The organism is Arthrobacter sp. STN4, assembly GCF_024539665.1.
In the GTDB taxonomy this organism is placed as follows: Bacteria; Actinomycetota; Actinomycetes; order Actinomycetales; family Micrococcaceae; genus Specibacter.
This window is the reverse complement of the sequence record NZ_JAKZGX010000030.1, coordinates 1-46,497: the sequence shown is the minus strand read 5'-3', so window position 1 is coordinate 46,497 and position 46,497 is coordinate 1. Positions and strand designations below refer to the sequence as shown.

The 46,497-nt window shown below is 68.3% G+C and carries 45 protein-coding genes; 34 read left to right on the top strand and 11 right to left on the bottom strand.

Translation table 11 applies throughout. The features are described from left to right. Positions 1–123: 123 nt before the first annotated feature. Positions 124–765, bottom strand: a complete 642-nt coding sequence (locus tag MMF96_RS16785; protein WP_256884209.1) for a class I SAM-dependent methyltransferase — start codon at positions 763–765, stop codon at positions 124–126. Positions 766–928: 163 nt separating this feature from the next. Between MMF96_RS16785 and hflX the strand changes: the two genes are divergently transcribed. Next, on the top strand, positions 929–2,572 hold the full coding sequence (gene hflX / locus MMF96_RS16780; RefSeq protein ID WP_256884208.1) for a GTPase HflX: 1,644 nt from the start codon (positions 929–931) through the stop codon (positions 2,570–2,572). Next, on the top strand, positions 2,565–4,607 hold the full coding sequence (locus MMF96_RS16775) for an ATP-dependent DNA helicase (protein WP_256884207.1): 2,043 nt from the start codon (positions 2,565–2,567) through the stop codon (positions 4,605–4,607). Before hflX ends, MMF96_RS16775 begins: the two co-directional genes overlap by 8 nt. A gap of 112 nt (positions 4,608–4,719) precedes the next feature. Here MMF96_RS16775 and lexA read toward each other — a convergent pair whose 3' ends face one another. Then, complete coding sequence (gene lexA, locus MMF96_RS16770; protein ID WP_218063152.1) at positions 4,720–5,463, bottom strand: transcriptional repressor LexA; 744 nt, start codon at positions 5,461–5,463, stop codon at positions 4,720–4,722. Between the two features lie 294 nt (positions 5,464–5,757). On the opposite strand from lexA, the gene MMF96_RS16765 reads away from it, so the two are divergent. From MMF96_RS16765 to MMF96_RS16730, 8 genes are all read left to right on the top strand, one after another. After that, positions 5,758–6,174, top strand: a complete 417-nt coding sequence (locus tag MMF96_RS16765) for a LysM peptidoglycan-binding domain-containing protein (protein WP_256884206.1) — start codon at positions 5,758–5,760, stop codon at positions 6,172–6,174. Between the two features lie 62 nt (positions 6,175–6,236). Next, complete coding sequence (locus tag MMF96_RS16760) at positions 6,237–7,334, top strand: histidinol-phosphate transaminase (RefSeq protein WP_176617317.1); 1,098 nt, start codon at positions 6,237–6,239, stop codon at positions 7,332–7,334. A 145-nt stretch (positions 7,335–7,479) separates the two neighbouring features. Next, on the top strand, positions 7,480–8,106 hold the full coding sequence (gene hisB / locus MMF96_RS16755) for an imidazoleglycerol-phosphate dehydratase HisB (RefSeq protein ID WP_176617318.1): 627 nt from the start codon (positions 7,480–7,482) through the stop codon (positions 8,104–8,106). After that, positions 8,103–8,762 carry an imidazole glycerol phosphate synthase subunit HisH gene (hisH, locus tag MMF96_RS16750; RefSeq protein ID WP_176617319.1) on the top strand — a complete coding sequence of 220 codons (660 nt, stop codon included), beginning with the start codon at positions 8,103–8,105 and terminating at the stop codon, positions 8,760–8,762. The genes hisB and hisH overlap by 4 nt, the downstream gene beginning before the upstream one ends. Beyond that, entirely contained in the window at positions 8,763–8,918 is a 156-nt protein-coding gene (locus tag MMF96_RS16745; RefSeq protein ID WP_176617320.1) for a hypothetical protein, read from the top strand. 43 nt (positions 8,919–8,961) lie between these two features. Beyond that, a complete protein-coding gene (gene priA, locus MMF96_RS16740) occupies positions 8,962–9,699 on the top strand; it encodes a bifunctional 1-(5-phosphoribosyl)-5-((5-phosphoribosylamino)methylideneamino)imidazole-4-carboxamide isomerase/phosphoribosylanthranilate isomerase PriA (RefSeq protein ID WP_176617321.1) in 738 nt (245 codons plus the stop codon). An 11-nt stretch (positions 9,700–9,710) separates the two neighbouring features. Continuing rightward, the gene (locus MMF96_RS16735) at positions 9,711–10,595 is read left to right on the top strand and encodes an SseB family protein (RefSeq protein WP_256884205.1); all 885 of its coding nucleotides are present in this window, start codon (positions 9,711–9,713) and stop codon (positions 10,593–10,595) included. 62 nt (positions 10,596–10,657) lie between these two features. Beyond that, complete coding sequence (locus MMF96_RS16730; protein ID WP_256884204.1) at positions 10,658–12,004, top strand: MFS transporter; 1,347 nt, start codon at positions 10,658–10,660, stop codon at positions 12,002–12,004. A 79-nt stretch (positions 12,005–12,083) separates the two neighbouring features. Here MMF96_RS16730 and MMF96_RS16725 read toward each other — a convergent pair whose 3' ends face one another. Then, positions 12,084–12,491: a DUF1844 domain-containing protein gene (locus tag MMF96_RS16725; protein ID WP_176617324.1), complete on the bottom strand. Its 408-nt coding sequence runs from the start codon at positions 12,489–12,491 to the stop codon at positions 12,084–12,086. Positions 12,492–12,814: 323 nt separating this feature from the next. Here MMF96_RS16725 and infC point away from each other — a divergent pair, with 323 nt between their 5' ends. The 5 genes from infC (at position 12,815) to MMF96_RS16700 (ending at position 16,638) form a co-directional block, all read left to right on the top strand. Beyond that, on the top strand, positions 12,815–13,861 hold the full coding sequence (gene infC / locus MMF96_RS16720) for a translation initiation factor IF-3 (RefSeq protein WP_256884203.1): 1,047 nt from the start codon (positions 12,815–12,817) through the stop codon (positions 13,859–13,861). A gap of 106 nt (positions 13,862–13,967) precedes the next feature. Further along, positions 13,968–14,162, top strand: coding sequence for a 50S ribosomal protein L35 (rpmI, locus tag MMF96_RS16715; protein WP_038467906.1), 195 nt, complete (start codon positions 13,968–13,970; stop codon positions 14,160–14,162). Between the two features lie 106 nt (positions 14,163–14,268). Further along, complete coding sequence (gene rplT, locus MMF96_RS16710) at positions 14,269–14,652, top strand: 50S ribosomal protein L20 (RefSeq protein WP_256884202.1); 384 nt, start codon at positions 14,269–14,271, stop codon at positions 14,650–14,652. A gap of 64 nt (positions 14,653–14,716) precedes the next feature. Next, positions 14,717–15,628: an RNA methyltransferase gene (locus MMF96_RS16705; RefSeq protein WP_176617326.1), complete on the top strand. Its 912-nt coding sequence runs from the start codon at positions 14,717–14,719 to the stop codon at positions 15,626–15,628. Positions 15,629–15,705: 77 nt separating this feature from the next. Continuing rightward, complete coding sequence (locus MMF96_RS16700; RefSeq protein WP_256884201.1) at positions 15,706–16,638, top strand: cation diffusion facilitator family transporter; 933 nt, start codon at positions 15,706–15,708, stop codon at positions 16,636–16,638. Here MMF96_RS16700 and MMF96_RS16695 read toward each other — a convergent pair. Then, positions 16,635–17,882: an MFS transporter gene (locus MMF96_RS16695; RefSeq protein WP_176617356.1), complete on the bottom strand. Its 1,248-nt coding sequence runs from the start codon at positions 17,880–17,882 to the stop codon at positions 16,635–16,637. The two genes, MMF96_RS16700 and MMF96_RS16695, sit on opposite strands and share 4 nt — an antisense overlap. A 129-nt stretch (positions 17,883–18,011) precedes the next feature. On the opposite strand from MMF96_RS16695, the gene MMF96_RS16690 reads away from it, so the two are divergent. After that, positions 18,012–18,455, top strand: a complete 444-nt coding sequence (locus MMF96_RS16690) for a (deoxy)nucleoside triphosphate pyrophosphohydrolase (protein ID WP_309145238.1) — start codon at positions 18,012–18,014, stop codon at positions 18,453–18,455. Positions 18,456–18,522: 67 nt separating this feature from the next. Further along, positions 18,523–18,726 (top strand): DUF5302 domain-containing protein, encoded by a 204-nt coding sequence (locus MMF96_RS16685; protein ID WP_256884200.1) that lies wholly within the window; start codon positions 18,523–18,525, stop codon positions 18,724–18,726. Positions 18,727–18,757: 31 nt separating this feature from the next. On the opposite strand, the gene MMF96_RS16680 is transcribed toward MMF96_RS16685, so the two are convergent. Then, positions 18,758–19,942, bottom strand: coding sequence for an Rv2578c family radical SAM protein (locus tag MMF96_RS16680; RefSeq protein ID WP_256884199.1), 1,185 nt, complete (start codon positions 19,940–19,942; stop codon positions 18,758–18,760). 161 nt (positions 19,943–20,103) lie between these two features. On the opposite strand from MMF96_RS16680, the gene MMF96_RS16675 reads away from it, so the two are divergent. Beyond that, complete coding sequence (locus MMF96_RS16675; protein WP_256884198.1) at positions 20,104–21,609, top strand: long-chain fatty acid--CoA ligase; 1,506 nt, start codon at positions 20,104–20,106, stop codon at positions 21,607–21,609. Between the two features lie 37 nt (positions 21,610–21,646). Here the strand turns inward: MMF96_RS16675 and MMF96_RS16670 are convergent, their stop codons facing one another. The 3 genes from MMF96_RS16670 to MMF96_RS16660 all read right to left on the bottom strand — a co-directional run bounded on the left by MMF96_RS16670 (position 21,647) and on the right by MMF96_RS16660 (position 23,922). Next, positions 21,647–22,294 (bottom strand): SIMPL domain-containing protein, encoded by a 648-nt coding sequence (locus MMF96_RS16670; protein WP_256884197.1) that lies wholly within the window; start codon positions 22,292–22,294, stop codon positions 21,647–21,649. A gap of 75 nt (positions 22,295–22,369) precedes the next feature. Then, positions 22,370–22,819 (bottom strand): DUF4157 domain-containing protein, encoded by a 450-nt coding sequence (locus tag MMF96_RS16665; protein ID WP_256884196.1) that lies wholly within the window; start codon positions 22,817–22,819, stop codon positions 22,370–22,372. Further along, positions 22,816–23,922: a hypothetical protein gene (locus tag MMF96_RS16660; RefSeq protein ID WP_256884195.1), complete on the bottom strand. Its 1,107-nt coding sequence runs from the start codon at positions 23,920–23,922 to the stop codon at positions 22,816–22,818. Before MMF96_RS16660 ends, MMF96_RS16665 begins: the two co-directional genes overlap by 4 nt. A 181-nt stretch (positions 23,923–24,103) precedes the next feature. On the opposite strand from MMF96_RS16660, the gene pheS reads away from it, so the two are divergent. Further along, positions 24,104–25,195, top strand: a complete 1,092-nt coding sequence (pheS, locus tag MMF96_RS16655; RefSeq protein WP_176617333.1) for a phenylalanine--tRNA ligase subunit alpha — start codon at positions 24,104–24,106, stop codon at positions 25,193–25,195. Between the two features lie 4 nt (positions 25,196–25,199). Beyond that, a complete protein-coding gene (pheT, locus tag MMF96_RS16650; RefSeq protein WP_176617334.1) occupies positions 25,200–27,743 on the top strand; it encodes a phenylalanine--tRNA ligase subunit beta in 2,544 nt (847 codons plus the stop codon). A 14-nt stretch (positions 27,744–27,757) separates the two neighbouring features. Here pheT and MMF96_RS16645 read toward each other — a convergent pair whose 3' ends face one another. After that, a complete protein-coding gene (locus MMF96_RS16645) occupies positions 27,758–28,732 on the bottom strand; it encodes a quinone oxidoreductase (protein WP_256884194.1) in 975 nt (324 codons plus the stop codon). A 170-nt stretch (positions 28,733–28,902) separates the two neighbouring features. Between MMF96_RS16645 and argC the strand changes: the two genes are divergently transcribed. The 9 genes from argC to MMF96_RS16600 all read left to right on the top strand — a co-directional run bounded on the left by argC (position 28,903) and on the right by MMF96_RS16600 (position 38,682). Further along, entirely contained in the window at positions 28,903–29,958 is a 1,056-nt protein-coding gene (gene argC, locus MMF96_RS16640) for an N-acetyl-gamma-glutamyl-phosphate reductase (RefSeq protein WP_176617336.1), read from the top strand. Next, positions 29,955–31,124: a bifunctional glutamate N-acetyltransferase/amino-acid acetyltransferase ArgJ gene (gene argJ, locus MMF96_RS16635; RefSeq protein WP_176617337.1), complete on the top strand. Its 1,170-nt coding sequence runs from the start codon at positions 29,955–29,957 to the stop codon at positions 31,122–31,124. Before argC ends, argJ begins: the two co-directional genes overlap by 4 nt. A 60-nt stretch (positions 31,125–31,184) precedes the next feature. Then, positions 31,185–32,084: an acetylglutamate kinase gene (gene argB, locus MMF96_RS16630; protein ID WP_176617359.1), complete on the top strand. Its 900-nt coding sequence runs from the start codon at positions 31,185–31,187 to the stop codon at positions 32,082–32,084. Beyond that, on the top strand, positions 32,081–33,427 hold the full coding sequence (locus MMF96_RS16625; RefSeq protein WP_256884193.1) for an acetylornithine transaminase: 1,347 nt from the start codon (positions 32,081–32,083) through the stop codon (positions 33,425–33,427). Before argB ends, MMF96_RS16625 begins: the two co-directional genes overlap by 4 nt. Beyond that, the gene (gene argF, locus MMF96_RS16620; RefSeq protein ID WP_256884192.1) at positions 33,427–34,413 is read left to right on the top strand and encodes an ornithine carbamoyltransferase; all 987 of its coding nucleotides are present in this window, start codon (positions 33,427–33,429) and stop codon (positions 34,411–34,413) included. Before MMF96_RS16625 ends, argF begins: the two co-directional genes overlap by 1 nt. 2 nt (positions 34,414–34,415) lie before the next feature. Beyond that, positions 34,416–34,949: an arginine repressor gene (locus tag MMF96_RS16615; protein ID WP_256884191.1), complete on the top strand. Its 534-nt coding sequence runs from the start codon at positions 34,416–34,418 to the stop codon at positions 34,947–34,949. A 120-nt stretch (positions 34,950–35,069) separates the two neighbouring features. Beyond that, positions 35,070–36,275, top strand: coding sequence for an argininosuccinate synthase (locus MMF96_RS16610; protein WP_256884190.1), 1,206 nt, complete (start codon positions 35,070–35,072; stop codon positions 36,273–36,275). Between the two features lie 6 nt (positions 36,276–36,281). Then, positions 36,282–37,703, top strand: coding sequence for an argininosuccinate lyase (gene argH, locus MMF96_RS16605; protein WP_176617342.1), 1,422 nt, complete (start codon positions 36,282–36,284; stop codon positions 37,701–37,703). Between the two features lie 247 nt (positions 37,704–37,950). Continuing rightward, complete coding sequence (locus MMF96_RS16600) at positions 37,951–38,682, top strand: maleylpyruvate isomerase family mycothiol-dependent enzyme (protein WP_176617343.1); 732 nt, start codon at positions 37,951–37,953, stop codon at positions 38,680–38,682. Positions 38,683–38,695: 13 nt separating this feature from the next. Here MMF96_RS16600 and MMF96_RS16595 read toward each other — a convergent pair whose 3' ends face one another. Further along, entirely contained in the window at positions 38,696–39,586 is an 891-nt protein-coding gene (locus MMF96_RS16595) for a DNA-3-methyladenine glycosylase (RefSeq protein ID WP_256884189.1), read from the bottom strand. A 70-nt stretch (positions 39,587–39,656) separates the two neighbouring features. Here MMF96_RS16595 and MMF96_RS16590 point away from each other — a divergent pair, with 70 nt between their 5' ends. Then, positions 39,657–40,295, top strand: a complete 639-nt coding sequence (locus tag MMF96_RS16590) for an SRPBCC domain-containing protein (protein ID WP_256884188.1) — start codon at positions 39,657–39,659, stop codon at positions 40,293–40,295. 74 nt (positions 40,296–40,369) lie between these two features. Then, positions 40,370–41,035 (top strand): DNA-3-methyladenine glycosylase, encoded by a 666-nt coding sequence (locus MMF96_RS16585; RefSeq protein WP_176617346.1) that lies wholly within the window; start codon positions 40,370–40,372, stop codon positions 41,033–41,035. Here the strand turns inward: MMF96_RS16585 and MMF96_RS16580 are convergent. Beyond that, complete coding sequence (locus MMF96_RS16580; protein ID WP_256884210.1) at positions 40,974–41,591, bottom strand: GNAT family N-acetyltransferase; 618 nt, start codon at positions 41,589–41,591, stop codon at positions 40,974–40,976. The genes MMF96_RS16585 and MMF96_RS16580 overlap by 62 nt on opposite strands. Positions 41,592–41,685: 94 nt before the next feature. Between MMF96_RS16580 and MMF96_RS16575 the strand changes: the two genes are divergently transcribed. The 3 genes from MMF96_RS16575 (at position 41,686) to tyrS (ending at position 46,035) form a co-directional block, all read left to right on the top strand. Next, the gene (locus MMF96_RS16575; protein WP_375141458.1) at positions 41,686–42,285 is read left to right on the top strand and encodes an adenine phosphoribosyltransferase; all 600 of its coding nucleotides are present in this window, start codon (positions 41,686–41,688) and stop codon (positions 42,283–42,285) included. Positions 42,286–42,430: 145 nt separating this feature from the next. Then, a complete protein-coding gene (locus MMF96_RS16570) occupies positions 42,431–44,671 on the top strand; it encodes an AAA family ATPase (protein WP_176617349.1) in 2,241 nt (746 codons plus the stop codon). Between the two features lie 53 nt (positions 44,672–44,724). Further along, on the top strand, positions 44,725–46,035 hold the full coding sequence (tyrS, locus tag MMF96_RS16565) for a tyrosine--tRNA ligase (RefSeq protein ID WP_176617350.1): 1,311 nt from the start codon (positions 44,725–44,727) through the stop codon (positions 46,033–46,035). Positions 46,036–46,497 lie beyond the last annotated feature (462 nt).

The window sequence follows — 46,497 nt, the reverse complement described above, 5'->3', positions numbered from 1 at the left end:
AAGGGTGTCCAGATCGGCGTCCACGAGGACCTCCGGGTTCGGCGTTTGGTTTGATACCGCCGATTGTGGGCGCCCTTGCCCTTCAAAGCATCACACCACGCCGCACACCTTGGAATTACACATCTAGACGGCGGCGGGGCGCAGGACCTTCAGGATCCGGAACGCCTTGTGCGTTGAATCGCGGGAAACCGTGAACCCGGCATCCGGGTACCGTTCGGCAAGCTCCCCGGCGAGCCAGCGCTGGAGCGAATCCGAGCCCAGGTTCTTTTGCACCACCAGGTAGGCCGTGCCGCCGGCGGCCAGGCGGGGCAGCCACATCAGCAGGATCGAATGCAGCTCCGACTTGCCCACCCGGATGGGGGGATTGGACCAGATGGTGTTGAAACGCACGGCCGGGTCCACGGCGTCGGGCGTGGACGCGCGCACATTGGCCAGGCCCAAGGCGGCGGCGTTGTCATTCGTCAAGTCGATGGAGCGCTGGTTGACGTCCACGGCATGGACGGTGGCACCGGGGGAGCGCAGCGCCAGGGTCAGGGCCACGGGCCCCCAGCCGCAGCCAATGTCGAGCAGGTGTCCCTCCGGGGACGGCGGCGGCGCCCCGTTGAGGAGCACGGTGGTGCCCTTGTCCACGCCGTCCGGGCTGAAAATGCCGCCGGCCGTCTGCAGGCGGCGTTCGGCACCGGCCAGGAACACCGTCAGCGGCCGCCGCTTCAGCGGCGTGGCCGGCTGTGGACTGAAGTAATGATCTGCTCCCTGAGTACCCATAGTCCTGCCAGATTAGTGGCAATTGCGGGCCAACGGTATTTGGGCACTCCCGGGCCGGTGCCCCGGGGCCTGGCCGCCGGGTTGTCCACAGGGCCGTCCCGGCGAAGGTGTGGCTGTCGGTGCCCGGGACTACGATTGAGGTATCGCCCCCGTTAAGGAGAACATGTCCAACCCATCTGCACCCCACGGTGCCGCCGACGACCACGGCCCCCGCGGCACATCCGCTGCAAGCCCTGCCGCCTCGGACCCCTCGGTCACGGAGATTGAAGCCGTGATTGACCGCATCCTGGCCAAGGACGCCGCCGTCGGGCGGGCCGCCCGCGAGGACGCCCGGCTCGACTCCGAAGATCCCGATTCAGCGGCCGGGACGTCCCACCCCATCATTGGACGGGCCCAGGCACTTTCCCGGCTGGACTTCCAGCACAGCAGCTTCGACGGGGACCAGTCCGAACTGGCCGCCCGCAACGCCTTGCGCCGCACCGCCGGGCTGTCCACGGAACTTGAAGATGTCACCGAGGTTGAGTACCGCCAGCTGCGCCTGGAGCGGGTGGTCCTGGCGGGGCTGTGGAGCGAAGGCACCATGGCCGACGCCGAAAACTCGCTGCGCGAATTGGCCGCCCTGGCTGAAACTGCCGGCTCCGAGGTGCTGGACGGGCTGGTGCAGCGCCGCGCCAAGCCGGACCCCGCCACCTACCTGGGACAGGGCAAGGCCCAGGAACTGAAGGACATCGTGCACGCCACCGGCGCGGACACCGTAATTGTCGACGGCGACCTTGCCCCTTCCCAGCGGCGCACGCTCGAGGAAGTCGTCAAGGTCAAGGTCATTGACCGCACGGCCCTGATCCTGGACATTTTCGCCCAGCACGCGCAGTCCCGGGAGGGCCGGGCACAGGTGGAACTGGCCCAGATGGAATACCTGCTCCCGCGCCTGCGCGGCTGGGGTGAATCCATGTCCAGGCAGGCAGGCGGCCGGGTCGGCGCCGCCGGCGGCGGCATCGGCTCGCGCGGACCCGGTGAGACCAAGATGGAACTGGACCGGCGGAAGATCCGCACCCGCATGGCCAAGCTGCGCCGGGAAATCGCCGCCATGAAGCCGGCCCGGGAAACCAAGCGGGCCAACCGAAAGCGCAACGCCGTGCCGTCCGTGGCAATTGCCGGGTACACGAATGCCGGCAAGTCGTCCCTGCTCAACCGCCTCACCGATGCCGGGGTGCTGGTGGAAAACGCCTTGTTCGCCACGCTGGACCCGACCGTCCGGAAGACCGAAACGGCCGACGGCCTAGGCTACACCCTGGTGGACACAGTCGGCTTTGTCCGTTCCCTGCCCACCCAGCTGGTGGAGGCGTTTCGCTCCACCCTCGAAGAGGTGGCCGACGCCGACCTGATCCTGCACATCGTGGATGCCTCCCATCCGGACCCGGAAGGCCAGATTGCCGCCGTGCGCACGGTGTTCACCGAAGTCGGGGCGCAGAAGATTCCTGAAATCATTGTCCTGAACAAGGCGGACATCGCCGACCCCTTCGTGGTGGAGCGGCTGCGGCATCGCGAACCGCGCACCGTGGTGGTTTCCGCCCGCACGGGGGCCGGGATCGAAGAGCTGCTGGCAGCGATCAGTGCGGCCATTCCCCGGCCCAGCGTCGAGTTGACACTGCTCATTCCCTACGACCGCGGCGACGTCCTGAACCGGCTCCACCGCAGCGACGCCGAGATCATCAGCATCGAGCACGGCGAGCACGGCACCATTGCCCATGTCCGGGTCCGCGAAGACCTGGCCAGTGAAGTCGAGCCGTTTGTCCAGCATGGGTGAGGCCGCAACCACCGCGGGGCCGCTCGCGGCCCAGGCGCTGGAACTGCTGGACAGCGCCGTGGCAGCCATGGGCGGCCAGCGCCGTGAGGGCCAGCATGAGATGGTCCGCCGGGTCGTGGCAGCGCTGGAAAGTGGCGAGCACCTGCTGGTCCAGGCCGGCACGGGGACCGGGAAGTCCCTGGCCTACCTGATCCCGCTGATTGTGCATTCGCTGACCAGCGACAAACCCTCGGTTGTGGCGACGGCAACGCTGGCCCTGCAGGCCCAGATTGTGGGCCGCGACGTGCCCCGGCTGCTCGCTGCGCTGGAGCCGCTGCTGCCACGGCCCATCGATGTGGCGCTCGTCAAGGGACGCAGCAATTACGTGTGCAAGCACAAGCTCGAAGGGGGGTTCCCGTCCGAGGATTCCGCCAAGGGCGCCCTCTTCAGCCTGGGGGAAGACTCCAGCGTGGTGCACCTGCCCGGTGCCAAGTCCGGCCCGTCATCGCCCCTGGGCCGGGAAGTGGTGCGGCTGCGGGAATGGGCCGGGACTACGGAAACCGGCGACCGCGACGAACTCCTGCCCGGCGTCACGGACAAGGCCTGGCGACAGGTCTCGGTCACGTCAATGGAATGCCTCGGGGCACAGAAATGCCCGCTGGCCGAAGTGTGCTTTTCCGAGCTGGCCCGTGCCAAGGGCGGCGAAGCGGACATCGTGGTCACCAACCACGCCATGCTCGCCATCAGCGCCTTCGAGGGCATTGCCGTGCTGCCCGACTACGACGTCGTGGTGGTGGACGAGGCCCATGAGCTCCAGGACCGTGTCACGGGCGCCGTGACCGGCCAGCTGTCCGTGCAAATGGTGCAGGCCGCCGCGTCCAGCACGCGCAAGCATACCGGTGTGTCGGTGGAGGCGCTCCATGGTGCGGCCACGGCCCTGGACATGGCATTTTCGGGCATGCCCAGCGGGCTGCTGCCCAATGGACTCAACGACGAACACGCCGCAGCCATTGAACAGTTGCGTGATGCGGCCCGCGTGGCGCTGTCCGACTCCAAGCCGGACGGCAACGCGGCAGCCGACGGCGGGCGGTCGATCGCCAGGTCCCGGCTCAACCTGATCTTTGACCTGTGCGAACGGCTGCTCACCGCCAGGGATTCCCGCGAAGTGGTGTGGACCTCCCGCACCGGGACCTTCGCTCCCGGCAAGGGCTACCAGAAGGCCGACGAGAGCGAACCCCCCGTCATCAACATTGCCCCCCTTAGCGTGGCCGGCAAGCTCCGCGAGGGCCTGTTCGCGGACCACACGGTCGTGCTGACCTCGGCCACGCTGGCCATCGGTTCATCGTTCCAAGCCACGGCCGGGGGGCTGGGGCTGCTGGGCGCCAATGCACCGTCCTGGACCGGCGCCGACGTCGGCTCGCCCTTTGACTACCCCAAGCAGGGCATGCTGTACGTGGCTTCGCACCTGGCCAAGCCGGGCTTTGGCAATTCCCCCGAACAGCTGTCCGAGTTGGAGGCCCTCATCAGCGCCGCGGGCGGCGGCACGCTGGCCTTGTTCTCCTCGCGGCGGGCTGCGGAGGACGCGGCGGAAAAGCTGCGGAAAAAGCTCAAGGTCAAGATCCTCTGCCAGGGCGACTCGTCCATGGCCGGACTGATCAAGGAATTTTCGGACGAGCCGGACAGCTGCCTGTTTGGCACCATGTCCCTCTGGCAGGGCGTGGACGTCCAAGGCGCCTCGTGCCGGCTCGTGGTCATCGACAGGATTCCGTTTCCACGACCGGACGATCCCCTTGTCACGGCACGGGCCAGGGCCGTGGCCCAAAGCGGCGGTGACGGGTTCATTGCCATCTCCGCCACGCACGCTGCCATCCGGCTGGCACAGGGCGTGGGGCGGCTGATCCGTTCCAGCAGCGACCGCGGCGTGGTTGCCGTCCTGGACTCCCGCCTGGCGAACGCCGGCTATGGCGGCTTCCTCCGTGCCGCGCTGCCGCCCTTCTGGTCCACCAAGGACCGAGCCGTAGCCCTCGCCGCGCTGCAGAGGCTTTCCGGCAAGTAGCCGCCGGCGCCAGCGGGCCCGGCATTTTTCCGTCGGCTCTCCGACGCCGCGGCCCCGGGCGGCCTTGGCGCCTCCTTACGCCTCCGACAAAAAATGTCGGCTCCGGGCTTGCCTACAGGCTGCGGAGGACGGAGACGACCTTGCCCATGACGGTGGCTTCGTCGCCGAGGATGGGCTCGTAGCGCGTGTTCTGCGGCAGCAGCCACGTGTGGCCGTCGCGCTGGCGGAACGTCTTGACTGTCGCCTCGTCGTCCAACAGCGCCGCAACGATGTCGCCGTTGTCGGCCATGTTCTGGCGCCGGACCACCACCCAGTCGCCGTCACAGATGGCCGCATCAATCATGGAATCGCCGGCTACCTTCAGCATGAACAATTCGCCGCTGCCCACGATCTGGCGGGGGAGCGGCATGATGTCATCGACCATCTGGTCCGCCAGGATGGGCCCGCCGGCCGCAATCCGTCCCACGAGGGGAACAAAGGCGGTGTCCGAGGCACTGCTCAGTTGGGCAAAGTTCAGCCCGTTCGAGCTGCGGACCTGGTCCGGGTCGTTGACGCCCTCAATGGACACGGTGCCGTTGTCAATGACCAGCGGGATGAGCACCTCCATGGCGCGGGGGCGCTTGGGGTCGCGGCGCAGGTATCCGTGCCGTTCGAGCTGAATCAGCTGGTGGGTCACGCTGGACAGGCTGGCCAGGCCCACGTTGTCGCCAATTTCCCGCATGGACGGCGGGTATCCCTTGTCGGCAATGGAGCGCTGGATGCATTCGAGAATCTTCTTCTGCCGCACCGTAAGCCCCTTCATTCCTGCCCTGCTGGGGGCCTGCGGGATTCGATGCGGAGGTTCCGGTAGCGCCATGGTCCTTCGATCCTTTCTGGGGATGCAGCCAATAATGTCAGTGCCTGCTGGTGGACTGCTCTTGTTGGCGAATCCTTTCCCTCAAGATTAAGCCCGATATCGACGAATTTCAAACATTTGTTCTATCGAGTCTTGGCAAGCGTCGTCAATAGATGCTAAAACTAAGAGAACAAGGATAGAACATACGTTCTATCGAACATATTGTGCATGGAAGTCGTCTCCAGTCAGGTGTTTGCGGTCCTCCCCGAGGGGTGGCCGCCAAGGTGGCGGGGTCCCTGCGAAAGGAATGAAGTCATGAGTGCATTGGTGATTTCCCGCCCGGGCCCGGCCGTGGCCGCCCCCACGCCGCGTCGGGCGGGAACGGAACGTCCGACGCCCGCCACGGGGCTGCGCCTGACCCGGCGCGGACGCATGCTGCTGCTTGGCCTGCCGGCACTCGCGGTGACGGCCGTGCTGGTCTTTTCCCTGCTGGCCGTCCTGCTCGGTTCCCTGGCCAGCCCGGCCAAGGCGTCGACCCGGGATGCCGGCGCCGGCCTGGGCGGCCCTGCGGCCGTCACCGTCCTGCAGGGCGACAGCCTGTGGTCGATCGCGGCCGCCAGCGCCGGCACGCGTGACGTACGTGACGTCGTGGCTGACATTGTGTCCCTGAACAATCTCGGCAGCAGTGTCCTTCAGGCCGGACAGCGCCTGTACGTCCCGCTCCCGGAGTAGGCCACAGGGTCCCCGGGCGTCACAAGTTCGTGTCAGGCCTCCTGCCGCCTTAAACTGGTGGGATGGACCAGTTTGAACGTCTCAGCCAGTTGCCCCTTCGTGACGATTTGCGCGGCCAGCATCCCTATGGCGCGCCGCAGCTGGACGTTCCGATCCTGCTCAATGTCAATGAAAACACCTTCGGGGTGCCGTTGGATGCCAAGGAAGCGATCCTCAAGGCCGTCTCTGACGAGTTGGACGGGCTGAACCGCTACCCGGACCGCGAATTTACCGAACTGCGCCGGGCGCTGGCCGCCTACCTGGGCCACGGCCTGGTCGAAGAAAACATCTGGGCCGCGAACGGTTCCAATGAGGTCCTGCAGCAGCTGCTCCAGGCCTTCGGCGGCCCGGGCCGCAGCGCCATGGGATTTCCCCCCACATATTCGATGTACCCGTTGCTGGCCAGCGGCACCGGCACCGCCTACGTGGCAGGCGTCCGCGGGGATGACTACAGCCTCACGGCCGAATCCGCCGCCGGACAGGTGCGGGCGCAGGCCCCCAACATTGTCTTCCTCTGCTCGCCCAACAACCCCACCGGCACGGCGATCGGGCTGGATGTGGTCGAAGCGGTCTATGCGGCGGGGGAGGCCTCCCAAGCCATCGTGATCGTAGACGAGGCCTATGCGGAGTTTGCCCACGCCGGCACCCCCAGTGCCCTGTCCCTGCTTGAGGGCCGGCCGCGCCTGGTGGTCTCACGCACCATGAGCAAGGCCTTCGCCCTGGCCGGGGCCCGGGTGGGCTACCTGGCATCCGCCCCGGAAGTTGCCGATGCCATCCGGCTGGTCCGCCTGCCCTACCACCTCTCGGCCATCACCCAGGCCACGGCCGTTGCCGCCCTGCGCAATTCAGACGCCCTGCTGGCCAACGTCGAGGCCATCAAGGTCCAGCGCGACCGCATCGTGGCTGAACTGCTGGCGATGGGGCTGGCGCCGGCGCCGTCGGACTCCAACTTTGTCTTCTTCGGCGGCCTGGCCGACCCCGCGGCCGTGTGGGCCGGATTGCTGGCCGCAGGCGTGCTGATCCGCGACGTCGGCATCCCCGGCCACCTGCGCGTCACCGCCGGCACGGAGGCCGAGACCACCGCGTTCCTGGACGGGCTGCGCGCCATCCTGGCGAAATAGCGAAGCGGCGCCCGGCGTCGTGCCGCCGCCGGGGCGGGACACCAGCGCCCTTGCGTCTAAACTGGTGGTACACCAACACGAACGTTGCACGTGCCATGCCATGCCCGTCATCGGGCGCCCCAGGAAGCAAAGGACCCCAAGAACAATGACCGAAAACGGCCCGCAGTCCGGCCAGGGACGCACGGCACGCCTTGAACGCGCCACGAGCGAATCCAGCGTGCTCGTCGAGATCAACCTGGACGGCACCGGGGTTTCGGACATTGACACTTCCGTGCCGTTCTACGACCACATGCTGACGGCGCTCTCCAAACACTCGCTGATCGACATGAAGGTCAAGGCCACCGGCGACACCCACATCGACGCACACCACACGGTGGAGGACGTCGCCATCTCCCTGGGCGAGGTGCTGCGCGAGGCGCTCGGCAACAAGGCCGGGATCCGCCGCTTCGGCGAGGCCACCATTCCGCTTGACGAGGCCCTGGCCAACGCCGTGGTGGACGTTTCCGGGCGGCCCTACCTGGTCCACAGCGGCGAACCCGCGGGGCAGGAATACCACCTGATCGGCGGGCACTTCACCGGCTCGCTGACCCGCCACGTGTTTGAGGCCATCACCCTGCACGCACAGATCTGCCTCCACATGACCCTCATCGCCGGCCGGGACCCGCACCACATCGTCGAAGCCCAGTTCAAGGCGTTTGCCAGGGCCCTGCGCTCGGCCGTTGAAAAGGACCCGCGCGTCACCGGGATCCCGTCCACCAAGGGACTTTTGTGAGCGCGCCGGCACCGCAACCCACCGTCACGGTCCTGGACTACGGCTCCGGCAACGTCCGCTCCGCCGTCCGGGCCCTGGAGCGCGCGGGCGCCCGGGTGACCCTGAGCGCGCGCCCCGACGACGTGCTCGGCGCCGACGGACTCGTGGTGCCCGGCGTGGGCGCCTTTGGCTCCGTCATGGCAGAACTGAAGGCCGTGGATGCCATCAGGATGATTGGCCGGCGGGTGGCCGGCGGCCGCCCCGTGCTGGGCATCTGCGTGGGCCTGCAGGTCCTGTTCGAGGCCGGCGTGGAACACGGTGTGCGGGAAGCAGGCATCGGGGAGTGGCCGGGCACGGTGGAACTCCTGCCGGCCGCCGTGGTGCCGCACATGGGCTGGAACACGGTGAAGGCACCCGTTGGGTCCATGCTCTTCGCCGGCGTCGAGGACGAACGGTTCTACTTCGTCCACTCCTACGGCGTCCAGTCCTGGGACTTTGACGTCATCCAGCCAAAGATGAAGCCGCCGGCCGTCACCTGGTCCGAGCACGGTGCGCCGTTCATTGCCGCCGTGGAGAACGGCCCGCTGTGCGCCACCCAGTTCCACCCGGAAAAGTCCGGCGACGCCGGGGCCCGCCTGCTGCGAAACTGGGTGCAGTCGCTGAAGGCGGCCGCCTAGATGTACTCGCTGCTCCTGATGGCCCTGGGCGGCCTCCTGATTGGCGGCGCCTACACCTTCTACCAGCAAAAGACGCCGCGCTGGCTCCCCATCTGCTTCGTCATTCTCGCTGCCATGTCGCTCGTGGCCGCGTACCTGCTCACCCTAAAGGGTTGAGCGGCCCGTGTCGCCCGCCCGCCACCAACACCTTGAGGACCCGATGACCACCAACCCCATCCTGGAACTGCTGCCCGCCGTCGACGTTGCCGACGGCCAGGCCGTCCGGCTCGTCCAAGGCGAAGCCGGCTCCGAAACCGGCTACGGCTCACCGTTGGAGGCGGCCCTGAACTGGCAGAACGACGGCGCCGAATGGGTCCACCTCGTGGACTTGGACGCTGCGTTCGGCCGCGGCTCCAACCAGGGACTGCTCCGCGAGGTGGTCCAGGCCCTGGACGTGAAGGTGGAACTGTCCGGCGGCATCCGCGACGACGCCTCCCTGGAAGGGGCGCTGGAACTGGGCGCTGCGCGCGTCAACCTCGGCACCGCCGCCCTGGAAAACCCCGAATGGACCGCCCGCGCCATCGCACGCTTTGGCGACAAGATCGCCGTCGGCCTGGACGTGCGGGGCACCACCCTCGCCGGCCGCGGCTGGACCAAGGAAGGCGGGGAGCTCTGGGACGTCCTGGCGCGCCTCGAGGATGCCGGCTGCGCCCGTTACGTGGTCACCGACGTCACGAAGGACGGCACGCTGCGCGGCCCCAACGTGGAACTGCTGCGTGAAATGTGCACGCGCACCGCCAAGCCCGTGGTGGCGTCCGGCGGGATTTCCAGCCTGGAGGACCTGCGTGTGCTGCGCGGCCTGGTGGGTGAGGGCGTCGAAGGCGCCATCGTGGGCAAGGCACTGTATGCGGGCAAATTCACGCTGCCCCAGGCACTGGACGTCGCCGGACGCCGCTAAACGCCATGGAAGTGACGCCCAGGAAACAGCTGCCCGGACACATCGCTTCCGCCCTTGCCGGCGCCGGCGGCAGCACGGACTCCGCCGGCCAGCCATGGCACGGCCGGACGCTGCCGGACGGTGGGACGTACCACAATTTCGACGCCGACGACGGCACCGCCGACCCCTCCTACACCGGGGCCGTCGAGCGGCTGCTGGCGGGAACCGGTGCGGAAGAGGAGGTGGTGGCCGCGCTGGCGCAGGCCCGGGTCTTCATTCCCATCGTGGCCCAGCTCGCCGAACAAACCGTGGGGGAAAACGGGCTGGTGTCCGACAAGGAATCGGACATGGCCCTGGTCACCCTCCAGGCTCCTGACGGGCGCCGGGCACTGCCGGCCTTCACCAGGGCCGACGCACTCACCCGCTGGCACCCGGAGGCGCGGCCAGTGGCAGTCTATGCGGCCCGGGCCGCCCTGTCCGCCGTGTCGGAGGATGCGCAGCTGATGGTGCTGGACCCCGGTACGGCGCGGCCGTTCGTGGTGCGGCGGCCGGCCATGTGGGCCCTGGCGCAACAGCGGGAATGGCTGCCCAGCTATGTGGACCCCGCCGTGCGGCAGGTGCTGGAAGATTCGGTGGCCGCCGTCGGCAACCCCGCCGTCCTGCGCATTGCCGCCGAGGCCGGCCCGGGCGTGGAATCCCTGTGGGACAGCGGCAGCTCACCGGCCGGCCACATGGTGGCCGGCGGCGGGGCAGGTCCCGAACTGGCCGTCTCCATCACCCTGGCGCCCGGCCTCGACCAGTCCGCGCTCAACGCACTCCTCCACGCCCTGCAGGGATACTGGGCGGGGAATGAACACTTCGCGCAGGCTGTTGACTCCATGCAGGTGCGGTTGCACCATCCCGGACCTACCCCTTAGTTCCCCGGCAAGGCTGCCCCGGCGCCCTCTTGCGGTGGACTGCAAGAGAAAAGAAAAACCAAGTGAACTTTGCCAACTACCGGCAGCTGCTCGCGATTGCGCCGGTCCGGCGGCTGCTCGTGATCGCCATGATCGCCCGGATTCCGCACGCGGCCGCCGGCGTGCTGCTGACGCTCCACGTGGTCCAGACCATGAACCTCAGCTATGCCGCGGCCGGTTCCGTGGCTGCCGCCGTCACCGTCGGGATCGCGTTGGGCGCGCCCTGGCGTGGACGGCAGGTGGACATCCTGGGGTTGCGCCGGGCGCTGGTTCCGTCCGTGATCGCCGAAGTGGCCGTGTGGTCCGTGGTGCCCTTCCTGAACTACCAGCTGCTGGTGGTGGCGGCCGTCATCGGGGGGCTGTTTGCCGTGCCAATCTTTTCCGTGGTCCGCCAGGCCCTCGGGGTCATGGTCCCGCCGGGACAGCGGCGGACCGCCTACGCACTGGACTCGATGGGCGCAGAGATCACCTTCATGGTGGGCCCGGCCGCGGGCGTGGTGCTGGCCACCACGATCCATACCGTGGTGGGGCTGGTCATCATTGGCGTCTCCGCGGCCCTTGCAGGCCTTTTGCTGATGTGGACCAATCCGCCCACGCGCTCAGGCCACAAGGGGGCCTGGGTGGATCCGGCCGGGGCCGTGCCGGCGCCCGAAGCCGGGCCGAAGGGGCCGGCGAGGATTGCCGCCGGGAACGTCCAGGCCCGGACCAGCCGGCTGGGACGCCTGTGGGGCGGCGCCCGCAGCAACCTGGTGTGGGTGAACCTGGCGGTATTGGCCGTGCTGGGTGCCTCACTCGGTGCCGGCCTGGTGCTGTCCGGCACCGACGTTGGCATGGTCGCGATGCTGCGCGCCAACGGCCAGGTGGGCGAGCTGGGCGTGGTGTTCTTCTTCTGGTGCGGCGCCTCCCTGGTGGGCGGGCTGGTCTACGGCTCGCTGAAACGGTCCATCAACCCGCTCTGGCTGCTGGGCGCCATGGCCCTGCTCACCATTCCGATGGGTTTTGCCGGCAATGCGTGGACGCTGGGGCTGCTCTCGATCCTGCCCGGATTCCTGTGCGCCCCGGTGCTGACCTCCAGTGCCGAGCACATTGCGGACCTGGTGGAGGAGCGCCGCCGCGGTGAGGCCATGGGCTGGTACGGCTCGTCGATGACGCTCGGCAGCGCCATGGGCGCCCCGTTCGCCGGTGCCATGATCGATGCCGTCGGACCGTGGGCGGGGTTCGCCGTCATCGGCATCCTGGCCGGGGTGTTGGCGCTGGCGGGCCTGGCGGCCCAGTACGCCCGACGGCGGCGGGCCGGAACCGCTGCAGCGCCCGCCGGGGCGCAGCGTGCCGGGCTTGACGGCCTGCTGGAAGAACCCGACCCGGTTTAAACCGGACCCGGTCTAAAAACGTTTGGGGGCCGGCTGCCACCCCTGTTGGTGTGGCGGCCGGCCCCCTCAGGGCGGCTTGCTAGTTCACGGCTCCGGTGTACTTTTCCCCCGGGCCCTTGCCGGGCGCGTCCGGGAATTCGGAGGCTTCACGGAAGGCCAGCTGCAGTGAACGCAGGCCGTCGCGCAAGGGACCGGCGTGCTGGCTGCCGATCTCCGGTGCTGCCGCCGTGACGAAGCCGGCGAGGGCGGTGATCAACTTGCGGGCCTCGTCCAGGTCCTTCAGCTCCTCGGCGTCGGGGCCGGCGGCCAGCCCGCACTTGACCGCGGCGGCACTCATGAGGTGGACGGCAGCCGTGGTGATGACTTCCACCGCCGGAACCTCGGCGATGTCCCGCACCACGGAGGCGGCCTCGGCGTCGCCGAGTGTTTCCTCGGGTGCGAAGCTGTTGCGGTGGCTGGTGTCCGAATTATTCTCTGGGGTGTTCATACTGCTAAGCTTGTCACAGACCGACTGGGTGCTGTTACTTCAGCGGGGCCAAAACCCCGCCACGAAGGCTGTGTCCGGTTTGCAAGTGGAGTCCTCTCCCACCTTTCGACCCAGTGATGGCGTTGTCTGGTTCCGGTTGGCGCCTTCGGACACGAAGGCGGGCCGCTGTCCTGACAGGACGTCGCGGCACCAATCATCGAGGCCTCCGATTGCATCAGCGATGGGAGGCCTTCTTCTTTGCTGATGGCGCTCACCTTCCTTTTAGTCAACAGGAGTTACACATTAGCGAGCCACGCATCAATGATCGTATCCGCGTCCCCGAGGTGCGGTTGGTTGGGCCGGCAGGCGAACAAGTAGGGATCGTCCGCATTGAAGACGCCCTCCGTTTGGCTGCCGAGTCGGACTTGGATCTGGTTGAGGTAGCACCGACGGCGAAGCCGCCGGTGTGCAAACTGATGGACTTCGGCAAGTACAAGTACGAGGCGGCCGTCAAGGCACGCGAAGCCCGGAAGAACCAGACGAACACCGTTCTGAAGGAAATCCGCTTCCGCCTCAAAATTGACAAGCACGACTATGAGACCAAGCGCGGGCACGCCCTCCGCTTCCTCGGCACCGGAGACAAGGTCAAGGCCATGATCCAGTTCCGCGGCCGCGAGCAGCAGCGTCCGGAAATGGGCATCCGCCTGCTCCAGAAGTTTGCCGAGGATGTGGCCGAGGTTGGCGTCATCGAGTCGAGCCCACGGATCGACGGACGCAACATGGTCATGGTGATCGGCCCCTTGAAGAACAAGGCCGAGGCCAAGGCTGAAGCGCGCCGCCAGCAGCAGCGGGCCGATGCCAAGGCACACAACGAGGCCGTGGCCAACGGCACCGCCCGCGTTGACGTGGACCGGAACAACAAGGCGCCGATGACGCAGTCCCTCGCGGACCTGCTTCCCCAGGGCCTGCACCTGAACGAAGGCGCCGGCGCGGCAGCCGCCCCGGCTCCCGCAGCCCAGGACGCACCCGCGGCCAGCGCCCCGGCAGCCAAGGAGGCACCCGTCGCCGCACCGGCGGCCCCCGCAGCAAAGGCCCCGGCAGCCAAGGCTCCCGAGACCAGGGTTGCGGAGTCCAAGGCCCAGCCCGCAGCCAAGGCCCCGGCCCAGCCGGCAGCCAAGGCACCTGCAGCCAAGGTGCCGGCCGCCGCGCCGAAGCCCGTGGCCGCACCCAAGCCCGTGGCTGCCAAGCCGGTCCCGATGCCCAAGCCCATGGCAAAGCCGGCCGTCAAGCCGGCAGCCCGGCCTGCTGCGAAGGCAGCAGCGAAGCCGGCGGCCAAGCCCGCCCCTGCAAAGGGCGCGGCAGCCGCCGACACCAAGAACCCAGCCGAATAGGGGATAACCCGGTTCGGCGGTGAACACACACCCCGACAGTGACCCAACCGGTCGCTGCAAGAGAACCACAGGCAGCGCCGGTGGATACGTAAGGAGACAGGTCCTCATGCCTAAAATGAAGACACACAGTGGTGCCAAGAAGCGATTCAAGCTGACCGGTTCCGGCAAGCTGCGCCGCCAGCAGGCCAACCGCCGCCACTACCTGGAGCACAAGCCCTCCAGCCTGAAGCGCCGCCTGAAGGGTGACCTCCTGGTTGCCAAGGCCGACGTCCGCAACATCAAGAAGATGCTCGGCATCTAATTTCGCAAGTCAATGGGTGTGGGTCCCGTTCCGGGCCCGGCACCCTTCCATAAACGCCTTCCCTGGCATGATTGGCTTGGGATACAAAACTTGAAGGAGTACGCACGTGGCACGTGTGAAGCGGGCGGTAAACGCCCACAAAAAGCGTCGGGTTGTTCTTGAGCGCGCAAAGGGTTACCGCGGACAGCGTTCGCGCCTGTACCGCAAGGCCAAGGAGCAGCTGCTGCACTCGTTCGTGTACAGCTACGGCGACCGCCGCAAGCGCAAGGGCGACTTCCGCCGCCTGTGGATCCAGCGCATCAATGCTGCGGCCCGCGCCAACGGCCTGACCTACAACCGCCTGATCCAGGGCCTGAAGGCTGCCGAGATCGAGGTTGACCGCCGCATGCTGGCCGACCTGGCCGTCAACGACGCCGGTGCGTTCGCCGCGCTGGTGAAGCTGGCCAAGGTCGCACTGCCGTCTGACACCTCCGCCGCGGCGGCAAAGTAACTGCACTGATGGAGCGGAACCCGGTGTTCCGTAATCCCGCAGGGGGACTGCTAAAGTCCTAAACATGAGTGAACCCGGGCGCCCGCCAGCTGATGCAATGACCAATCCTCGAGCAGATCGAGTGAGGGACGTTGCGAAGCTGGCAGGGCGCTCGGGCCGTTTAAAACGCCGGCAGTTTTTTGTGGAAGGCCCGCAGGGCGTCCGGGAGGCGCTGCAGGCCCACCGGGAGTGCCTGGAGGCCGGCGGCAGCGCCGTGGTGGAGGCCGTCTACGCCACCGTGGAATGCCTCAAACGCCACGACGAGCTGCTGGAACTGGCAGCCAACCCCGGCTCCCGGCTGCAGGTGCGCATCGCCAGCGACCTGGTCCTGCAGGCCATGACGGACACCGTCACCCCGCAGGGGATCGTGGCCGTGTGCAACTTTGTCGACGTGCCGCTGGCGGAAGTGCTGGCAGCCAAGCCGAAGCTGATCGCCATGCTGTGCCGCGTCCAGGACCCCGGCAACGCCGGGACCGTGCTGCGTGCCGCCGACGCGGCAGGGGCCGACGCGGTCATTTTCACCAGTTCCAGCGTGGACATCTACAATCCGAAGGCTGTGCGTTCCACGGCCGGCTCGCTCTTCCACCTGCCCGTGGTGCGCGGCGTCGAGCTGTCCGAGGTGGTGGACGCGGCGAAGGCGGCCGGCATCGGCATCCTGGCCGCGGACGGCTACGGTTCACTGAACCTGGACCTGCTGCAGGATGAAAGCGCCGCCCGCGCCTTTGAACAACAGATCCCCGACTCACAATATGAGCTGGAGACGCCCACCCTGTGGCTGTTCGGCAACGAGGCCCAGGGCCTGGCCGGGGAGGAAAAGGCCCTGGCCGAGCATCGCGTGGCCGTGCCGGTCTACGGCGAGGCGGAGTCGTTGAACCTTGGCACGGCCGCCACCGTCTGCCTGTACGCCAGCGCGCGTGCCCAGCGCCGCGCGGACTGAGACGCGCGCCCAACCACTACAACCACACGCTCAATCCGGGTCCGGCCCGGCCTGGGCTTTCATGAGGGGAATCCATCATGGCCCATGGCGGCGGCAACAAGGCGATCATCGCCGCGCTGGCGGCAAACCTGTCCATCGCGGTGCTGAAGTTTTTGGCGTACCTGCTGACGCAGTCCTCATCCATGCTGGCGGAATCCGTCCACTCGCTTGCGGATTCGGGCAACCAGCTCCTGCTGCTGCTTGGGGGACGCCGGGCCAAGCGGCAGGCAAGCCCGGAGCATCCCTTTGGCTACGGCCGTGAACGCTACGTGTACGCGTTCCTGGTCTCCATCATCCTTTTCAGCGTCGGCGGCGTCTTCGCGCTCTATGAAGCATATTCAAAATGGCAGCACCCCCACGCGATGGATGTGCAGTGGGCATGGGTGCCCTTGGTGGTGCTGGTGGGCTCGATCGTGCTGGAGGGGAATTCCTTCCGGACTGCCATTAAGGAATCCAACCACACCCGCGGCTCCAAGAGTTGGGTGGAGTTCATCCGGACCGCCAAGGCGCCGGAGCTGCCCGCCGTGCTGCTTGAGGACTCAGCGGCATTGCTTGGCCTGATCTTTGCCCTTTTCGGGGTGAGCCTGACCCTTGTTACCGGCAACGGGCACTGGGATGCGGCCGGCACCGGACTCATCGGCCTGCTGCTCGTCACGGTGGCCGTGGTCCTGGCCGTGGAAACAAAGTCGCTGCTGTTGGGCGAATCCGCCACGGAGGAGGACATCCGGGCCATCGAGGCGTCCCTCGTGGGACCCGGCGTGAGCAGCATCATCCACCTCAAGACCCTGCACCTGGGGCCCGAGGAACTGCTGGTGGCGGCCAAGATCGCCGTGGCGGAGTCGGAGACCGGGGCCCAGATCGCCCAGGCCATTGACGCCGCGGAAAAGCGGGTGCGCGCCGCGGTTCCCATTGCCAAGGTCATCTACCTGGAACCGGACATCCGCTCGGTGCCGAAGCAGTCCCTGCCCTAGCAGGGGGGCGCCTGGCGGAGGGCGGTGGCCTGGGCCGCCTTCGCTTCCTTCGTGCGCTTGTCGAGCAGCCCGCTGGCCAGGGCGATGCCCAGCCCCAGCACGGCCAGGACGGCGCCCACAAGCGCGGGCGCGGTAAACCCCCAGCCCCAGGAAATGACCAGACCGCCGGCGAAGGCCCCCAGTGCGTTGGCCAGGTTGAGCGCGGAGTGGTTCAGCGACGAGGCCAGGGTGGGGGCCCCGGGGGAGACGTCCAGCAGCCGGGTCTGCAGCGACGGGATCAGCATGGACCCGGAGGCGCCGATCACGAAGATCATCACGAGTGCCAGCCACTGGATGTGCACGGTAAACGCATAAAGGACCAGCATCGTGGCGATGAAGGCCATCATGAGGTAGATGCTGCCCAGCACGGACCAGTCCGCCAGCTTGCCGCCGACGAAGCTGCCCGCCACCATGCCCAGGCCGTACAGGCCCACAATTACCGGCAGGAAGTCCGCCGGGAACCCGGCGACGTCCGTCATTGTGTTGGCAACATAGGTGTAGACGGCGAAGAAGCCGCCGAACCCCACCACGCCCACCAACAGCGTCAGCCATACCTGGCCGCGCTTCAAGGCGCCCAGCTCACGGCGCAGGCTGGCATCCGGGTGGGCCTTCTGCGACGGGATGATCACGGCAATGAACACGATGGTCACCACGCCGATGAAAGCGACCAGGACGAACATGAGCCGCCAGCCGAACTGCTGGCCCACGAGCGTGGCCAGCGGCACGCCCACGACATTGGCCACGGCCAGCCCCATCATGACCATGGCGATGGCCCGGCCCCGCTTGGTGGGGGCCACGAGGGAGGCGGCCAGCACCGCCGCCACGCCAAAGTAGGCACCGTGGGGCAGGCCGGCCACAAAGCGGGTCACCATCAGCGTGGTGTAGTCCTGGGCGAAGAACGAGGACAGGTTGCCCAGTGTAAACAGGGCCATCAGCGCCAGCGCCAGCGTCTTGCGCCGCCATCGGGCACTGACGGCCACCAGCAGCGGGGCGCCCACCACGACCCCGAGGGCGTAGGCGGAGATGACATGTCCGGCCTCGGGCACCGACACACCCACTCCTGCGGCCACATTGGGCAGCAGGCCCATCATGGCAAATTCGGTGGTGCCAATGCCAAACCCGCCGATGGCCAGGGCAAAGATGGCCCAGGCGGCGGCATTGGGCGAGGCCGCCCTGGTTTGGGGCAGGGTGCCGGTGGTGGTCATGGCGGGGTCTCCCAGCGGGGCGGTTTCGCCCCCGCCGGTCGGCTTGGGGCGGGCGGCGCGACGGGCCGCAAAATAGGTGGACAGGACGGCGCTGTCCATCCCCAGTCTACTTGCGCCTATGCTGGGTCCGTGACCCCAACCAAACAAACCCCAACCAAACAAATTGTGGGCGGAGCCCTTGTGGATTCGCTGGCCCGGCCCACGCGCCTGCTCGCCGCCCGGCGGACGGCGCCGCCGGAATTTGCCGGCATGTGGGAATTCCCCGGCGGCAAGGTGGAACCCGGCGAAAGCGCCCGGGAAGCACTGCACCGCGAACTGGCGGAGGAACTGGGCATCACGGTCCGCCTGGGCGCCGAGCTGGCCGGCCCGACGCCGGAAGGCTGGCCCCTCGCCGCCCCGGCGGCCATGCGCGTCTGGCTGGCTGAGGTGACGGAGGGAGCCCCGGCACCCCTGGAAGACCACGACGAACTGCGCTGGGTGCCCCTGCACGGCACGGAAGTCCTGGAGCTGCCGTGGATTCCGGCGGACCGGCCCATCGTGCGGGCCCTTCAGGAGCTGGACACGCCTGCCTGAGGGTGTCTAATTCCCCTGCCCCTGTGCCACACTGGGGTTTAGCCCTAAAGCGCAAGGAGGTTGTGCAGTGACACCGTCCGAGAACCACAACGAATCAGCACCGGCTGAGGCTGGCAGCGCCAGCGAGGAAATGAAGGAAAAATTCCGCCAGGCGCTGGAAAACAAGAAGAACCAGCACCACGGGTCCGTGGAGGCGGCGAACGGCGCCAAGATCAGCGCCCAGCACGGGGCCGCGCAGCACAAGCGCGAATTCCGCCGCAAGAGCGGATAGCCGTGGCGGAGAAACGGGCGCAGCCCGAGGGCTAGAACAGCATCGGCGCAGCATCAAAAAGGGCAGGGGCAGTCACGGCGGCCCCTGCCCTTCGCCGTGCCCGGTTGCTGTCCTGCTTGGTGCTGTCCTGCTTGGTGCTGCCCTGGCGGGCCGTGCCGCCGCCGGGCGTCCGGTGGCCGGACCCGCCGATGGGCAGGCTGCCGGCCGGGTAGGCGGCCTCTTCCTGGCGGGGATCATGCATGAAGCCGGCCGTGCCGCCGAAGCCGTGGCGGCGCTTGGCCGCATTGACGCGTGCGGCCAGCCACTGCCGGTAGTCCCTGGGTGCGTAGGAGCCCTGGCTGTAGAGCCGCCGGTAGCGGCCCACCAGCGCCGGATGCTCCCGGGCCAGCCACTGCATGAACCACTCGCGCGTGCCCGGGCGCAGGTACAGCGCGCCGGCGCTGACCCCGGTGGCCCCCGCATGGGCCAGGGCGGCAAACAAGGCGTCAAGGCACTCCTCGGAGTCCGTCAGCCACGGCAGGATCGGCATCGACATCACCCCGCACGGCAGGCCGGCGTCGCGCAGCTTGCCGATGAGGGCCAGCCGGGACCTGGGTGCCGGCGTGCCCGGTTCGATGGCCGCGGCGAGCCCTTCATCGAGCAGGGCCAGCGAAATGCCCATGCCCACACTGACCTGGCGGCCCGCCGCCTGCAGCAGGGGGATGTCCCGGGACAGGAGTGTTCCCTTGGTGAGGATCGAAAACGGGGTGCCGGAATCGGCCAGGGCGGAGATGATGCCGGGCATGAGCCGGTACCTGCCCTCGGCGCGCTGGTACGGATCGGTGTTGGTGCCCAGTGCCACATGCGCACGGCACCAGGAGGGCTTGTGCACCTCCCTGCGCAGCACCTCGGCCACGTTGACCTTGACCACCACCTGTGAGTCAAAGTCAGCCCCGGCGTCGAGGTCCAGGTAGGTGTGGGTCTTCCGGGCAAAACAGTAAACGCACGCGTGGGAACACCCGCGGTAGGGGTTGACGGTCCACTCAAACGGCATCGACGAGGTGGCGGGCACCTTGTTCAGGGCGCTCTTTGACAGCACCTCGTGGAAGGTGATGCCGGCAAACCCGGGCGTCTGTACGCTCTTGACCAGGCCGGCCAGGGGGAGCAGCGGGGCTGCCGCCGGCACGCCCTCGAGGGCCAGGGGCGGCTGGTTGAGTTGCTGTGCGTTCCACCTCATGGAAATTATTCGAACATATTTTCTAGCTTTCGTCAATGGCGGCAAAGGGCGCGGCGCCCTCCCTGCCGGCGGGGCCGGAATATGGTCCACATCACATCATGGCGCGCTAGGCTGTGGGCAGGAGGCGACGATGCCTCCCTGCAGAGGTAGAAGGAGCCGTCATGACGAACCTGGCCACCATGGTGGGCGTGTCCGCACAAAGAAACCCGTCAGGCACCGCGATCAAGATGGACGACATTGAGATTTCCTTCGCCGCCCTGGAAGTGCTCAGCGGCAAGGTGGCCGCGCTGCTGGCGGACCGGGGCATCAAGCCGGGGGACCGGGTGGCCCTGATTTCGCCGAACCTGCCGCAGATGCCGCCCATCTATTACGGGATCCTGCGATACGGGGCCATCGTGGTGCCCCTGAACCCGCTGTTGAAGGCGCGCGAGGTGGCCTACCACCTGAGGGATTCCGGCGCGTCGCTCGCGTTTGCCTGGGAGGGGGTCATGGCGGAGGTGGCACCCGCCGCCGCTGAAACCGGCACCGCCATCATCCCCATCGACGCCGGCTTCATGGCCCTGCTCGGGCCCCTGGACCCCATCGCCGGGGTGGCCCCGGCGGAGGCCGGCGATACCGCCGTCATTCTCTACACCTCGGGCACCACGGGCAAGCCCAAGGGGGCGGAGCTGACGCATGAAAACCTGCGCAGCAATGCCGAAGTGTCCGTCAGCCTGTTCAGCAGCCGCGACGGGGACGTCATTTTTGGCGGCCTGCCGTTTTTCCACATCTTCGGCCAGACCTGCGCCCTGAACTCGGCCGTGCTGGCCGGTGCCACGGTGACCATCCTGCCCAAGTTCGACCCCGTCAAGGCACTGGAGATCATCCAGCGGGACAAGGTCACCATCTTCGAGGGCGTCCCCACCATGTACATTGCCCTTTTGCGCACGCCCGGGCGCGGTAACTACGACCTCTCCAGCCTGCGCCTGGCAGCGTCCGGCGGCTCGCCGCTGCCGCTGGAAATCCTGCATGAGTTTGAAAGCACCTTTGGCGCCACCATGCTCGAAGGCTACGGATTGTCCGAGACGTCGCCGGTGGTCACCTTCAACCAGGTGGACGGCATCCGCAAGCCGGGGTCCGTGGGAACGGCGGTGACCGGTGCGCAGCTGCGGGTGGTCGATGAGGCGGGGAACGACGTCGAACCCGGCGCGGTGGGGGAGATCGCCGTGGCGGGCCCGTACGTGATGAAGGGCTACTGGAACAATCCGGAGGCCACCGCGGCGGCCATTCCGGATGGCTGGTTCCGCACCGGGGACCTCGGCCGCCGGGACGGGGACGGTGTCTTCTTCATCGTTGACCGGAAGAAGGACATGATCCTGCGCGGCGGCTACAACGTCTACCCGCGCGAAGTCGAGGAGGTGCTCTACGAACACCCGGCCGTGGCCGAGGCCGCCGTTGTGGGCCGCCCCGACGACGTCCACGGCGAGGAAATCTATGCGGCGGTGGCGCTCAAGGCCGGGGCCGACGGCGCCGATGACCCGGCAGCGCTCGCAGAGAACATCCGCGGCTTTGTCAAGGACCGGGTGGCCGCCTACAAGTACCCGCGCCGCGTGGTCATCATGGACGCGCTGCCCAAGGGCCCCACGGGAAAGATCCTCAAGCGCGAGATCACGATTCCGCAGGCCTGAATCCCGCAGGCCCGCGGTGCAGGGCCGCGCCGGAGCCCTAGAGCAGCTCCCACGTCACGGTGACGGACGCCGAGACATTGCCTTGGCCCGGTTCAATCTTCATGGACGCGTCCGCGGACATGGCTGCGGCCCGGGCAAACAGGGGCTTGGGGCCGGGCAGGGCGGGCCCGGCTTCGGCGATGGAGCGCACTGTGCCGAGCCTGCGCCCGGCCATGCCCGCGTAGAGCTCGGCGGCCCGCCTGGCGTCGGCCCAGGCCAGGGTGCGGGCCGCATCCTGGGCGGCCGTGGCATCGGACAGGGCGGGGGTCAGCCCGTTGAGCCGGACGCTGTCGTTGCCCGAATCCACCACCGCGGCAATGACGTCCTCAGCGCCGTCGTCGTAGCGCAGGAGAACATTCAGGGTTGAGGAGACCGTGTAGCCGGTGACGACGGGGGCGGCGCGGTCCTGCCAGCGCGTGTCCACCCGGACGTCCAGTGCCGTGGAGCTGACGGCCCCGGGGGGCACCTGCAGGGCGAGGAGCCGTGCCTGCACGGCGTTGAGCGCCTCCGTGGCAGCCGCGTACGCAGCGCGGACGGTGCCGCGCTGGGCCTCGATGCCGACGTTGATGTGGAACTGGTCCGGCGCCGCGGGGACGGTGCCCTGTCCAGTGAGCGTCACGGCGTCCGGTGTGGTGGTCTCACCCATGCTGATGCCTCCCTGCTGCCGGCCGACGGCGGCCGCCCCGCCTGTCGCTGGTGCCGAAGCTGTGTTGTTGCCAAGCTACGTCCGGCGCAGGGCGCGGCGCAAGGCCGGCAGCCGGGCGATGGTGGGCAGCTGCCGGTAGCCGCCGGCCGCCAGGCCCGCATTGCGTTCAAAGAAGTTCCGGCTCCCGGGATCCCCCGTGCGCCACCACGAATACCCGGCGCAGGCGGCGTAGAGGGGCAGGAACGGCAGCCCCAGGCACCAGGCATATTGCGTGGCATGGCCCGCCTCGTGTGCCAGCAGCTCCGGGCGGGAGTCGATGAAGGCCCGGTCCGCCCGGTAGAAAACGACACTGCCCACCGTAAACGCCCCGGCGAGCGGCAGTGCGGGCCGGTAGCCGGTGCCCAGCAGCAGTCCCTGTGGGCCCGGCTCAACCCGGGTGCGCGCCAGTGCAGCAAGGAGCAGGCCCGCAGGGGTGGAAAGGTTCAGCATGTTGGCCCACTGCCGGGCCCGCAGGGCGGCCCTCACGGTGCCGTTGCCGTGGCCGGGGGCGCGGGCAGGTCCTTGGGCTGCGGGGCCGGTAGGCGCACGGCCTTCAAAACCGTGGTCTGCACAACTGTCAGCCGGGCCAGCGCCTCCTTGGGTCCCTCCTTGGCCTTCCCGCACGCTGTCAGCGGCCACTGCACATGGACCGCCCGGCCCCCGGCGTCCACCAGCCAAAGGTCCGGGATGATTTCCAGGTTTGCCTCGCACACCAGCTTTCCCAGGGCCCGGTCACTGGGGGAGCGCAGGACCTTCACGAGGGGCGCCAGATCCCCCGTGAACCTCTTCTGCGTTATGGTCCGCCACGTGCCCCGGGCGTCCGTGGCGTTGGGGCCGAAGGCAGTGCATTCCACTGCCGCGGCAGGCTCGAAGCCCGCCGGAATACTGCCCATGTCCTTGGCGGACGGGTCGGCCGTGCCGTTGCCTTCATACCAGCGGGCCGTCGTCAGGCAGTCAGCGCCGGCGAGGACCCGTGCAGGCGGGGGAGTGAACTGCTCGACGGCGCCGGACGGCCGCGTGTCGATGGTCTTCGACGATGACACCGGCAGGGCCGCCAGGGCCTCCCGGGTCCCGGGCTTGGGGAATCCGCAGCCGGTGCGCGGCCACTGGACGTGGACGGCCTTGCCACGGGCATCAACCAGCCACAGGTCCGGAATGGTTTCCGCCATGGAGACACACGCGCCGCCCTCCTCCCGGTCGCTGGGTTGTGCCAATGCCGCCAGCAGGGGCCCGTAGTTCCCCGCGTGGTGCTCTTCCAGGATGGTGGCCCGGGCCGGCTCCGGGCCGGCCTGGGGGACGATGCGCTGCCCCGGCGGGCACACGACGACGTCCACCGGCACAAAGCCCCGGGGCACACTGCCCATCTTGTCCGCCACCGCAGGAGGCGCCGTCATGAGGGGCTCATTCCAATATGGGGTGGCCAGGCAATCCACCTTGTCCTGCAGGGCGGCCGGTGCCGGCTGGTAGTGCGTGGGGCGGGCTGCGAAGGGGGCGCCGCACCCGGACAGGAAGAGTGCGAGGACGGCCGAAAGCGAAAGGAGGAAGGCCGGCGTCGTACGCCTTGGCAGCTGGAATGAACGGGCGCCCATTCCCTGAGCCTAGCAACGCGCGCGCAGGAAGGGGATGGCGAATGGGCAACGAGTCACTGCCGTGGGGGCGGCGGAAGGCCCGGCCGCCATTCAAAAACCGTGCGGGCCGTCATTTAGACTGGGTGTGGCGGCCCGCGCTGACCGCCGCTTACCCGCACACGAGCTTAGGTAAAAACTGCAGATGTCTGACACGCCCCAGAAGACGGCCGCCGCGCCCGAATCGACCACCACCCCCGCCGTCCCGGACCCGCTGGACGAGGCCGCCGTCGGCGCCGCCGTCGAGCAGGCGCTCGCAGCCATCGCGGCCGCCGCCACCCTGGAGGAGCTCAAGGCCGCCCGCCTCGCGCACACCGGCGAAAAGTCGCCGCTGAGCCTGGCCAACCGGGGGATCGGCGGGCTGTCCAAGGAATTCAAGGCCGCCGCCGGCAAGCTCATGGGGGCCTCCCGGGGCCGTGTTGCCAAGGCGCTCGCAGCCCGCACCGAGGTGCTCGAGGCCGAGGACGCCGCCCGCATCCTGGTGGAGGAAACGGTCGACGTCACCGCCGCCCCGCGCCGCCGCCGTGCCGGCGCCCGCCATCCGCTGTCCACCCTTCAGGACCGCGTGTGCGACATCTTCGTGGGCATGGGCTGGGAAATTGCCGAAGGCCCGGAGCTGGAATCCGAGTGGTTCAACTTTGACGCCCTGAACTTCAAGCCGGACCACCCGGCCCGCGAAATGCAGGACACCTTCTTCGTGGAGCCGCCCGAGGCCCACCTGCTCCTGCGCACCCACACCTCCCCGGTGCAGGTCCGCTCCCTGCTGGAACGCGAGCTGCCCGTCTACGTGCTGTGCCCCGGCAAGGTGTTCCGCACCGACGAGCTCGACGCGACGCACACCCCCGTGTTCCACCAGTTTGAGGGCCTGGCCATCGACAAAAAGCTGTCCATGGCGGACCTGCGCGGCACCCTGGAGCACTTTGCCCGGCTCATGTTCGGCGACGAGGCCAGCATCCGCCTGCGCCCGAACTACTTCCCCTTCACCGAGCCCTCCGCCGAACTGGACATCTGGCACCCCGGCGCCAAGGGCGGCCCGCGCTGGATTGAGTGGGGCGGCTGCGGCATGGTCAACCCGAACGTGCTGCGCGCGGCCGGGATCGACCCGGACGAGTATTCAGGCTTTGCCTTCGGCATGGGGATCGAGCGGACCCTGATGTTCCGCAACGAGGTCACCGACATGCACGACATGATCGAGGGCGACATACGATTCAGCGAACACTTTGGGATGGAGATCTAGGCCCGTGCGTATTCCACTGACTTGGCTGCGCGAGTATGCGCAGGTGCCGGCAGGAGCAACTGCAGAAGACGTCATGACTGAGCTGGTCAAGGTTGGCTTTGAGGAAGAGGCCGTCCACCGGCCCCTGGACTCCATCAGCGGCCCCGTTGTGGTGGGCCGGGTGCTGTCCAAGGAACCCGAGCCGCAGAGCAACGGCAAGACCATCAACTGGTGCTCCGTCCGTGTGGTTCCCGAAGGCGCCACGCAGGCCCTCGAAGGGGACGGCATTGACCCCTCCGGCGTGCAGGGCATCGTGTGCGGTGCCCACAACTTTGAGGTGGGGGACAAGGTGGTGGTCACCCTGCCCGGCGCCGTGCTGCCCGGCGACTTCCGCATTTCCCCGCGCAAGACCTACGGCCACGTCTCGGCAGGCATGATCGCCTCCGTGCGCGAGCTGGGCATGGGCGAGGAGCACGACGGCATCCTGGTGCTCTCCACCCTGGGCCTGGACCCGGAGCCGGGCACCGACGCGCTGGAACTGCTGGGCCTGCGGGACGAGGCCGCCGAAATCAACGTGACCCCGGACCGCGGCTACGTGTTCAGCATCCGCGGCGCCGCCCGAGAGTATGCCCACGCCACGGGCACGCCCTTTATGGATCCGGCGTCCTTGGTTTCCGTCACGCCCGCGTCGGGTCCGGGGTACCCCGTCCGCCTCGAGGACCAGGCACCCATCTACGGGCTGCCCGGCTGCGACCGCTTCGTGGCCCGTACCGTGCACGGCATCAACGCGGCCGCGCCAACCCCCACCTGGATGTCCTCCCGCCTGCGCCTGGCGGGCATCCGCTCCATCTCGCTGCCCGTGGACATCTCCAACTACGTCATGCTGGAGCTGGGCCAGCCGCTGCACTTCTACGACGCCGACAAGCTCTCCGGCGACATCGTGGTGCGCCGCGCCGCCGCCGGGGAAACCCTGCAGACCCTGGATGGGAAGGTGCGCAAGCTGGACACCGAGGACCTGCTCATCACGGACGCCTCCGGCGCCATCGGCGTGGCCGGCGTCATGGGCGGGGCCGCCACCGAGGTCACCCCGGCGACCACCTCCGTCCTCATCGAGGCCGCCCACTTCGAGGAAGTCTCGATCGCCCGCTCGCGCCGCCGCCACAAGCTGCCCTCCGAGGCATCCAAGCGCTTTGAGCGCGGCGTGGACTGGGAGGTGGCCGACGAGGCCGCCCAGCGCGCCGTGAACCTGCTCGTGGAACTGGCCGGCGGCACCGAGGACACCACGGCGACGGACGTGGGCACGGAGCCGGCGCCCGTCACCGTGTTCCTGCCGGCCGGATTCGCCTCCGCCCGCATCGGCATCGACTTCACGCCGGAGCAGGTGGTGGACTCCCTGACCGACCTGGGAGCCGGTGTTGAGGAGGCCGACGGCGGCTGGAACGTCACGGCCCCGAGCTGGCGCCACGACCTGGCCACCCCCGAGGACCTCACGGAGGAAGTGGCCCGCCTGGTGGGCTACGACGCGATTCCCGCCACCCTGCCCATCGCCCCTCCGGGCCGGGGCTACTCCCGCACCCAGCAGCAGCGCCGGCGCGCCGTCCAGGCCCTGGCGGACTCCGGGCTGACGGAAATCCTCGCCTACCCGTTCGTGTCCAAGGCCGCGAACGACACCTTTGGCGTGGCCGAGGCGGGCGCCCCCCGCGGGGCCGTCAAGCTCGCCAACCCGCTGAGCGAGGAGTTCGGCTACCTGCGCACCTCGGTGCTGCCGGGCCTGATTGACACGGCGAAGCGCAACCACTCGCGCGGCTTCACCGACCTGGCATTGTTCGAATCCGGCCTCGTGTTCCTGCCCTCGGGCACCTTTGGCACGGCGTCCATCCCGCCGCTCGGCGCCAAGCCGTCCGACGACGTCCTGGACGCCTTGTACGACGGCATCCCCTACCAGCCGCTCACGATCGGCGCCGTCTTTACCGGCAGGGACACCGCCGCCGCACCCGGCCACACGCCGCGGGCCTGGGACTGGGCCGACGCCATCGACGCCGCACGCCTCGTGGCCGATGTGACCGGCGTGGACCTGGTGGTGGAGCAGGGCTCGCACCAGGCCTTCCACCCCGGCCGCGCCGCCGTGCTGAAGCTGCGCTCGGGCGAGGTGGTGGGCCATGCCGGTGAGCTGCATCCACGCCTGCTGGCCGAGCAGCACCTGCCGGCGCGCACCGTGGCCATGGAGATCAACGCCAGCATGGTCTTTGACGCCGCCCCGGACGTGATCGTGGCCAGGCCGATCTCCACCTTCCCGGTGGCCACCCAGGACGTGGCCCTGGTGGTGCCGGCGGAAATTCCGGCAGCCGAGGTGCTGGCCACCCTGCGCGAAGGAGCCGGGGAGCTGCTTGAGGACGTGGCACTGTTCGACGAATACCACGGCAAGGGCATCCCGGAGGCGAGCAAGTCGCTCGCCTTCGGGCTGCGCTTCCGGGCCGCGGACCGCACGCTGACGGCCGACGAGGCCTCCGCCGCCCGCGCGGCCGCCGTCGAACTGGCCGGCGAACGCTTCGGGGCCACCCAGCGGTAGGGTCCGTGGCGGGGTTACGGGACCAGGATGACCTTGCCCGTGGTCTGCCGGGCCTGGAGCGCCGAGTGGGCGGCGCCGGCCTCGGCCAGCGGGAAGCGGGCGCCAATGCGGGCGGTCAGCTTTCCGGCCGCCGCCGCGTTGAAGACGTCGGCGGAACGCCAGCGGCGCTCCTGCGGATTGCGCAGGTAGTGCACCAGCGTGGGACGGGTGACAAACAGGGATCCGGAGGAATTGAGGCGCTGCAGGTCAAACGGCGGCACCTGCCCGGACGCCCCGCCAAAGAGCACGAGCGTCCCCCTGATCCGCAACGACGCCAGGGAACCTTCAAAGGTGTCCTTCCCGACGCCGTCGTACACCACGTCGACGCCTTCGCCGTTGGTGAGCTCACGGACGGCCTCGGCGAAACCGTCGTACCGCAGGACGTCGTCGGCCCCGGCTACGCGGGAAAGCTCCTCCTTTTCATCCGTCGACACGGTGGTGATGACCCGGGCCTCGCGCTCCTTGAGCATCTGGGTCAGCAGCAGGCCCACGCCTCCGGCGCCGGCGTGCAGCAGCACCGTCTGGCCGGGTTCCACATGGTAGGTGGAATTCATCAGGTAGTGGGCCGTCATGCCCTGCAGCGGCAGGGCCGCGGCGACGTCCAGGGGCAGCGCGGAGGGCACCGGCAGCGCCTTGTCCGCCGGGAAGATGGCATATTCGGCGTAGCAGCCCACGCCCTCGGCCGTGGCCACGTGGTCGCCCACGGCAAATTCCTCGACCCCGGGACCGAGCGCCACCACGGTCCCGGACGCCTCGGCCCCCGGGGTGAAGGGGAACGGGACGTTGTAGGTGCCGTCGCGCTGGTAGGTCTCAATGAAGTTCACGCCGACGGCGGCGATGCGCACCAGAAGCTGGCCTGGCCCGGCCTCGGGAACCGGCACTTCCTTCAGTGCCAGGACCTCGGGACCGCCGGGGGCGTCGGCAACGATGGCACGGTTTCGCGAGGTCATGGTGTACTCCACTTCTGTTCAAATTCCCGGGGACGTCAACTGCATTGGATCGGCGCCTGCCACCAAAGGCGGAAGCGATGTTTACATCATAGGTGCGAAAATTCCCCGGTCGCCTGAACTTCATGGATAAATATCGGCATCTATGAATAATTCTGCTGTATAGTCGTTTTATGACGATTTCAGTAGCCGTTTCCGGAGCCAGCGGATATGCCGGGGGAGAGGTGCTCCGCCTCCTGGCCAGCCACCCGGACGTGACCATCGGGGCCATCACCGCCCACAGCAACGCCGGCACCCGCCTGGGTGAACTGCAGCCGCACCTCCATGCACTGGCCGACCGCATCCTGGTCGACACCACGGTGGACAACCTCGCCGGGCACGACGTCGTCTTCCTCGCCCTCCCGCACGGCAAGTCCGCCGCCATCGCGGCCCAGCTGCCGGCCGACACCCTCGTGATCGACGCCGGTGCCGACCACCGCCTGCAGTCGGCCGAGGCCTGGGAAAAGTTTTACGGCTCCCCGCACGCCGGCACCTGGCCCTACGGCCTGCCCGAACTGCCCGGCGCCCGGGCGAAGCTGCAGGGTGCCAAGCGGATCGCGGTCCCCGGATGCTACCCCACCAGCTCGCTGCTTGCCCTGATGCCCGGCTTTAGCGCCGGCGCCCTGCTGCCGGACGACGTCGTCATCGTGGCAGCCTCGGGCACCTCCGGCGCGGGGAAGGCCGCCAAGATCAACCTGATCGGCTCCGAAGTCATGGGTTCCATGAGCCCGTACGGGGTCGGTGGCGGGCACCGGCACACGCCGGAAATCCAGCAGGGCCTCTCCGAGGCGTCCGGCCTCGACGTCAAGGTGTCCTTCACGCCCACCCTGGCCCCCATGAGCCGCGGCATCCTCGCGACCGCCACGGCCAAGGTGGCACCCGGATTTGCGGCCGGCCTGGGCGGGCAGGACCTGGCCGCGGCCCTGCGCCGGACCTGGGTCGACGCCTACGCCGGCGAACCGTTCGTGAAGGTCCTTCCGGAGGGCCAGTGGCCCTCCACCAAGTCGGTGCAGGCCTCCAACTACGCGGCCCTGCAAATCGCCTACGACCCCAACGTCAACCGGGTGGTGGCCTGCTGCGCCATCGACAACCTCACCAAGGGGACCGCCGGCGGGGCGGTACAGTCAATGAACATTGCCCTCGGCCTGGCGGAAAGCACCGGCCTGTCCTTCCAAGGAGTAGCACCATGAGCGTCACAACTGCACAGGGCTTCCGGGCCGCCGGCGTCACCGCCGGACTGAAAAAATCCGGCAACCCCGACCTCGCCCTGGTGGTCAACGACGGCCCGCAGCGCAGCGCCGCCGCCGTGTTCACCTCCAACCGCGTTGCCGCCGCGCCGGTCCACTGGTCCCGGACGGTCCTGGGCGACGGGCGCGTGGACGCCGTGGTGCTCAACTCCGGCGGCGCCAACGCCTGTACCGGGCCCGAGGGCTTCCAAAACACGCACACCACCGCCGAGAAGGTGGCCGACGTGCTGGGCATTTCCGCCACGGACGTTGCCGTCTGCTCCACGGGCCTCATCGGCGAGCAGCTCCCCATGGACAAGATCCTGCCGGGCGTGGAGGCTGCCGCGGCAGCGCTGGCGGCCGACGGCGGGGCCGGTGCCGCCGCCGCGATCATGACCACCGACACCGTCCCGAAGGAAACGGCCTGGACATCCGCCCCCGACGCGAACGGCAACAGCTACACGATTGGCGGCATGGCCAAGGGCGCCGGCATGCTGGCCCCCGGGCTGGCCACCATGCTGGTGGTCATCACCACCGACGCCGAGGTGGCCCCCGAAGGGCTTGACGCGGCCCTGCGCGACGCCGTCCGCCCCACCTTCAACCGTGCCGACTCCGACGGCTGCATGTCCACCAACGACACAGTGCTGCTGCTGGGCTCCGGCGCCTCGACCGTGATCCCCGACATGGACGAGTTCACCGCCGGCCTGACCACGGTCTGCGCCACCCTGGCCCGCGCCCTGATCGCCGACGCCGAAGGCGCCAAGCACGACATCGCCATCACCACCGTCAACGCGGACAGCGAACGCGACGCCGAGATCGCCTCCCGGGCCGTGGCCCGCTCCAACCTGTTCAAGTGCGCCATCTTCGGCAACGACCCCAACTGGGGCCGCGTGCTCTCCGCTGTCGGAACCACCGACGCCGTGTTCGACCCGAACGAGATCAACGTCAGCATCAACGGCGTCCAGATCTGCCGCAAGGGCGCCATTGGCGACTCCCGCGACCTCGTGGACCTGGCCGGGCGCGAAGTCACCGTCGAGATCGACCTGCGCGCCGGCGCCGCCTCCGCGACCATCTGGACGAACGACCTGACCCATGACTACGTCGAAGAAAACAGCGCCTACTCGTCGTAGGTCCGGCGGCCGGGCCTGCCCCGGGGGCCGGCAACGGCGAAGAATTGAAGGAAGAGAATGATGGATTCGGTGGAAACCGCGCAGGACAAGGCAGCGTCGCTGATTGAGGCGCTGCCGTGGATCCAGCAATTTGCCGGCACCGTGGTGGTGGTCAAGTACGGCGGCAACGCCATGATCAACGACGACCTCCGGCGGGCGTTTGCCGAGGACATCGTGTTCATGCACCACGTGGGCATCAAGCCCGTGGTGGTGCACGGCGGCGGTCCGCAGATCAACGCGATGCTCAAGCGCCTGGACATCAAGAGCGAGTTCAAGGGCGGCCTGCGCGTCACCACGCCCGAGGCCATGGACGTGGTCCGCATGGTCCTGACCGGGCAGGTGGGCCGCGAACTGGTGGGCCTGATCAACTCCCACGGCGCCTACGCCGTGGGGCTGTCCGGCGAGGACGGGGCGCTGCTGCAGGCCGAACGCACCGGCACCGTCGTGGACGGGCTGCCCGTGGACCTGGGCCTGGTCGGCGAGGTGGTGGGCGTGAACCCCGGCGCCATCATCGACCTGCTGGAGGCCGGGCGCATCCCCGTCATCTCCACCGTGGCGCCCGAGGTGGGCGACGCCTCCACCGTACTGAACGTCAACGCGGACACCGCGGCCTCGGCCCTGGCCGTCGCCCTGGGCGCCTCGCGCCTGGTCATCCTGACCGACGTCGAAGGCCTCTACGCCAACTGGCCGGACAAGTCATCCCTGTTGTCCTCCCTGGGCGCCGGCGAACTGCGCGCCATGCTGCCGTCGCTGGAATCGGGGATGATCCCCAAGATGGGCGCCTGCCTGAACGCTGTCGACGGCGGGGTGGCCCGCGCCGCCGTCGTCGACGGGCGCAGCGCGCATTCAATGCTGCTGGAACTGATGACCACCGCCGGCAACGGCACCCAGGTTTTTCCCGACGAAGAGGACGCATCATGAGTGAGGAAACGGCCGGGGCCAGCCCGGAAAACACCAGTGCCGAAGGGCTCCGGACGGCCAACGGCCAGTCCGTGCAGCTCCCCGCCACGGCAGCCGCCGTGACAGGCACGGGCACCGGCGAGCAGTGGCTGGCGCGCTACGGCAATGCGCTGATGGGTGTCTTTGGCAGCCCGCAGCGCGTCCTCGTGCGTGGTGCCGGTGCCGTGGTGTGGGACGCCGACGGCAAGGAGTACCTGGACCTGTTGGGCGGGATCGCCGTTAACGCGCTGGGCCACGCCCACCCCTTTGTCACCTCCGTGATCGCCAGCCAGTTGGCCACCCTGGGCCACGTTTCGAACTTTTTCACCAGCCCCACCCAGATTGCGCTGGCCGAAAAGCTGCTGGAACTGAGCAACGCGCCCCAGGGCTCCAAGGTGTTCTTCGCCAATTCCGGCACGGAGGCCAACGAGGCGGCGTTCAAGCTCGCCCGGGCCCACGGCAAGGCACACCCGGCCGCGGACGGACGGGAACGCAGCACCATCCTGGCCCTCGAAGGCGCCTTCCACGGCCGCACCATGGGCGCCCTGGCGCTGACCGCCAAGCAGGCCTACCGGGAACCGTTCGAACCCATGCCCGGCGGTGTCCGGCACATCCCGTTCAACGACATCGAGGCGTTGAAGGAAGCACTTGATGACACGGTGGCCGCCTTCGTGATCGAACCCGTCCAGGGCGAGGCCGGCGTCCGCCCGCTCTCCGACGCGTACCTGCGCGCCGCACGCGAGCTGGCCACGCAGGCCGGCGCGCTGCTCATCGTTGACGAGGTGCAGACCGGCGTGGGCCGCACAGGGGACTGGTTCGCCGGGCTCGCCGCCGGCATCCAGCCGGACGCCATGACCCTGGCCAAGGGCCTGGGCGGGGGATTCCCCATCGGCGCCATCGTCACCTTTGGCGAAGGGCCGTCATCGCTCCTGTCCGCCGGCCAGCACGGCACCACGTTCGGCGGGAACCCGGTGGCCACGGCTGCGGCCCTGGCCACGCTGCACGTGCTTGAGGCCCAGGACGTGCTGGCCAACGTGCGCGCCGTCAGCCGCATCTTCGCCGACGGCCTGGCCGGGATCGACGCCGTCACCGAGGTCCGTGCGCACGGCCTGCTGATCGGCTTTGACCTGGACCGGCCCGTCGCCGCCGGCGTGGTGACGGCCGCCCTCGACGCCGGCTTCATCGTCAACGCGCCCCGTCCCACCACCATCCGGCTGGCCCCGCCGCTGAACCTGACGGCCGAACAGGCCGCCTCGTTCCTGGCGGCACTGCCCGCCCTCATCGACACGGCCGTTGCGGCCCAGTCCACCGAAGGAGCATCCTGATGACCCGGCACTTTTTGGTTGACACCGACCTCAGCCCCTCGGAGCAGGCGGAGGTCCTGACCCTGGCCGCCAGGCTGAAAAAGGCCCCCTATTCCAAGAGCACCTTTGCCGGCGACGGCGCGGGCGCGCAGACCGTGGCCGTGATCTTTGACAAGACCTCCACCCGGACCCGCGTGTCCTTCGCCGCCGGCGTGGCCGCACTGGGCGGCAACCCGCTGATCATCAACCCCGGCGAGGCCCAGATCGGCCACAAGGAATCCGTGGCGGACACCGCCCGGGTGCTCGAGCGCATGGTTTCCACCATCGTGTGGCGCACCTACGCCCAGGAGGGCCTGGAGGAAATGGCCGCCCATTCCAGGGTGCCCGTCATCAACGCCCTTTCCGACGACTACCACCCGTGCCAGCTGCTCGCGGACCTGCTCACCATCCAGGAACACAAGGGCAAACTGGCCGGCCTCACCATGACGTACATGGGCGATTCCGCCAACAACATGGCCAACTCCTACCTGCTGGCCGGCGTCACGGCCGGCATGCACGTGCGCATCACCGGACCCGAAGGGTACCTGCCCGCCGCCGCTGTGGTGGCCGCCGCCGAGGAACGGGCCGCCCTCACCGGCGGTTCCGTGCTGGTCACCACGGATGTGGACCGCGCCGTCGCCGGGGCCGACGTCCTGGTCACCGACACCTGGGTGTCCATGGGCCAGGAGGCCGAGAAGGAGGCGCGCCTGCAATTGTTCCAGGACTACGCGCTCGACGACGCCGCCCTCGCCAAGGCGGATGCCGGCGCAATAGTCCTCCACTGCCTGCCGGCCTACCGCGGCTACGAAATCACCGGCTCCGTCATCGACGGCCCGCAGTCCGTGGTGTGGGACGAGGCAGAAAACCGCCTGCACGCGCAGAAGGCCCTCATGGTATGGCTGGTGGAACAGACCGCGGCCGAGGACGCGCTGGCCCTGCAGGCCGCCACGGAAGCGGCCGGCGCCTGACCATGTCCAGGACTTCCGCCGGCGGTGCCATGCCGGCCACCAAGACGGCCCGCCAGGCCCGCGTGACGGCCCTGCTGGCCAGCCGGGCCGTGCGTTCCCAGGCGGAGCTGGCCACCCTGCTGGCCGACGACGGACTGGTGGTGGGGCAGGCCACCCTGTCCCGGGACCTGGTGGAACTGCGGGCCTACCGGGTCCGGGGCAAGGACGGCGGGCTGATCTACGCCGTCCCCCGGGAGGGAGGGGAACGCGGCGTCCATTCGCCGTCGTCCCAGGAACTGCTGGACACCCGGCTGGTCCGGCTGTGCGGGGAACTGCTCGTCACCGCCGAGGCATCGGCCAACATTGCCGTGCTGCGCACCCCGCCGGGGGCGGCGAACTTCCTGGCCCTGGCCATTGACCATTCGGTCATGCCGAGCATCCTGGGCACCATCGCCGGGGACGACACCGTCATGATCATCACCCGGGACCCCCAGGGCGGGGCCCAGGTGGCTGAACGCTTCCTGCAGTTTGCCGCCGAATCGGGCGCGGCGGGGTAATGGCCCCGCCAACCGCCTACCCTAGAACCACGGGAACCAAAGAACCACAAGAACACCATCCGTCGACGCCGCAGGCCCGAACGGACGCCATCAAATTCAGTGATAAAAGGAGAAAAGAACGTGACTGAGCGCATTGTATTGGCCTACTCCGGTGGCCTCGACACATCCGTTGCCATCGGCTGGATCGGCGAAGCGACGGGGGCCGAGGTCATCGCCGTGGCCGTGGACGTCGGACAGGGCGGGGAATCCCTGGAGGACATTCGCCAGCGCGCCCTGGCCTGCGGCGCCGTCGAAGCCTACGTGGCCGACGCACGCGACGAATTCGCCAACGACTACGCCATGCCCACCCTGAAGGCCAACGCCCTCTACCAGGGCCACTACCCGCTGGTGTCCGCGATTTCCCGGCCCGTGATCGTCAAGCACCTGGTGAAGGCAGCCCGCGAATTTGGCGCCACCACCGTCGCCCACGGCTGCACCGGCAAGGGCAACGACCAGGTCCGCTTCGAGGTCGGCATCCAGACCCTGGGCCCGGACCTGAAGTGCATCGCCCCCGTCCGGGACCTGGCGCTGACCCGCGACAAGGCCATCGCCTTCGCCGAGGCCAACAACCTGCCCATCGTGACGACCAAAAAGAACCCGTACTCGATCGACCAGAACGTCTGGGGCCGGGCCGTGGAAACCGGGTACCTCGAGGACATCTGGAACGCGCCCACCAAGGACATCTACGACTACACGGCCACCCCGGAATTCCCGCCGGCACCGGACGAGGTCATCATCACCTTCGCCCAGGGCGTCCCCGTCGCGATCGACGGCCACAAGGTGACCCCGCTGCAGGCCATCCAGGAACTGAACCGCCGCGCCGGCGCGCAGGGCGTGGGCCGGATCGACGTCGTCGAGGACCGCCTGGTGGGCATCAAGTCCCGCGAAATCTACGAAGCCCCGGGCGCCATGGCGCTGATCACCGCGCACAAGCACCTCGAAGACATCACCGTCGAGCGCGAACAGGCCCGCTTCAAGTCCACCGTGGGCCAGCGCTGGGCTGAACTGGTCTACGACGGCCAGTGGTTCTCCCCGCTCAAACGCTCCCTGGACGCCTTCATCGAGGACACCCAAAAGTACGTCTCCGGCGACATCCGCATGACCCTCCACGGCGGGCAGGCGATCGTCAACGGCCGCCGCTCCGACACCTCGCTGTACGACTTCGACCTGGCCACCTACGACACCGGGGACACCTTCGACCAGTCGCAGGCCCGCGGCTTCATCGAGCTGTGGGGCATGTCCTCCAAGGTCGCCTCCACCCGCGACCAGCGCGTCGCAGGGAAGTAGCCGGCGGTGGTCGAGACCCACGGGACCAACGAGGGCGCACTCTGGGGCGGACGCTTCCAGGGCGGGCCGGCCGACGCGCTGGCCGCGCTGAGCAAGTCCACCCACTTTGACTGGCGCCTGGCCCTGTACGACATTGCCGGGTCCAAGGCCCACGCCCGTGTCCTGAACACGGCAGGGCTGCTCGACGACGGCGAGCTGGCCGGCATGCTCAACGCGCTCTCGGACCTGGAGGCAGACGTCAAGTCCGGCGCCTACGGCCCGGCGGCGACCGACGAGGACGTACACGGTTCGCTGGAACGCGGCCTGATCGAACGGGCCGGCGCCGCGCTGGGCGGCAAGCTCCGCGCGGGCCGGTCCCGCAACGACCAGATCGCCACGCTGGGCCGGATGTACCTGCGGGACCACGCACGCATCATCGCCGGGGGAGTGCTGGCCGTGGTCGACGCCCTGGTGGCGCAGGCCAAGGCCCACCACGGTGTCGCCATGCCCGGGCGCACGCACCTGCAGCACGCACAGCCGGTGCTGCTCAGCCACCACCTGCTCGCCCACGCCTGGGCGCTGCTGCGCGATGTGCAGCGCCTGGTCGACTGGGACAAGCGTGCAGCGGTTTCCCCGTACGGTTCCGGCGCCCTGGCCGGCTCCTCGCTGGGGCTGGACCCGAACGCCGTCGCTGCGGACCTTGGCTTTGCCTCGGCCGCGTGGAACTCGATCGACGGCACCGCCTCCCGCGACGTCTTCGCCGAGTTTGCGTGGGTGTCCGCCATGATCGGCGTGGACCTCTCCCGCGTCTCGGAGGAAGTCATCCTGTGGGCCACGAAGGAATTCTCCTTCGTGACGCTGCACGATTCCTACTCCACCGGGTCCTCGATCATGCCGCAGAAGAAAAACCCGGACGTGGCGGAACTGGCCCGCGGCAAGGCGGGTCGTCTCATCGGCGACCTCACCGGGCTGCTGGCCACGCTCAAGGGCCTGCCCCTGGCATACAACCGGGACCTGCAGGAGGACAAGGAGCCCGTGTTTGACGCGGCGGACACCCTGGAACTGCTGCTCCCGGCCGTTTCCGGCATGATTGCCACGCTGGTGTTCAACACCGAACGGATGGAATCCCTGGCGCCGCAGGGCTTCGCCCTGGCCACGGACATTGCCGAGTGGCTGGTCCGCCAGGGCGTGCCGTTCCGCGACGCCCACGAACTCTCGGGGGCCGCGGTCAAGGTGGCCGAGGCACGTGGCGTGGAGCTGTGGGACCTGACGGACGAGGAATACGCGTCCATCTCCGCGCACCTCACCCCCGAGGTCCGCACGGTCCTGAGCACGGAAGGGTCGCTGAACAGCCGCAACTCCCAGGGGGGCACCGCCCCTTCGGCGGTGACCGAACAGCTGGCCGCCCTGGAGGGGCAGCTGGGCCAGGTGCGGGCCTTCCTGGCCTGACCGGCGCCGCCGCTGCACGGAAAATGCCCGCATCCGCACACCGGATGTGGGCATTTTTTTGCAGCTGTGCCGCTATCGCACAGCGCACTCCCACTGCCCGCAAGCCCGCAGCGGGCCCCTCGGCCGCTATCGCACAGCGCCCTCCCACTGCTCGCAAGCTCGCAGCGGGCCCCTCGGCCGCTATCGCACAGCGCCCTCCCACTGCTCGCAAGCTCGCAGCGGGCCCCTCGGCCGCTATGCTGGGGCAATGACTGAGATAACAACGGCCCAGCTGACGGACCGGCTGGGCGCGGCAGCGGACGCCCTGGCCGGCAAAGTGGCGCATTTAAGCGACGACGACGTCCGCGCCGCAACCGGGCTGCCCGGCTGGACGAGGGGGCATGTGCTGGCCCATGTTGCCAACGTCTCCGACGCCGTTGCCCGGCAGGTGGAGTACGCACTGCGCGGGGACTCCATCGAGTTTTACGACGGCGGCACCGGCGGCCGCAACCAGGCCATCGAAATGGCGGCGGGACACCCGGCCGCCGAACACCGGGCCACGCTGGACGCCGCCCTGCAGCGGGTGCTCTCCGCCCTGGCCGGGCTGGATGACGAACAGTGGCGGCTGCGCATCAACTACCGTGACGGCACGGTGTACGACGGGGCGTTGGCCCTGTGGCGGGAACTGGTCATCCACCTCGCGGACCTTGACGTGGGCCGCGGGCCGGAAACGTGGTCCAAGGAATTCTGCCTTTACCTGCTCAGTTTCCTGGCGGCCCGGGTGCCGGAGAACCTGCGCCTGGTGCTGCTGCCGGTGGCCCTGCCGACCATGACGCTGGGGAGCGGCGGGGACACCATCTCGGTGCAGGGCATGCTGACGGACATCGCCGCCTGGCTGGCCGGGCGCACCCCCACCCTGGACAGCCTGCGGGCCGAGGCCGCCGCCGACTCCGTGGACCTGCCGCAGCTGTTGCCCTGGCCAACGGCGTTGGCGAAGTAGCCCCCGGCCGCGCTCAGCTGCGGCCGGCCGGCCGCTCCCCGGAGACGCGCCAAAAGTGCAGGGTTGCGTAGGAGCGCCAGGGCCGCAGCGGCTCGGCCACGCGGGCCAGTTCCGGTGGCTTGATGGACCGGGCCGCGGCCAGGGAGTCGCCGCGCAGCAGGCCGTAGCCGTTGCGGACGGCCGAGTCCGTGGGGAGGAAGATGTCGCTGCTGCCCAGCACACGCATGCTGACATAGCCCACCGTCCAGGGGCCGATCCCGGGCAGGGGCAGGAGCTTTTCGGCAAGCGATTCCGGCGTGTCCGAGGCCTGGAGGCTCAAGGAGCCGTTTGCCAGCATTCCTGCCACGGCGATGAGGCTGTCAATGCGGCGCTGCGGGCCGCGCAGGATGCCCCGGCCGTCCCCGGCAATTTGGGCAGGGGAGGGGAACAGGCGGGTGAGCGTGCCGTGCGGAAGATTGCTGGGTGTGCCGAGCACAAGCAACCCGCGGAGCGCGGTCGTGGCCGCAGCAACCGTGATTTGTTGTCCCACCATGGCACGGACCAGGATTTCGTGGGGGTCCACACAACCCGGCAGCCGGATGCCCGGCAGGGCCGCGACGCGCCCGGACAACAGCGGGTCTGCCGCCAGCACGGCGTCGGCGGCGGCCGGCCTGTGGTCCAGGTTGAAGAGATGCCGGACCCGCTCGACCAGCACGGGGGAGTCGGCAGGGTCCTGGACGTCATGGTCCAGCAGCAGTTTCCCGCGGTCCCAGGACAGCCGGAACCAGCCGTGGCCGCCGGGAAGGGAAAGGGTCCGGGCATAGCTGGTGGATGTCGCCTCCTCCACCCCGTCCACCGCACGCGCCGCCAGGAAATCAAAGATGCCCGGCTCAAAGGGTGGATGAAATGGCTGAGCTTGTCCCATGGGGACCATCCTGCCACGGCTGCCGCGTACGCTGTTTGCCCGAGCCCCCACCCTCGCCTAGTCTGGCTGCATGGCTGACATCATGGATATGCTCACTGGAATCACCCGACTTGTCAAGACGACCACGCTCAACCATCAGGAGGCCACCTCGGTGGTCCTGCAACTCGAAGTTCCTGCCCCCGTCCATGATGTCTGGGCCGCCTGCACGGAAGCCGACAGCATTCAAAAATGGTTCCTGCCCATTAGCGGCGACCTGGGCATCGGCGGCCGCTACGCCCTTGAGGGAAATGCCTCGGGCGAAGTGTTGGATTGCAATGCCGGGCGCAGCTTTCGCGTCTCCTGGGTCATGGGCCAGGGCCCGGATTCCGAACTGCTGTTTACGGTGACGCCGACGAACGTTGACCACTCCCTGGTGGAGCTGGCGCACACCTCCACGGTTGACCCGGAAATGATGGCAAACTATGGCCCCGGCTCGGTCGGCGTCGGCTGGGACGGGGCACTGCTGGGCCTCCAGCACTACCTGCGGGGCATTCCCACGGGCCCGCAGCACCGGCCGGCACCGGAGATCATGAATCCGTTCATGGCGGCCAGCAGCGAGGCCTGGGCCGACGCCGCGATCGCCAACGGGGCCAACCCCGGGGACGCCAGGGCGGCCGCCAGGCGCACCACCGCGTTCTACACCGGGAGGGATGGACAGGGCGCATCCTGACACGGTTTCGGGTGCCCGCGGGGCCACTTTTGATCCGGAGGAAAACCGCCGGCGGCTCCTGCTAACGTGGAACCATGGCCCCACCCGTCGACATCCTTGAACTTCTGCAGCATCCGGCAACGGAGGTGGGGCCCCACCTTTTGGGCGCACTGGTGAGGCATGAGAGTCCGGAAGGGCCCGTCGTCGTGCGCCTGACCGAGGTCGAGGCCTACCTGGGCCCGGCCGACTCGCCCGATCCGGATCCGGGGGCGCACAGCTACCGCGGCAAGACCAACCGCAATGCCGTCATGTTTGGCCCGCCCGGGCACCTCTACGTCTACTTCACCTACGGCATGCATTTTTGCGCGAACCTGGTGTGCCGGCCGGAAGGGATCTCCTCCGGGTGCCTCATGCGGGCCGGTGAAATCGTGGAGGGCCTGGACCTGGCCCGATCACGGCGTCCCACGGCCAAGCACGACCATGAGCTCGCGCAGGGCCCGGCCAGGCTCACCAAGGCCCTGGGCCTGGGCCGAGAACACAACGGGATCCCCGCGCTGGCCGGCGAAGTCACCGTGACGCTGCCGGCCGGGCCGCCGCGCCGTGTCATGTCCGGGCCCCGGGTGGGCATCAGCGGTCCGGGCGGCACTGCCGACTATCCGTGGCGGTTCTGGATTGACGGGGACCCCACTGTCTCCAAGTTCAAGCCGGGAGTGGTGCGCGGCCCGCGTCGGCGCGTACCAGCTGTTCCGAAAGCCCAATGAGTTCGGCCACTTCCGGCTGCAGGTCCGCGGGGGTCAGGCGGCGGACCAGCCCCGCCCGGGACTGCGGCCATTCGTGTTCCAGGATGGAGTAGACGGCCGTGTCCACCCGCGAGCCGTCGTGGCCCCTGCGGTACCCGCGCAGCACGCCGTCCAGGGACGCACCGAGCTTCCGGATCGCGGCCGCGCTGCGTTCATTGCGGACATCGCAGCGCAGGGCCACCCGGTGCACCAGCAGTTCCTCGAACGCGAAGCCCAGCAGGGCCAGCTTGGAGGCGGCATTGACGTTGCGGCCCCAATAATTGCGGCCAAAAAAGGTCATGCCCAACTCAACGCGCGACTGGCCGGGGACGTAGTCGTAAAGGCTGGTGGTGCCGGCCACGGTGCCGGTGGCCCCGTCAAGGACGGCGAACGCAATAACGGCCGGATCCATGATGCGTGCGGCAAAGATTTTCTCCAACCCACGACGCGATGTGGGGCGCTCGGCAGCCATCCCGGCCCACAGTTCGGAATCGACAAAAGGGAACAGGTCTGCCGCATGGCGACGCCGCAGCGGCACAAGCCGGACACCGTGTCCGGGCAGTGAAATGTTGTGTTGCACGGGGAATATATAAGCACCTTTTTTGGGTCCCGAAAACCACCCGTTCAGGAGCCTGTACCGTGGAAAGGTGAAACAAACTCACTGCACCGAATCCGCGTCTTCCGCCACCACACCTCCCACCCTCGAAAATCCGCCAGTTTCCGCGGTTGTTGAGTGTCTTTGCGCCACTGTGGAGGACTATCCGAAGCCGGGCGTTGCGTTCAAGGATTTGACCCCTGTTTTTGCCGACGGCCAGGCACTGCGCCAGGTGGTGGATTCGCTGGTTTCGCCCTTCGCCGGAAAGTTCGACGCCGTTGCCGGGGTTGAGGCGCGCGGGTTCCTGTTGGCGGCCGCCGCGGCCTACGCCTCGGGAACGGGTGTCATCACCGTCCGGAAGGCCGGCAAGCTTCCCCGCGCCGTGTACGCGGAGAGTTACGCGCTGGAATACGGCCATGCCACCTTGGAACTGCACCAGGACGACATCCCTGCCGGCACGCGTGTGTTAATTCTCGACGACGTCCTCGCCACCGGCGGCACGCTCGGCGCCGCCGCAGCCCTGTTGGAGCGCGCCGGGGCCGTGGTGGCCGGCGTCGGGGTTGTCCTGGAAATCGATGCCCTGGCCGGCAGGGGGAACCTTCCGGGCCGCGAGGTGGTCTCGCTGATGCACGTCTAGTGGCGGGCCAGCGTTCCAGCCGCCGAGTGCCGGCGGGCGTGTGTTACGCGTGGCCGCTGGCGCAAGTACCCCCTGACCCGCCGTCGGGTATAGAATAGACGGTCCGCCTTTTGGAACCCCTCCTTCGCTATCAGGAGCATTTTGCATGTATGACGCCGAGCTGGCCCATGAACGTTCCTACGTTGATGGGCTCTACGCCCGACTGGACGAACTTCGCGCCGAAAAGATTGAACAACTCGATGAAGTCCGCCGCACCAAGTCCATGGGCACGCACCAGAACCGTTCCGAACGCGACGCCTTTGCCTCGCTGTACGAGACCCGCCTGGCCCAGCTGAACGCCGTCGACGACAAGCTGGCCTTCGGCCGCCTTGACCTGGACAGCGGCGAACTGCGCTACATCGGCCGGATCGGGCTGTCCACGGAGGACCTGCGCCAGCTCATGGTGGATTGGCGGGCGCCGGAAGCCGGCACGTTTTACCAGGCCACCGCGTTCGAGCGGCAGGGGGTGCGGCGCCGCCGCCACCTCATTTTGACCGGGCGCAACGTCAAGGCCATCGAGGACGACGTCCTGGACCACACGATGCTGGTGGACGGCGAGCAGCTGCAGGGGGAGGGCGCGTTGCTGGCAGCACTGAACTCGAAACGCACCGGCCGCATGAGTGACATCGTCGGCACCATCCAGGCCGAGCAGGACCGCATCATCCGTTCGCCCCTGAGCGGTGCCCTCGTGGTGCAGGGCGGTCCCGGCACCGGCAAGACCGCCGTGGCACTGCACCGCGCCGCGTACCTGCTCTACACCCACCGCGAGCGGCTCGCTTCCGCCGGAGTGCTCCTGGTGGGCCCCTCCAGCGCCTTCATGAAATACATTGAGCGGGTGCTGCCGTCCCTGGGCGAGACCGGGGTGGTCATGGCCAGCGTGGGCCACCTGCTGCCCGGCATCAGCGCCACGGCCGTCGAGTCACCGCAGGTGGCGCGGCTCAAGGGCCGGATCGACATGGCCCAGGTCATTGCGAACGCCGTGGCCAACCGCCAGCGGCTGCCGCGCGGTGATGCCAGGCTCGACGTCGAAGGCACCCGCCTGGTCCTTGCTGCCCGCCAGGTGCGCCGCGCCCGGGACAAGGCCCGCGCCACCGGCAAGCCGCACAACGAGGCCCGCCTGACGTTTGTCAAGATCCTGCTGCGTGAGCTGACCGACCAGCTGCGCGAGCACATTGAAGCCAGCGGCGCCGGCAACACGGCCGACAGGTCCTATCTCGCCGAGGACGTCCGTTCATCGCGGGACGTGCGGATCATGCTCAACCTGTGCTGGATGCCCCTGAGCGCCCAAAAACTGGTTCGCGAGCTGTTCAGCAAACCGGAGATCCTGGCCGCGGTGGCCCCCGGATTCACCGATGCCGAACGGGCCCTCCTGCTGCGCCCCGCCGATGCCCCCTGGACGGAGTCCGACGTCCCGCTCCTGGACGAGGCCGCAGAACTCCTGGGCGAGCTCGACGCGACCGGCGGCCGGGCAGAGGCCGCCCACGACGCCCAGCGCCGGCGCGATCTCGCCAACGCCGAAAAGGCCATCTCCAACATGGACCAGCAGCTGGAGGACTCCGGCGTGAACGGCATGCTCACGGCCGAACAGCTGGCCGACTACAACGTGGTGGAGGGTGAGCACCTGAGCAACGCGGAACGGGCGCTGACCGACCGGACCTGGGCCTATGGCCACGTGGTGGTCGACGAGGCACAGGAGCTTTCGCCCATGCAGTGGCGCCTGCTGGTGCGCCGCTGCCCGGTGAAGTCCTTCACGATTGTGGGCGACATCGCGCAGACCAGTTCCGCAGCCGGGGCCGATTCGTGGCGGCAGGCCTTGTCGCCGTTCATGGGGGAGCGCTGGACCATGGAGGAACTGACCGTCAACTACCGCACCCCCCGGCAGATCGCCGAAGCCGCCGTGCGCATGGCCAACGCGGCCGGACAGGTGGTCTCCGCCCCGAAGGCCGTGCGCGACGGCGAATGGGCGCCCATTGTGGACCGCGTCGCCCCTGGCGGCGTGATCGAGCGCGTGGTCGAGGTCATGGCGGAAGAAACCGCGGCGGTGGCCGGCGGCCTCGTTGCTGTCATAGCGCCCCCGGCTCTCGTGGCGGCAACGGCGGCCGCCCTCCGTGCCGTCTACGGGACCAGGGTGGGCCACGGCGCCGGCTCCGTGGAGCAGGACATCGTGGTGATCGACCCGCACGAGGCCAAGGGGCTGGAATTTGACGGGGTGGTCATCGTGGAACCGGCGGCCCTGCTGGCGGGTGCGGGCGGACGGGTGGGGGACCTGTACGTCGCCATGACCCGCCCCACCCAGCGCCTGCGCCTCATCGCCGCCGAACCGCTGCCGGAGGGAATCGAAGCGTAGGGGAACTGCGTACGGATGGCGAAGAACCGGCGTCGTGCTGGTAATTTTGTGGTGTGTCTTTGCAAACTGAACTCCGCGCCCCCCAGAACGATCCCAGCTTCGCCAACGTCTGGCAGGAGCTCAAGTGGCGGGGCCTGGTCCAGGTCTCCACGGACGAGGCAGCGCTCGAGGAGCTCCTGGCGGGCGATCCGATCACGTACTACTGCGGCTTCGACCCCACCGCGCCCAGCCTGCACCTGGGCAACCTGGTCCAGCTGCTGACCATGCGCCGCATGCAGCTGGCCGGGCACAAGCCGCTGGGCCTGGTGGGCGGCTCAACCGGCCTGGTCGGGGACCCCCGTCCGACGGCGGAGCGCACCATGAACTCCAAGGAAACCGTTTCCGAGTGGGTGGGCTACCTGCAGGGCCAGGTGCAGCGGTTCCTGTCCTTCGAGGGGGACAACGCCGCCCGCATGGTCAACAACCTGGACTGGACCGCGCCCCTGAGCGCCATTGACTTCCTGCGCGACATTGGCAAGTACTTCCGGGTCGGCACCATGATCAAGAAGGACATTGTTGCCTCGCGCCTGAACTCGGACGAGGGCATCAGCTACGCCGAATTCAGCTACCAGATCCTCCAGGGCCTGGACTACCTGGAGCTGCACCGCCAGTACGGTTGCGTCCTGCAACAGGGCGGCTCCGACCAGTGGGGCAACCTGACCAGCGGCACCGACCTGATCCGCAAGGTCGAGGGCACCTCCGTCCACGCGCTGGGCACGCCGCTGATCACCAACTCCGACGGCACCAAGTTCGGCAAGAGCGAAGGCAACGCCGTCTGGCTGGACGCCGACATGTGCAGCCCCTACGACATGTACCAGTTCTGGCTGAACACGGCCGACGCCGACGTGGTGGACCGCCTGAAGGTGTTCACGTTCCTCTCCAAGGCCCAAATTGAGGAGATTGCCGCGTCCGTTGCCGACAAGCCGCAGGCCCGAGAGGGGCAACGGACGCTGGCCTTCCAGGTGACGTCCCTGGTCCATGGCGTGGACGCCACGTTGAAGGTCATTGCCGCCTCAGCCGCACTGTTTGGCCAGGGCGAACTGGGGGAGCTGGATCTGCCCACGCTGGAATCGGCAACCCGGGAGCTGCCCCGTTCGGCGGCGCCAGCCGCCGGCCTGACCATTGTTGAACTGCTGGTCGCCGCCAAACTCTCCAAGAGCAACTCCGAGGCCCGCCGCACCGTCGCCGAGGGCGGGGCCTATGTCAACAACACCAAGGTCACCGACCTTGACGCCGTCCTGGGCGCCGCCGAGGCACTGCATGGCAAGTACCTGCTGGTGCGCCGCGGAAAGCGCACCCTGTCCATGGTGGAGCTCGCGGGCTGAAACGCCCCTGCTCCACCACACAGATGCCCGGCCGATTTGCACATCGGCCGGGCATCTGTGTATTGTTCTATCTGTTGCCTGCACAGGGTTGAGCCGCTTTCCGTTGGGGGGCTGGGCTCCCATTGTGTGGGGGGACCTAATCCTGGTTGTTTTCCTTGCGGATATTGTCGACGTTTTTTGTTGGTTTTGTTTGTTGGGGATGGGGTTTGTGGGTTTTGTGGAGTGATGATCCGCACGGTGTGTGGATTGGACAAAATGAATTCCTTTGAATTAGTATTGTTTCATCACGTCAATGAAAACAAATCTTGTTGTTCATGGTTTGTGGGTATTTGAATTGTGGTTGTTGTTTGAGAACTCAATAGTGTGCCAAGTTTTATTGATGCCGATTGTTTTTTGATTGGTTATTTGGTTGGCTGCCTGCGCCCCTGTGTGGGTGGCTGATCGTTTAGCTGGTTTCGAATT

Coding starts and splice junctions, on each gene's coding strand:
- MMF96_RS16785 (WP_256884209.1), bottom strand. CDS start 765: ATGGGTACTCAGGGAGCAGATCATTACTTCAGTCCACAGCCGGCCACG.
- hflX (WP_256884208.1), top strand. CDS start 929: ATGTCCAACCCATCTGCACCCCACGGTGCCGCCGACGACCACGGCCCC.
- MMF96_RS16775 (WP_256884207.1), top strand. CDS start 2,565: ATGGGTGAGGCCGCAACCACCGCGGGGCCGCTCGCGGCCCAGGCGCTG.
- lexA (WP_218063152.1), bottom strand. CDS start 5,463: ATGGCGCTACCGGAACCTCCGCATCGAATCCCGCAGGCCCCCAGCAGG.
- MMF96_RS16765 (WP_256884206.1), top strand. CDS start 5,758: ATGAGTGCATTGGTGATTTCCCGCCCGGGCCCGGCCGTGGCCGCCCCC.
- MMF96_RS16760 (WP_176617317.1), top strand. CDS start 6,237: ATGGACCAGTTTGAACGTCTCAGCCAGTTGCCCCTTCGTGACGATTTG.
- hisB (WP_176617318.1), top strand. CDS start 7,480: ATGACCGAAAACGGCCCGCAGTCCGGCCAGGGACGCACGGCACGCCTT.
- MMF96_RS16745 (WP_176617320.1), top strand. CDS start 8,763: ATGTACTCGCTGCTCCTGATGGCCCTGGGCGGCCTCCTGATTGGCGGC.
- priA (WP_176617321.1), top strand. CDS start 8,962: ATGACCACCAACCCCATCCTGGAACTGCTGCCCGCCGTCGACGTTGCC.
- MMF96_RS16725 (WP_176617324.1), bottom strand. CDS start 12,491: ATGAACACCCCAGAGAATAATTCGGACACCAGCCACCGCAACAGCTTC.
- rpmI (WP_038467906.1), top strand. CDS start 13,968: ATGCCTAAAATGAAGACACACAGTGGTGCCAAGAAGCGATTCAAGCTG.
- MMF96_RS16705 (WP_176617326.1), top strand. CDS start 14,717: ATGAGTGAACCCGGGCGCCCGCCAGCTGATGCAATGACCAATCCTCGA.
- MMF96_RS16700 (WP_256884201.1), top strand. CDS start 15,706: ATGGCCCATGGCGGCGGCAACAAGGCGATCATCGCCGCGCTGGCGGCA.
- MMF96_RS16695 (WP_176617356.1), bottom strand. CDS start 17,882: ATGACCACCACCGGCACCCTGCCCCAAACCAGGGCGGCCTCGCCCAAT.
- MMF96_RS16680 (WP_256884199.1), bottom strand. CDS start 19,942: ATGAGGTGGAACGCACAGCAACTCAACCAGCCGCCCCTGGCCCTCGAG.
- MMF96_RS16675 (WP_256884198.1), top strand. CDS start 20,104: ATGACGAACCTGGCCACCATGGTGGGCGTGTCCGCACAAAGAAACCCG.
- MMF96_RS16670 (WP_256884197.1), bottom strand. CDS start 22,294: ATGGGTGAGACCACCACACCGGACGCCGTGACGCTCACTGGACAGGGC.
- MMF96_RS16660 (WP_256884195.1), bottom strand. CDS start 23,922: ATGGGCGCCCGTTCATTCCAGCTGCCAAGGCGTACGACGCCGGCCTTC.
- pheS (WP_176617333.1), top strand. CDS start 24,104: ATGTCTGACACGCCCCAGAAGACGGCCGCCGCGCCCGAATCGACCACC.
- MMF96_RS16645 (WP_256884194.1), bottom strand. CDS start 28,732: ATGACCTCGCGAAACCGTGCCATCGTTGCCGACGCCCCCGGCGGTCCC.
- argC (WP_176617336.1), top strand. CDS start 28,903: ATGACGATTTCAGTAGCCGTTTCCGGAGCCAGCGGATATGCCGGGGGA.
- argJ (WP_176617337.1), top strand. CDS start 29,955: ATGAGCGTCACAACTGCACAGGGCTTCCGGGCCGCCGGCGTCACCGCC.
- argB (WP_176617359.1), top strand. CDS start 31,185: ATGGATTCGGTGGAAACCGCGCAGGACAAGGCAGCGTCGCTGATTGAG.
- MMF96_RS16625 (WP_256884193.1), top strand. CDS start 32,081: ATGAGTGAGGAAACGGCCGGGGCCAGCCCGGAAAACACCAGTGCCGAA.
- argF (WP_256884192.1), top strand. CDS start 33,427: ATGACCCGGCACTTTTTGGTTGACACCGACCTCAGCCCCTCGGAGCAG.
- MMF96_RS16615 (WP_256884191.1), top strand. CDS start 34,416: ATGTCCAGGACTTCCGCCGGCGGTGCCATGCCGGCCACCAAGACGGCC.
- MMF96_RS16600 (WP_176617343.1), top strand. CDS start 37,951: ATGACTGAGATAACAACGGCCCAGCTGACGGACCGGCTGGGCGCGGCA.
- MMF96_RS16595 (WP_256884189.1), bottom strand. CDS start 39,586: ATGGGACAAGCTCAGCCATTTCATCCACCCTTTGAGCCGGGCATCTTT.
- MMF96_RS16590 (WP_256884188.1), top strand. CDS start 39,657: ATGGCTGACATCATGGATATGCTCACTGGAATCACCCGACTTGTCAAG.
- MMF96_RS16585 (WP_176617346.1), top strand. CDS start 40,370: ATGGCCCCACCCGTCGACATCCTTGAACTTCTGCAGCATCCGGCAACG.
- MMF96_RS16570 (WP_176617349.1), top strand. CDS start 42,431: ATGTATGACGCCGAGCTGGCCCATGAACGTTCCTACGTTGATGGGCTC.